We start from the raw sequence: 57,671 nt of genomic DNA, 5'->3' as shown, positions 1-57,671 counted from the left end.
GGGTGAAGGCGAGCACCGCGGCTGGCAGGGGCGGCAGCTGGGCCACGAAGAACGTGAACATGATCCACAGGAGAAGCGGCGTGTTCTTGAAGAGCTCGACGTAGGCCATCGACAGCCCCCGCAGCACCCGCAGGCGCGAGCCGCGCAGGATGGACAGCACGGCGCCAAGCGCCACCGAGCAGGCGATGGAGAGCGCCGATATGACGAGGGTGAGGCCCAGGCCCTCCAACATGAAGCGGATGTTCACCCAGGTGAGCAATGACAGGACGTCGCTCATCGCCCGCTCCTTCCCCGTTTGCCGCGCGCCGGTCCGCGCCTGCGGCGGGGACGCGGCAGGGCGCCGTGCGGCATCGTGCGACCCGCGCCCGCGCCGGGGCGACCGTGGCCGAGTCGCCGACGGCCGGCTCGCGTGTGAAGCGCCTGCCAGGCGCGCATGCGGTCGCCGTCGGAGGCCGCGAGCGCCTCCTGGGCCGCCTCGAGCCCGAAGTCCGCGGCTATCTCGGCAGCCTGGCAGCCAGTAAAGGGCGCGTCGCCCGAGCCGTCGCACTCCCCTGCCGCATCCCACGCGTGAAGCGGATGGCGCGGCGAGGGCGCCTGGCGGGCCGGCACGAGCAGCGTCGCGCCCTCCATCATGGTGCCCACGCCGCCAGCGAGGGCCTCGGCGGCGGCGTGCCCGGTGATGTCGTGGGATCCGGGCGTGACCTCCACCGGGTCGCTCGCCAGCTCCTCGGAGGCGTCGCCAGTGGCGACGTGTCGGTGCACGAGCATCCGATGCTCCAGGTAGACCGCCGCACGGGAGAGCGGAAAGCAGATGGCGAAGTAGAGCACGGCCGCCGCCACGTAGGCCGGTCCGTAGTAGCTCGTGTCGCCGGCGAACGAGTTGGAGAAGTACATGAGCTCCCCGCCGGCGATGAGGGCGAGTACCGAGGTGTTCTTCACAAGGTTGGCGGCCTGCACGGCCAAAGGCGGCAGGATGATGCGCATGGCCTGGGGCAGTATGACGAGCGTCATCGTCTGAACGGGCGAGAAGCCCTGGGAGCGCGCCGCCTCGAACTGCCCGCGATGGATGGAGCCGATGCCGGAGCGCACCACCTCGGAGATGTAGCCGCCGTGGTAGACGCCGATGGCGAGCACGCCGATCCAGAACGACGCGAGCGACAGGCCGAGGAGCGGAAACACCGCGTAGAGCACGAACACCTGCAAGAGCAGCGGGATGTTCTGCACCACCTCGACGTAGACGCGGGTGACGATGCGCAGGACACGATGGCGCGACACGGAGAGCACGCCGAACGCGAACCCGAGCGCAAGCGCGATGACGAGCGCGAGCGCGGAGATGCCCACCGTGGTGCCGAAGGCCGCCAGGATGTCCGGCCAGCGCTCGGCGAGCGCCGCCCACTTGTAGGGTGCAAAGACCTCGCCCATCACGCCCCGCCCCCTTCCGCGCCCGCGGGGGCGCCGGCGCCGGGTGCGTCGTCGGCCGGATCCCCCGCGCCAAGGCCCGCGCCGCCCGCCGCCTCCTCGGCCTCCACGTCAGCCTCGGTCACAAGCGACAGCCCCCAGCGCTCCTTGAGCGCGCGCAGGGTGCCATCGGCCTCCATGGCGGCGATGGCCTCGTCGATGGGGGCCGACAGCGCGCTGCCCTTGCGCGTGGCCACGCCGTACTCCTGCGGCGCGAACTGCGTGGGCAGCAGGAACGTGGAGGCGTCCTGGTAGCCCAGGAGGATGGAGCTGTCCACCGAGAAGGCGGCCACGCGCCCGGCCACGAGCGCGATCTTGATCTCGGGATAGGTGGCGTACTCGGCGAACTTGAGCGTGATGCCCAGCTCGCGCGCGGCCTGTCCCAGCTTGTCCTTGGTGGTGGCCGAGAGCGCCACGCCCACCGTCTTGCCGTCGAGCCCGGCCAGGTCGGTGATGCCCGAGTCCTTGCGCACGAGCACGCCGATGTGGTCGATGTAGTAGGGCCGCGAGAAGTCGTAGCTGCGCTTGCGCTGCTCGGTGATGGTGAAGGTGGCCAGCGTCGCGTCGAGGGTGCCGTTGTCGAGCATGGCACCGCGCGTGGTCACGTTCACGCCTGTCACCTCGAGCGCGTCGGAGCTGCCCTTGAGGCGGGCGGCGAGCTCGCGGGCCACGTCCACCTCGAGCCCCTCCACCGAGCCGGTCTCGGGGTTCTGGAAGCCGAAGCCGGGGACGTCGATCTTGGTGCCCACGCGCAGCACGTCGCCGGACGGGGCGCAGCCGGACAGCAGCGAGCCGGCGCCTCCGACGAGGCACGTGGCGGCCAGGGCGGCCGACAGGCGCGTGAAGGCGCGCCGGGAGAGGTTCGCGGAGGCGAGCGAGGAGCGGATCGGCCCGTTCACGGGACGCCTCCTAGAGGATCTTCGAGAGGAACGCCTTGATGCGGGCGTTGTCCGTCTCGCCGAAGATGTAGTCGGGCGTGCCCTCGTCCACCACCAGGCCGTTCTCCATGAACACCACCTTGTCGGCGGCGTCGCGGGCCAGGCCCATCTCGTGGGTGACCATGACGATGGTCATGTTGGTCTCCGCGAGCGACTTGATGACGTCGAGCACCTCGTTGACCATCTCGGGGTCAAGCGCGCTCGTCGGCTCGTCGAGCAGCATGATCTTGGGGTGCATGTTGAGGGCGCGGGCGATGGCCACGCGCTGCTGCTGGCCGCCGGAGAGCTGGTCGGGGTACTTGTCGAGTTTAGACGCGAGCCCCACGCGCTCCAGGTAGGCCACGGCAGCCTCCTCGGCCTGGGCCTTGGGCACCTTGAGCACCTTCTCCGGGGCGAAGGTGACGTTCTCGAGCACCGTCTTGTGAGGGTAGAGGTTGTAGCCCTGGAACACCATGGCCACCTCGCTCGCGAGCTTGCGCGTGTCCACCTTGCGCGCCATGAGATCCATGCCGTCCACGATGATGTCACCCGAGTCAGGTCGCTCAAGCGCGTTGATGCAGCGGATGAGGACGCTCTTGCCCGAGCCGGACGGCCCGATGATGACGACCTTCTCGCCCTCGTCCACGTCGAGCGAAACGCCCTTGAGCGCCTCGACCTTGCCGAAGTTCTTGCGGATGTCCCGGACGGAGATGAGGGGATCCACGCTGCCACGCTCCTATCTGCTCCTCAACCGATAGCCTCGTGACATGGTAGCGCCGCGGCCGGCGCCGTTGATTTCGCGGGGTAAACAGGACCTCGACGGTTGGCGGACGCCCGCAGCGCCCCCCTCGCCGTCAGGACGCCGAGGGGCCGGCGGACGCGCCCGACGCCGCCCGGGCCGCCTCGGCCTCCTCGCGGATGAGCACCCGCTCCATGGCAGCGATGGCGCAGGCCAGTTGCTCGTCGTCCGGCTCGTTGGTGGTGAGGTACTGCATCTGCATGCCCGGCCAAAGGATCACCTTGACCAGCGGGTTGTCCGGATGGGAGCCGGCCCACTTCACCGTGATCTCGTAGGAGATGCCGGCGATGACGGGCATGAGCAGGATGCGCACGACCACCACGAGCGCGAGCTTCGGCGCGCCGTCCGGCACGCCCCACGCATCGATGAGCGCGTTCACGGGGAAGATAGTGTACACAAAGATGGCGATGACCATCACCATGATGAGGAAGGCCGTGCCGCAGCGCACGTGGAGCCGCGGGAAGGAGCGCGCGTTCTCAGGCGTGAGGGGCAGCTCGTGCTCGTAGCAGTGGATGGTCTTGTGCTCGGCGCCGTGGTACATGAACATGCGGCGGATGTCCTCCATGCGCCCGATGAGCCACAGGTAGAAGACGAACACGGCCACGCGCAGGAGCCCGTCGACGACGTTCCAGAGCACCGTGTGCTGATCGTACTCGCCCACGATGAGGTTGGTGATGAAGGCCGGCGCCACGATGAACAGCACCACGCCCAACACGAGCCCCAGGCCCATGGCCACCGCCATCTCGCGCTTGCCGAAGGAGTCCTCGGAGTCGGCGGGCGCGGCGGGCGCGGCAGACTCCGGCGCGGCAGGCTCCGGCGCGCCCTCGACCACCTCGAGCACACGCTGGGCGCCCAGGGCGTCCACCATCACCTCGGGCCGGCCGAAGTCCCGACCCCACGAGAAACGGCCTGCCCCGTCGGCGCCGGGCTGGCGCGAGCCAGCGGGCGCATCCGCGGGATGCTCGGCGGACGCCACGTCGGCCACCGCCTCGGCCTCGGCGTGATCCTCCAGCGCCACGGCCTCCTCGGCCGCCCGAGAGGCGCCCTCCTCGTCGCCGAAGGCGTGGAGCGCCGCTATCTCAAGGGCCTTGTAGCCGAGCATGAGCGACTCGACGAGGGCGCGGCAGCCGCGCACGAGCGGCCAGTACATCCAGCCGTTGCTCTCGGCACCGCTCGCCAGGTCGTGCTCCTCCACGTAGATGCCGCCGTCGGGCTCGCGCACGGCCACGGCCCAGTTGTAGCGGCCGCGCATCATGATGCCCTCGATGAGGGCCTGGCCGCCCACATGGGTCTTGCGCGCGCCGTCCTCCGCGAACGCGCGCGAGAGGTCGCCTCCCTTCCCCATGAGACCGCCCGCTAGCCGCGCGTCACGCGGGGATAGGGGTTTCCGCAGGTCATCTTGCCCTCAGGGCAGGCCCCGTGGACGCAGGGGGCGCCGGCGTCCCCGAAGATGAAGGGGGCCGTGGGGCGCGCGAGCTCCAGCATGCGGTGCGCCAGCTCGCGGATCTCCCACTGGGCGCGGTTGCAGCAGCGCAGCTCGAAGAAGTGCAGCAGCTCGCGCACGTTCATGGTGACGACGATCTTCGTCTCGGCGGCGTTGGGCAGCAGGTAGCGGGCGTCCTCGGCGGGAATGCCGGCCTCGAGCAGGCGCTCGTAGGCGGCGATGGCGGCCTCGATGGCCTCGTCGAACACGCGGCTGGCCTCCGGGTCGTCGGCCACTGAGCCGGGCTTGACCGTTTCCAGGCCGCTCGTGAACTTGACGTAGCGTTGGGACTGCTGGTTGAAGCTGGCGATGCGGTGGCGCACCAGCTGGTGGGTGAGCGCGCGGGACACGCCGTCGATGGCGAAGGTGTAGCTCGCGTGCTCGAGGGTGGAGAAGTGGCCCGATCCCATGATGGTGGACAGCACGCTCTCCACGCGCTCGGGGGGCATGGTCTCCATGAGCTCAGCGGCGCCGACGGGCGCGTAGCACAGGCGCGCCGCCGTGGCGATGGCGCGCTCGGGGTCGGGGGTGTGGTAGAGAAGCTCGACGTGCATGGGGTTCCTTTCGAGAGGGGCCGCGCAGGCGGCCGTTCGTCCTCCGAAAGTATATCGGGCGCGCGCTGCGACGGCGGAGCCGCGCGGGCAAGCCGCCGAAAAAACACGGCGGGCCGCATCCGGGGCGGCCCCGAGGATGCAGCCCGCAGACGCGGGAGCGCTCCCGCGCGCGCCGGCGCAGGGAGCTAGAGGCGCACGCGCTCGAACATCTCGCGGCCGACGCCGCAGATGGGGCAGGCGTAGTCCTCGGGCAGCCCGTCGGGGTAGCCCTCCTCGATGTAGCCGCAGAGGGTGCACTGCCAGCCCCAGCGCTCGGCCGCGGGCTCGGCGGGGGCCGCCTCGGCGGGCGCGGCGTCGCCCTGGTAGGACGAGGCCTTAGGAGGAGTCTTGCCGCGCAGCACGGTATGGTAGTAGGCGTACGTCATGGGCTCGGCGTCCGCCAAGCACGCGGCCTCCTCCACCTCGCCGACGAACAGCAGGTGCGTGCCCACGTCGATCACCTGCTCCACGCGCACGGAGAACCGCGCGACGCCCTGGGAGGTGACGTAGGGGATCTCAGCCGCATCCAGCTCGTGCGCGCAGGTAGCGAACTTGTCGAACTCGCGGCTCGAGCGGAACCCGAAGGCGCCGATGAGGTCCATCGTGGCCCCCTGCCCGAGCACCGTGGCGGCGAAACGGCCCGTCTCCCGGACGGCCTGGGCGGTGGCATTCTCCTTGTTCAGGGCCACCGAGACCCGCGGCGGCGTGGCGGTTACCTGCTGGAACGTATTGGCCACACAGCCCACCTTGCGCTCGCCCTCCCGCGAGGTGATGAGGTAGAGCCCGTAGCTCAGGGCGTTGAACGCCGACTTGTCTATCATGGAGGCCCCTTTCGGTCTGGTCGCAGTCGCGCGGGGGCCCTGTCGCCGCCCGCCAGGAAGCAGGGTACCACGGCAGGCAAGCCGGGGTGATGCCGTGCGGGCCATCGAGCGGAAAAAGCGTCGCCGTTTCGTTTCCCGCGCGCAACCCGGCCCAGCGCCGCGCATGCCTCCTCCAGGCGCATCGCTCGCCGAATGCGTCAAAAAGGTAACGGCTGTCCGCCATGATGCGGCAAGGGCGGCCGTCATAATTACACTGTGATCAAAGTTCTACGAGCCGATGCGCAGTCGCCTCCCGGTGACGCGCATGGCGCCCTTCGCGAGGAGCATTCGCTGTTGGGCACCATCACGGGAAAGGATTGTGATGACGATGACAGCGACGCTGGCCGACAAGCTCGCCCCCTACGGGATCGACTACGTGGATGCCATGGAGCGCTTCGAGGGCAACGAGGCCCTCTTCGAGCGCCTGGCGCTCAAGTACCTGGGCGACACCCACTTCGCCGGGCTCGTGGCCGCCCTTGAGGTGAAGGACTTCGATGACGCGTACAACCAGGCGCACAGCCTGAAGGGCGTCGCCGGCAACCTCTCCCTGCGCACCCTCTACGAGGCCGCCACCTATGAGTCCGACGCCCTGCACGCCGGCGAGTACGAGGCCGCCGAGAAGCACCTCCCCCAGGTGGAGGAGGCCCACAAGAAAGCCGTCGAGGGCCTCGAGGCCCTGCGGGACGGGACGCTGTAGGCATCACGACCCCCAGCTACCAGGAAGGCCCCCGGAGAGTTGACTCTCCGGGGGCCTTCGTCATCCTAGCGGCTGCAGAGGCTGCAGGGGCGCGTCTTACCGGCGGCCTGCGCATCGGCTGCCGCCCCGCTCTTGAGGCCCGTGGCGCCGGTGAGGCTCTGGCAGCCCTTGTCCAGGTGGTAGACAACGTGGTCTTTGTCCGACCACCAGACAGTCTTGGTGGAGCCCACATCCCCCGAGCCGGTGTTCGTCGAGGAGCCAGCGCCCGCCGTGCCGTGCTTGGGAACCCACTTGCCATCGGCGCCTACCCAGTAGTCATCGATCCAACGGCTCACGGCCATGGTTCCGTCGGCAGTCAGGAAGTAGTTGCCGATCCAGGCGTTCTCGACCCGAGCTCCCGAGGCCTGGAGATAGTACCATTTGCCGCCGATGTTCTTCCAGCCCGTGGCCATGGCGCCCGAAGGCTCCAGGTAGTAGGACGTCTTGTCCAGCTTGAGCCAGCCCGTGGCCATGGCGCCGGAGTCCTTGAGGTAGTACCACGTGCCGCCCGGATTAACCCAGCCGGTGGCCATGGCGCCCGTGGGATAAAGGTAGTACCACGTACCGCCCACGGCCTTCCAGCCCGTGGCCATGGCGCCCGATCCCTCTAGGTAGTACCACGTGCTGCCGTCCTTGGCCCACCCCGTGGCCATGGCGCCGGAGTCCTTGAGGTAGTACCATTTGCCGGCATCCTTCACCCAGCCGGTGGCCATGAGGCCCGACTTGCCCAGGTAATACCACGCACCGCCCAGGTTCTTCCACCCGCCAGACGCCATGGCGCCGGAGGGATCCAGGTAATACCAGCCCTCGGCGAGCTTGAGCCAGCCGGTGGCCATGACGCCGTAGGTCTTGGCGTCGTCGGCATTAGCGCCGAGGTAGTACCAGGTGCCGCCCACGTTGGCCCAGCCCTTCACCATGGCGCCAGACCCCGCCAGCAAGTACCACTTACCGCCCTGGGACAGCCAGCCGGTGGCCATGTAGCCGCTCGCGTCGAACCAGTAGCGCGCGCCATCCACGACCCGCCAGCAGGAGACGGGGTAGGTGCCATCGCTGTTCTTGTACCACCAGCCGCGGGCGTTCTTAACCCATGAGCCGGGCAGCGCCACCTCGTTGCCGGCGCTACGCTTGATGGTGAAGGTGACCGTCTTGATGCCATCGTAGTCGCCCACGCCCACCACGCTCACCACGCCCGTGCCGGGCAGGAGGTTGGAGGCGTAGTCGACGCGGTAGTCCACGTCCTTCGCGAGCGTACGATCGTCCACCTTGACCGTGACAGCCGGCACGATGGCGTGGCCGGTGTACTCGAATGTCGTACCACCCGCGAGGCTGAGCGTCGCACCGGCCAGGGACACGGGCTCGGGTTTGGGCTTCTCCTCGCCCTCGCCGTCCTTGTCGCCCTCGTCCTTGCCCGCATCGCCGGCCGCGTCGTCGGCGGCCGTCGCAGCCCCAGCTTCGCCGGCTGCCGGCTGCGCCTCGTCAGCGAAGGCCAGCGCAGGGCATAGCCCGAACGCGAGCAACGCCGTCAGCAGCAGGCCCCAAAGCCGTCTTGTCTTCATACGTCCTCCTCCGTCCCCGCGCCACGGCGCGGCATCGCGAAAAAGCTCTCTGCCCCATGATACCGCGAAAGACACCCTACCTCCTCGAAAGGGCGCCCCTATCATCGGCCCAAGGCCTTTCCTCGGCTCAAATTGTTCATTTTTATAAATCCCATTTTGTTTTTGAACAGATCGCTCTATACTGACGAAATTGATTTCAAATATTGAACACGCATTGCTCAGACGCATGCAGAAGGAGGAAACGAGGCCCATGGCCGAGAGGGAGCTTCAGAAGAACGAGTTCGCCGTCCTGGCCGCGCTTGAGCGCGAACCAGGAGCATCCCAGCGTGAGCTGGCACGTCGCACGGGGCTATCCGTGGGGACGGTCAACGCGGCGGCCAAGGCGCTCGAGGCGTCCGGCCTCACCGCGGAGGGCTCCCCCACCGATGCCGGACGCGCCGCGCTCGCCCCCTACCGGGTGGAGAACGCCGTCATCATGGCCGCGGGCATGTCCACCCGCTTCGCCCCCATCTCCTACGAGAAGCCCAAGGGGCTTCTGCGCGTGCGCGGCGAGGTGCTCATCGAGCGGCAGATCGAGCAGCTGCGCGAGGCGGGCATCGACGCCATCACCGTCATCGTCGGGTATAAGAAGGAGTACTTCTTCTACCTGGAGGACAAATACGGGGTGAGCATCGTAGTCAACGAGGAGTACGCCTCGCGCAACAACAACTCCTCGCTCATGGCCGTGCGCGATCGGCTCGGCAGCACCTACATCTGCTCGTCGGACGACTACTTCACCGAGAACCCCTTCGAGCCCTATCAGTGGAAGGCCTGCTACTCGGCAGCCTACCAGGAGGGCCCCACTAAGGAGTGGTGCCTGGAGATCGGGGCGGGCGATCGCATCAAGGGCGTCACCGTCGGCGGGGCTGACGCGTGGTACATGATTGGCCACGTCTACTTCGATCGCGCCTTCTCACGCCGCTTCGTCGAGATCCTCGAGGCGGAGTACGACCTGCCCCAGACCTCCGACAAGCTGTGGGAGGAGCTCTACGTCGACCACATCCGCGAGCTCGACATGGCCGTGCGCCGCTTCGCCCCCGGGGTCATCCACGAGTTCGACTCCCTCGACGAGCTGCGCGAGTTCGACCCGCTGTTCCTGGAGAACGTGGACTCCGAGGTGTTTGACAACATCGTGGACGTGCTCGGCTGCACGAAGGCCGAGATCCGCGACGTCTACCCGCTCAAGCAGGGACTCACCAACCTCTCCTGCCACTTCCGCACCGACAGCGGAGAGTTCGTCTACCGCCACCCCGGCGTGGGCACCGAGCAGCTCATCGATCGCTCGGCCGAAGTGGCCGCGCTCAAGCTGGCCAAGGAGATGGGCGTCGATGACACCTTCATCCACGAGGATCCGGAGAAGGGCTGGAAGATATCGCGCTTCATTCCCGATGCGCGCCAGCTCGATCCCCACGACGACGCCCAGCTGGCGCGCGCCATGGCCGTGGCGCGGGAGGTTCACAGCTGGGACGTGGCGGTGAAACGCTCCTTCGACTTCTTCGAGGAGGGGCTGCGCTATGACACACTCCTGCGCGAGCGCGGGCCGGTGGACGTGCCCGGCTACGAGGAGATGCTCGCCAAGGCCCGCCGCCTGCGCGAGCACGCCGCCGCCGACGGGGCCCCGCGCTGCCTCACCCACAACGACTTCTTCTACCTGAACTTCCTCTTCGACGCCGAGGGGGGCCTCGCGCTCATCGACTGGGAGTACGCAGGCATGGGCGACTACGCCAACGACTTCGGCACCTTCACCGTATGCTGCGAGCTCGACGAGGCCGAGGCGCTCGCGGCCTTGCGGCACTACTTCGGCCGCGAGCCAACCTTCGAGGAGATGCGCCACAACTTCGCCTTCGTGGCCCTGGCCGGCTGGTGCTGGTACCTCTGGTCGCTTGTGAAGGAGGCCGAGGGGGACTTCGTGGGCGAGTGGCTCTACATCTATTACAACTACGCGCGCAAGTACATGGACAAGGTCCTGCGGTGGTACGACACCGAGGCCATGATCAGCGAGGAGTAACCTATGAAGTACGGACTGACGAGCGGCATCCTCTGGGCCCTCGACACGGTGATCCTGGGCATCGCGCTCACGATGGCCCCCTACATCGACACCGTCGAGGCGCTGGCCCTGGCCGCCATCGTGAGCTCAGCCCTCCACGATGTGTTCTGCGCCCTATGGCTGTTCCTCTACATGGCGGTGCGCGGGCGCCTGGGAGACACCCTCGCCGCGCTCAAGACCCGCAGCGGCAAGGTGGTCATGCTCGGCGCGCTCCTGGGAGGCCCCATCGGCATGACCGGCTACGTGACGGCCATCAACAACATCGGCGCCGGCTATACGGCCATCATCTCATCGTTCTACCCCGCCTTCGGCACGGTGATGGCCGTGCTGCTGCTCAAGGAGAGGATGACCTGGAAGCAGGTGATCGCCCTCATGGTGGCTCTGGCCGGCATTGTCACCATGGGCTACCTTTCCGCCGACACCACCGTGAGCGGCGACCCGGTGCTCGGTCTCATCGGAGCCGCGGCCTGCGTCATCGGCTGGGGCTCGGAGGCCGTGCTGTGCGCCTGGGGCATGCGCGATGATGCCGTGGACAACGAGACGGCCCTGCAGATTCGCGAGACCACCTCGGCGCTCGTGTACTGCGTGGTGGTGCTGCCCCTGTTCGGCGCCTGGGCATGGACGCTCACGGTAATCCCCTCGCTGGCCACCGGCGTGGTGGCCCTGGCCGGCCTGGCAGGCGCGGTGTCGTACCTGTTCTACTACAAGGGCATCTCGGTCATCGGCGCCGCGAAGGGCATGGCGCTCAACATCTCCTACTCGGCGTGGGCCGTGGTGTTCGGCGTGATCCTGCTGGGCGCTATCCCAGGACCTGTGGAGGTGGCCTGCTGCGTGGCCATCCTCTGCGGCACCATCCTGTCGGCGAGCGATTGGAACGAGCTGTTCAGCCGACCGGCCAAGGCCCGAGCGTAACACTCCCCCACGGCCGCAAGACGCGCGAGAGGTCCCCGGCAGCAGCCGGGGACCTCTCTTTACCTGCTGACGTATCGCGAGAAGACGAGCGGTGCTAGCGGATCCAGCGTCCGTCGGCGCCTACGCGCCAGGGGCCGATCCAGGTGTTGGTGGCCATGGCACCGCTGCCGGTGAGGTAGTAGTCCCCCACCCACGTGCTGGCGGCCATCGCGCCTGAGCCGTACAGGTAGTACCACGTGCCGCCCAGATTGAGCCACCCGGTGGCCATGGCGCCTGAGCCATGGAGGTAGTACCAGGCGCCGCCGGTGCGCAGCCAGCCCGTGGCCATGGCGCCGGATCCATGGAGGTAGTACCAGGTTCCGCCCACGTTGGCCCAGCCCACGGCCATGGCGCCGCTGCCGTGCAGGTAGTACCACGCGCCGCCGACCCAGCGCCAGCCCGTGGCCATGGCGCCAGAGCCCTCAAGCCAGTACCAGGTGCCGCCCAGGTTGAGCCAGCCGGTGGCCATGGCTCCGGATCCGTGCAGGAAGTACCACGTGCCGCGGTCGTTTACCCAGCCGATCCGCATGGCGCCCGTGGCGGGGTCAAGGTAATACCAGGTGCCGCCGACAGCCACCCAGCCCGTGGCTCGCACACCGGCCGGCGTGCCGTAATACCACGTGCCGCCCACGTTCTGCCACCCCGGCGCGCACGCGGGCATCTGCGGCTCGCTGGGCGCTGGCGGCGTAGTGGGCGTCGTCGGCTTCGGCGGCGTAGTGGGGGTGGTGGGCGTCGTCGGGGTAGTCGGCTTATCGGGCTTGGGCGGGGCGGGTGCCACGATCTTGAACGTGGCGGAGCGAGACCCCTGGTAGTTGGCGCTTCGGGCCGTCACGGTCACGGTGGCCGTGCCTGCCTTGACGTTGTTGGCATAAGACACCGCGTAGTTGGCCGGATCGACCCGCTTGCCGCCGAGCGTCACCGTCGGCGCGGGCCTGAGGGCGGCACCGGTGTACGTCTGGTTGGGGATGGCGGCGATGGAGGCCGCCTTGAGATTGGCGCGGTTGATGGTGAAGGGCACCGTCTTCTTGCCCGTGTAGTGCCCCTTGCCCGTGAGGGTCATCGTGGCCGTTCCGGCGTTCACGTTGCTGGCGTAGGACACCGTGTAATCAGCGCCCTGGACGAGCTTCACGCCGCTCACGGTCACCGCGATGTTCTGCGTCTTGGCCGTGCCGTCATAGGTCTTGCTCGTCACGCCGGTCACCGCAGCCGAGGCAATGCTGATGGCGGTGGGCCCGGACACGTCGGGCGCCTGGTAGCGGCGCAGCGATACCGTGCCGCTGACCGAGTCGTAGGCGGCGCAGTACACCTTGTCGTCAAGCAGCGCGACGTCGGATCCGGAGGCGTTGGCGGCTACGCTCGCGCCGAGCGGCGTCCAGCGCGAGCAGTCGGCCGCCGGGGCATGGTAAACCCGCACCGGATTGAAGGCGCCGCGCTCCGTCACGGCAGCGTAGAGCACGCCACCGCGCGCGGCGAGCGAGGCGGTCATGGTCTTGGGAAGCGCGTCGCCCAGATTCGTCGTCTTGCTGCCGCTGCCCGCGACAAGCGACATCACCGCGGTGGCGCCGTCCTGGTTCGCGAGGAGCGCGTAGGTGGCCGATCCGCTCACCGCCGCGCTCACCGAGGTGGCAGACAGATCCCACAGGGTCTTGAGGGTCCACGCGCCGTCCTCGTGCGTCCAGGCGCCGGTTTTCTGCGAGGTGGCTTCATTCCTGGCGAAGTTCCCGCAGATCACGGTCGGCTTGCCGGCCACCTCGGCTATGACGGGATTCGTCGGGTGACCGCAAGGCGCGCCCCCGGCCTGCTCGCGCAGGGCCGATCCCTCAAGGGCGTAGAGACGCGACTGGCCGTCCGAACGATCGGCGAAGACGTAGACCTTGCCGCCCGCAACGCCGATGGCAGGCGTGCTGTTCGACGCCGCCACGCGGGCGACCTCGCGCCAGACGCCGCTTCCATAGGCCTTCACGATCAGATTGCTATGGTCGGAAAGCAGCACGTAGGGCGTGCCGTTCAGGACGCAAAGGCCGTAGGCGTCGGGGCCTTGGGCGATCACGCCCAGGCTCGCCCAGCTCGCGCCGTCGTAGGTGAAGAGCCGGGTCGTGAAGCTACTCGCCGTCCCCGCGGAGGTGAGCACATAGGCCTTGGAGCCGTCGGAGGTGACGCGCGCGCCGATGATGCCCGAGGTCGGCAGCGGGTTGGAGCCGTCGGCGTTCGTCACCATCTGCCAGATGCCCGATGCATCGTAGTCGGGATAGGCCACCTCGAAGGTGATCGAATCGGCGGCCTGGCTCTTCACCGTCACGACGATCCCCGAGTTCTGGCCGCTCGAGTAGGTGATGGCCCCGTCTGCGAGCCCCTTGTCCATCTCAGCGGTGCCGAGGCTCTTGCGGCCTGATGCGCTCAGCTGCGCGTTGCGCACGTCCCCCGCGCCGTCGCCGCGCACGCCGTCGTTCGCCGTGGTCTCACCGGGGCGGAACACGTAGACGTAGTCCTTATCGCCCTTGTTGCCGTTGCCCGTCTCCTTATGCGGCGGGTTCACCCGGTACACGATCAGGCCCGAGCCGCCGATGGTGCTCGGCGTGCCATCGGAGGTGTCAAGGGCAGATAAGTCGCCGATGTTCGTGTTCGCCTTGCGGAACTCCGCGACGAAATACTCGGAATCTGAGAGCGGAGACTTGAACATGACCGCCTGAGGCTTGCCCGAGCCAGGCGCGTAAAGCGTGTGGGTGCCCGCGCTCACTTCCCCGAGAGAGGCCCAGCCGCAGTCCTGGAGAGTGATGACGAGCGGCCGCATGAGCTTGGAGCCGCCGTGCTGGGCCATGATGTCCCACACGCCGACGGGCTTGCCGCCCGCACTCTCAACGAAACTTCCGGCCCGGTAGAGGTCCTTGGCGCCGAAGGCATGGATCGTCTCATGGATGACGGTGCCGGCACCCTGGAGGTGGGAGGTGTCCACCAACGTAAAGCCCACCGCACGCACCCGGCTACCGCCGCCTACCAGGTAGGTCTCCGAGCCGATGTCGGAACGACGAGGCCACAGCGGGCTCGCTCCGTCCTTGGGCGCGTCGTTGCCCACCTCGGGAATCACGAGCAAGTTGTCAGCGGTGCCATCGCCATCGCCATCGAGAACACCGACGTCAAAGGTTTTGTAGGTGGCGTTGAATGCGGCCACGGCATCGGCCGCGAGCACCTCAGAGCCGCCTGAGCCGAACTTCTCGTAATAGGCGCGGGAATTGGGCAAGGTGAGGTAGGCGACGCGTCCCGTCGCCTCATCAGCCTGAGGGGTCACCGACTTCAGGCGCACCTTGCCGCCCGACACCTCCTTGAGATAGCTGTAGAGCGTGGGGCTCGCCGCCGTGCCGGCAGGCACCCCGTTGAGGGTGGTGCCGAACTGGTAGCTCCACTCGGTGTTCGCGCTGTATCCGGGCCGGTTCAGCCCCGTATCGCCATCGCCGATGGTGTCGCCGGCGAAGCGCACCACCAAGACGAGCTGGTAGCGGTTGGCATCTTTGATGCCGGCGGGATCATAGGCGGGAGAAGTCGCGAAGGCGGCAAGGGGAAGCGCGAGGGCGCAGACAGCGCAAAGAGCAGCGAGCGCGCGGGTCAGGCGACGGCTCGAGGCAGCGCGCGGGCGACGCGCGCTGGAAACATGACGGGTCATCGTTCGACCTCCGTGGTGCTCGGGGGATCAGCTCCCGGCATTATACAACGGATTGCCCCCTCGCCACCGCACGAAAGCAGTCTGAGCGAGGGGGCAATCCGCAGCGTCCGGCAGCATCCGCCCGAATGCCGACGGGAGGGAGGCGTGATCGCAGGTCCGCTACCCTATCTCCGCCATCACGGCCAGGAGCTTCTTTCCGTAGCCGGCATCGGCAGCCCAGCCCTTCCCCTCGGGGTTATCGGGGATGCCGAGCCACTCCACGTAGGGCGCGCAGCCGCGGGTGACGTACTTGAAGCGCTCATCGACGCAGTCCTGCTTGAGCGGCTGGGCGCAAGCGTAGGCCTTAAGGTGCTGCACCTGGGCGCGCACGCCCGTGCGCACGTCGGGGAAGGAGTTGCCGGGCACGCCACCGCCCGTGGCCCCTAAGCCGGCGAAGTTGAACTGCTCCACCTTCACGTCGCCGCCGAACCGCAGCCAGCCGGTCTCCACCATCATCTGGGCGAACACCACGTCGGCGCGTACGCCCTCGGCAGCGGCCTCCTCCGTGACGATGGCGCAGAAGGCGGCGATGTCGGGGGCGCCGCCGCGCCCCAGGGCCTCAGCCGGGTAGACGATCTTCCCGCCGCTCGCCTTGGCCTTGGCCTCGTAGAGCGCCGCTAGATCGGCCGGCTTCACCTCGACCGTGCCCATGATGCCGGTGAGCGCCGGCTTGAGCGCCTCGGGCAGGTCGGGATCGTCCACCCACAAGCCCTTGGCGTCGAAGCGGTATTCCACTCCGCCGACGGTGCGCAAGCCGCGCGCCGCCGCGCCCGAGGCCTCCAGGTAGTACCAGGCGCCGTCGAGCTTGAGCCAACCAACGTGCATGGCACCGGATCCCGGCGTCAGGTAGTAGCGCTGGCGGTCGACCTCAACCCAGCCCGTGGCCATGGCGCCGGAGCCCGGCTTGAGATAGTACCAGGTGCCGCGGTCGTTGAGCCACCCGGTGGCCATAGCGCCGGAGGGATAGAGCCAGTACCACGTGCCGCCCTGGTTGAGCCATGCCGGACCGCGGCGCATGGCGCCCGACCCCTCCATGAAGTACCAGGCGGTTCCATCGTGAGCCCAGCCCGTAGCCATGGCGCCGGACTCCTTGTCGAGCCAATACCAGGTACCGCCCAGGTTGATCCAACCGGTGGCCATGGCGCCCGACCCCGTCAGGTAGTACCAGGTGCCCCCGCGGTTAAGCCACTGGCTGTGCAGCATGGCGCCCGATCCGTCGCACCAGTACCAGGTCTTGCCGTCAAGCACCCACCCGGTGGCCATGGCTCCCGTCGCCTTGTCGAGCCAGTACCAGGTGCCGCGATCGTTGAGCCAGCCGGTAGCTGCCGCGCCGCTCCCGTGGAGCCAGTACCACTGGCCGCCGATGGCCTTCCAGCCGCCGGCCTGCATGGCGCCCGACCCGTTCAGGTAGTAGCGGCAGCCGTCCACCTCCACCCAGCCCGTGGCCATGGCGCCGGAGTCCGGCTTGAGGTAGTACCAGGTGCCGCGGTCGTTGAGCCAGCCGGTGTGCATGGCCCCCGATCCGTTCAGGTAGTACCAGGTGCCGCCGACGGCCTGCCATCCGGTGAGCATGAAGCCCGACCCGTCGAAGAGGTACCATGCGCCGTCCACCTGGCGCCAGCCGCCCACGGCATAGCTCGTGCCGTCATGGTGCTTCCACTTGCCATTGACCTGCTTCCAGCCAGGGGTGACGGCCAGGCCGTAGTACTCGGCGATACCGCGCGCATCAGCCTGGCCGATGCGCGTCAGCGTCGCATCGCTGCGCAGGAGCACCGCGTCGCTGGCGTTGGTGATGAAGGCGTGCTCGACGATGATGCCGAGCAGGCCGGCTCGGCGGGAGTGGTAGATAACGCCATAGTAGTCCGAGGCCGAGCCGTCAGGGTACGTGCCGCCCGCCTCGGTGTTGCGAATCTTCGGGCCGCGGTTGGGCAGCCCCAGCCCCTGCAGCTCGGCCAGGATGCTCCGGGCGAGACCCTGGCCCCGCGCGTAGAGCTCCTGGTGGTAGGTCGCGTTGTTCGGGTGGTAGACCTCGGCGCCGCGCACGGCCACACCGCCGCTGTTGATGTGGAGGCTCACGAACACGTCGGCATCGGCGTTGAGGGCGCGATCGACGCGCTCGGCCAGCGAGGGGCACTCGTTCTCCGCCCGGGTGAGCACCACGCGGGCATCGTAGGACTGCTCGAGCTCCGCCTTGCAGGCCAAGGCGATCTTCCAGTTGAGGTCCTTCTCCTGGAGGCCGTTGCCGAGGGCGCCCGGGTCGCTGCCGCCGTGGCCGGGGTCAAGGGCGATGGTGAAGGGCTTGTCGGGATCCTCCTTGCCGTCATCGCCATTATCGCCGGCATCGCCGCCCGCATCGGCGGCGCTGGCGGCAGGAGCCGCCTTGTCCATCACGCGGGCGGAGGAGATGGAGCGGGCCTGGGCGCCGGGATCCTCCCCCTCCGCGCTTTCCGTGGCCCAAGCGGCCGAGGCGCCGAGAAGCAGCGCCGCCGCCATCATGAGCGCCGCGAAGGCGCCGGTCAGAGCAAGTCGATTCTCACGGGAGCGCAAGACGTTCCCCTTTCCTTCTCCTTGGCGCGCAGCGCGCCGTGTCCCCTAGCGTATCCAGCGGCCGTCGGCGCCTACGCGCCAAGGCCCGATCTGCGTGCTCACGGCCATGGCGCCCGAGCCCGTCAGATAGTAGTCTCCCACCCATGCGTTGGCCACCATGGCGCCCGAGCTGCTCAGGTAGTACCAGGTGCCGCCCAGGTTGATCCAGCCGGTGAGCATGGCGCCGGAGCCGCTCAGGTAGTACCACGTGCCGCTCAGGTTGAGCCAGCCGTTGGCGCGCATGGCGCCGGAGGCATCGCACCAGTACCACGTCTTGTCGACAAGCACCCAGCCCGTGGCCATGTAGCCCCCGGCCTTGAGGTAGTACCAGGTTCCCCCGACGAGGCGCCAAGCGTTCTCGACCACGGCGCCCGATGGCTCGAGCCAGTACCACGACCCGTTCACGCTGAGCCAGCCGTTGGCGCGCATGGCACCGGAAGCCTCCAGGTAGTACCAGGTCTTGTCCACCTGAGCCCATCCCGTGCGCATCTTGCCGTCATCGCCCAGGTAGTACCAGGTGCCGCCCACGGCCTTCCAGCCCTTGGCCATCTTGCCGCCGGACTCGAGCCAGTACCAGGTGCCGCCCTGGCTGAGCCAACCCCCGGAATGAGCCGCTCCCGAGGAGGTGAAGTAGTAGCGATCCTTGTCCACGTCAGCCCAGCCGACGCGCATCTTGCCATCGTCGCCCAGGTAGTAGCGCGACCCGCCGATGGTCTGCCAACCCTTCGCCATGGCGCCCGAGCTGCTCAGGTAATACCAGGTGCCGCCCAGGTTGAGCCAGCCGATTTCCATGGCACCCGAGCCGTTCAGATAGTAGCGCTGGCCCTCAACGTCCTGCCAGCCGGTGAGCATCTTGCCGTCCTTGTCGAAGAGGTACCAGCGGCCGGATATGTAAAGCCAGGCGGGCTTATCCGCCGCGCCCTTGAAGGGCTCGCCGTTCTGCTGGTACCAGTACCAGGTTCCGCCCTCCTGATGCCAGCCTAGGGGCTTTCCGATGTTAGCGCCTATCTGGAAGTCGAGGTCGACGTTGCCGACGATGCCGTCAACAGATCCTTGGCTTGTGCACTGCCACAGGTCATAGGGCTTCTTGTAGTCGCACCGATAGTTGTACTGGGCTACCCAGCGCGTCCAGCGATCAAACACCGGATCGGTGAGGAAGGTGTTGTACCAGTAGAGGTTCGCGTAGGTGCCGGCACGATAGCCCGCCGCCTCCACTTTCTCGCAGAACGCCTTGGCCATCTGTCCCAGCAGCGCCCGGTTAGACGTGGAGGCCATCGAGCTCTCCTCCAGATCGAAGTACACGGGGTAAACGGGCTTGTGGCCGCCCTTCTGGAGCTGGGCGATGATGTGGTCGGCCTCCGCCGTCGCATCCGCCACGGTCTTGCCGTAGCTGTAAATATAGACGCCGTAGGGAATGCCCAGGCGCTCGCACTCGGCGACGTTGCGCAGCCATTGCTTGTCCACCATGGGGAGGCTGCGGCGATAGCCCACGCGCAGGATGGCGAAGTCGATGCCATCGGCCTTGACCTTCTCCCAGTTGATGAGACCCTGCCACTCGCTCACGTCGACACCTTTGCGCGTGGCGTTGGGAATGACCTCGCCGCGGCTGTTCACGTAGCCGTCAGGCCCCTTCGACCAGGGAGCGAGGGCGCGCGCATCGTTGCTGAGGGTCATGATGGGCGCTTCGTCGCCTTCCACGGGAACGGGCTCGCCTTCCTGGTAGCGCCAGCTGGTGGGAACGTCGGCGTTGGGGTCAGAGACGTCGGGCGCAACGTCAGGCTCAACGGCAAGGGCCGCCGCAGGAGCGAGGGCGACGGCCAGAAGCGCAGTGATGGCAATGAGCGGGATTCGTCTGATGGCAAAATCCATGGTGAGATCACCCTTCTCCACGTCACGCAGGGCCTCGACGCGACTCCCCAGGAGACACGACGCGTAGGCTCGACGCGGCAAAGCAAGCGGGGGCGGACTGCATTTGGTCGACTACAACGTTTGACCCCCTCGGTGCGCCGATCATAGCATCTTTCCCCTAGGGGTGTGTGAAGAAGCCGCGATATTCGGCGCCTTCCACGCGCCTTCCCCGGGTACGCCGAGACGCTTATATATAAGGTGAACGAACGACCCTCGCGCCGCTACGAACGACCTTGCAGTCTCAGTGATTTTGATACAATCGAGCTTTGGAAAAGTAACGTAAGGTCAACAAACGTCTCGGAGGAACGTTCACTATGCACTGCAGCACCCCCATCGCCAAGAAAACCACCGCCCATCGCGCCTTCCGCGCCGCCCTCGCACTCACCCTGGCAACCACGCTCACGCTCCCCGCCACCGCCCTGGCTGCGCCTGGGGAAAGTGGGGAGACGACGCTCACCCAACGTGACATCGACGACCGGGCGATTCGGGAGGCACGCGAGGCCATGGCGGCGACTCCAGCGCCTCAGGCCAAAGAGGCCCCCGCGCCTGAAAAGCCTTCGGCGCCCGGCGCAACCCGCATTCATGTGCTCTCGTTCTGCTACTCCGATGCCATCCTGCTGGAGTCCAACGGCCGGTTCGGCCTGGTGGATGCCGCCGAGGACAGCGACTATCCCGACGGAAGCGACCCACGCTATCCGGCAGAGCGACCCGGCATCACCCACGGTGCCGGCGTCGAGCAGCAGCTTGTCGCCTACATGAAAAAGGTAGGCGTCACCGAGGATAACCTCGACTTCTTCATCGGCACGCATCCCCATAGCGACCATATCGGTGGCGCCGACACCGTCATCGAGACGTTCAAGCCCGAGCGCGTCTACACCCCGGAGTACAAGGACGAGTACATCCAGGGCGGCAAGCGCCCCGATCCCTCAGACTCGAAGGCGCTCGCGGCCTGGAAGTCGCACCCCCGTCTTTGGGATAACCTCTACGTCTACGACCAGCTTGTTTCCGCCGCCGAAACCGCCGATTCCGAACTCATTCAGAGCCTTACCCCCGAAACCGCCCGCTTCAAGCTCGGCGCTATGGATATCGAGATCGTCAACTATGATGAGGAATACAAGACGAAGCCCACTGCCGACGCCAACGACTTCTGCTGGGGCGTGAAGGTGGAGGCATTCGGAAAGCGAGCCTTCCTCGCCGGCGACATTAACAATTACAACGGGGACGAGGATGCGCTGGCCAAAACCCTCGGCCACGTCGACCTTCTGAAGATAGGACACCATGGCGGCCCGGGATCGAACTCGGCGAACTACCTTCGCGCGATCTTGGCGTCTCCTTCCACTCCGAGCGCCATCGCGGTTCAGACCGGACAGTACAACCACGCGACTAACGAGCTCATCTCCGCCCTCGCCTCCGCCAACGCACGACACTTCACCGCAGAGGAAGCCGCCCAAGACGGCAAGCCGGCCATCGTCGTCACGTTCTCTAAGGACGGACTGACCACCAATGTCGACAGCGCAAACCAAACTTTTCGCACCCGTACGAGCTCGCCGTATCTGACAAGCTACGTCAATGGCAAGCAGGCCCCTCTTTCCGGCTGGATAGCCCGCGACAACCGCTGGTACTGGTTCGAAAGCTCCGCCACGGCAACTGAGAGCCAATGGAAGGCCCTGGGCGGTACCTGGTACTACCTCACCGCCAACGGAGCCATGGCCATCGGCTGGGCTCACGACGGCAACGCCTGGTACTTCTTCGACAGCTCCGGCGCCATGCGCCCGGGCGGCTGGCTGCTTGACCGCGGCACCTGGTACTACCTAGGCCCATCCGGCGCCATGCAGACCGGCTGGCTCAACCTGGGCGGCACCTGGTATTGGCTCGGTGACGACGGGAAGATGCGCACCGGCTGGTACCGGGCGAACGGCGCCTGGTACTACTCCGACGGATCGGGCGCCATGCGGGCGAACGGGTGGCTCAACGACCGCGGCACCTGGTATTGGCTGGAGCCCTCGGGCGCCATGACCGAGAACGCCTGGAAGCTCGTCAACGGCACGTGGTACTGGCTCAAGCCCGGCGGCGCCATGGCCACCGGCTGGTACCAGGTGGGCGGCACGTGGTACCTCTCCAACGGCTCCGGCGCCATGCTCACCGGCTGGCAGAACGTCAACGGCACCTGGTACTACCTCCGCAGCTCAGGCGCCATGGCCGAGGGGTGGCTCAAGCTGGGAGGCACCTGGTACTACCTACAGCCGGGCTCCGGTGCCATGCGCACCGGCTGGCTGCAGCTCGACGGAACCTGGTACTACCTGAGCGGCTCCGGCGCCATGGTGACGGGCCGGCAGATCATCGATGGCAAGGTCTACTCGTTCGCCCTCAATGGGGCGTTGGCTGGCTGACCCCTCCTCGATCCTTTCCCAGCAGACGAGGGTCGAGGAGTAGAATGACGTACGTTATCGAATCGTTAACCATGCGAGGCAAGGGGATAGCATGTATAAGAAGGAACACCTGGGCAATCGCGTCATGGGGATGACGCTCGCACTCCTCCTGTTGAGCGGCACGTTCTTCGTGTCCCCCCACCTGTTCGGGGCATGGGCCGCGGAACAGGCCGCTCCCGAGGAGGCCGTGACCGACGCCAACGAGGACGCCAAGGCCGGGGAGACGGACGGCGACTCTCCGACGACCAAGCCGGACACCGGCTCGGGCACGCAGACACCGCCGACTACAGACGAGAAGGATCCCACCACTCCTCCGGCCACCGATCAGGAAAAGCCCACGACTCCCGACTCCAAGCCGGATCCGACCCCCGACCCCAAGCCCGACGCCAAGCCGGATCCGAAGCCCGAGCCCGAGAAGCCCGTCACCTACAAGCCCGGCTGGAACAAGGACGATAAGGGCCAGTGGCACTACGGCAATGCCGACGGCAAGGCCCGTACCGGCTGGCTCAAGGAGGGCGGCACGTGGTACTACCTCGATCCGACCCAGGGCGGCCTCATGCGCACGGGACGCTACCAGGACACGACGGGCAACTGGTACTACTCCAACGGCTCTGGCGCCATGCAGTCAGGCGGCTGGATCTTCCTCGGCGGCAAGTGGTACTACCTTAACGGCAACGGCTCCATGCACCGCGGCTGGCTGCTCGACCGCGGCAAATGGTACTGGCTGGAGCCCGCGGCCGAATGCGCCATGGCCACCGGCCTCTATCAGGCGAATGGCCGCTGGTACACCTCGGGCGGTGACGGCGCCTGCCGCATGGGCGGCTGGTCGCTCGTGAATGGCAAGTGGTACTGGACGACTTCATCGGGCGCCACGGCCTCCGGCTGGATCAAGCCCAATGGGCTGTGGTACTGGCTCGAGCCCTCCAAGCACGGCGAGATGGCCACCGGACTCTACCAGGCCAACGGCCGCTGGTACACCTCCGGCCCCGACGGCTCCTGTCGTATGAACGGCTGGTCGCTCATCGGCGATAAGTGGTACTGGGCCGACAGTTCCGGCGCCACCGTATCCGGCTGGATCCGCCCTGACGGCAAGTGGTATTGGCTCGAGCCCTCCAAACACGGCGAGATGGCCACCGGATTCTACGAGGCCAACGGCAGGGAGTACTATTCCGTCGCCTCGGGAGCTATGGTCGCGCGCACCTGGGTCACCAAGGACAGCAAGACCATGCTCTTCGCTGACGCCAACGGCGCCCTCAATGCCATCGGAATGAAACTTGCCGATGGCGGCATCGCCCTCAAGGGCAAGGACGACAAGCCCCTCACCGGCTGGCAGAACGCCGCAGGATGCCGCTTCTACGCCGATCCCGCCAAGGGCGGCAAGCTGGCCACCGGCTGGGTGCAGGTGGACGGCAAATGGTACCTGACCGACGGCGCTGGCGCCATCCGCACGGGATGGGCCGCCGTCAATGGCTCCTGGTACTGGCTCGAACCCTCCAAGAACGGCGAGATGGCCACGGGCTGGAAGGCCGTGAACGGTGCCTGGTACTACCTGAGCGATAGCGGCGCCATGGCCACCGGCTGGCTTCAACTGGGCAGCACCTGGTACTACCTGAGCGGCTCCGGCGCCATGGTGACCGGACGCCAGCGCATCGGCGGCACCTGGTACGACTTCGCCTCCAACGGCGCCTGGATCGACCCCTCCGCGTCCATGAACGCCAAGGCCCAGGGCATCGCGAGCTCTACGCCCTGGCTCATCCTGGTGGACACCGCCAACACGCGCGTAAACGTCTACCACGGCTCCCAGGGCCATTGGTCGCTCCAGCAGAGCTGGCTGTGCGCCCCCGGCGCTCCGGCCACCCCCACCGTCAAGGGCTACTTCACCGTTGGAAGCAAGGGTTACTACTTCGACTCAGGCGCGTCCCGCTGCTTCTACTACACGCAGTTCCGCGGCAACTACCTGTTCCACTCGACGCTCTACAACAAGCGCCCGACGCCCAGCTCCCCTCAGGACAACCGCGTCGGCATGCAGCTGTCCCACGGCTGCGTCCGCCTGGAGCTGCAGAACGCCAAGTGGATCTACGACAACATCCCCCGCGGCACCAAGGTGTACGTATTCTAAAAAAGTGGGCTCGGACAAAAATCCGAGCCCACTTCGCCCCCCTCCCCTAAAAAACGTCAGCCTTCTTGCCAAGCGCCTCCTTGGCCGGGCGCCACCACGCCTCGTTGTCCCGGTACCACGCGATGGTCTGCGCGAGCCCCTCGGCGAAGTCCGTGTGGGCCGGCTCCCAGCCCAGCTCCCGGCGCAGCTTGGCCGCGTCGATGGCGTAGCGCCGGTCGTGGCCGGGGCGGTCGCGCACCCAGTCGAAGTCGTCCTCGGGCCGCCCCATGGCGCGCAGGATGTCGCGCAGCACGGTGACGTTGTCGCGCTCGCCGTCGGCGCCGATGAGGTAGGTCTCCCCCACCCGACCGCGCGTGAGGATGGCCCACACGGCGCTCGAGTGGTCCTCGGTGTGGATCCAGTCGCGCACGTTGCGCCCGTCGCCGTAGAGCTTGGGGCGCGCGCCGTCGAGGACGTTGGTGATCTGGCGGGGGATGAACTTCTCCACGTGCTGGTAGGGCCCGTAGTTGTTGGAGCAGTTGGAGATGGTCACGGGCAGCCCGTAGGTGCGGTGCCACGCGCGCACGAGCATGTCCGAGGCCGCCTTCGAGGAGCTGTAGGGGCTCGAGGGGCGGTAGGGGGTCTCCTCGGTGAAGCGGGCCGGGTCGTCGAGGGCCAGGTCGCCGTAGACCTCGTCGGTGGAGACGTGGTGCAGGCGCCTGCCGTGGCGCCGGCACGCCTCGAGCAGCTCGAAGGTGCCCTGGACGTTGGTCCGGACGAACGGCTCCGGCCCGGCGATGGAGTTGTCGTTGTGGCTCTCGGCCGCGTAGTGCACCACGGCGTCCGCCTCGGGCACGAGCTCGTCGAGCAGGGCCGCGTCGCAGATGTCGCCCACCACAAGCCTGACGCGGTCGGGGTCGAGCCCCGCCAGGTTCTCCGGGTTGCCCGCGTAGGTGAGCTTGTCCAGCACGGTCACGCGGCAGTCGGTGTTCTCCGCCACCCAGCGGGCGAAGTTGGAGCCGATGAAGCCGGCCCCTCCCGTGACGATGACGTGCCTGGGCTTGAACTCGTCGGTCATACCGCCCCACTCTCCAAACAATGATCGAAAGTGTCTCGTCCTCTGCTTCCGCGTACTATTATGAACAGTGGAGCAGGCCCGGCATCACCAGCCGGGCCCTTTGTTCACGACATGACCAGGTAATGGCTGGCCTACACGTCCGTGAAGTAGTCCACGGCCACCTCGCCCTGCTTACCCTCGAGGCCGCGAGCCTCCTCGTCCTTGTCCTCCAGCTCGAGGGACTCAGCCTTCTTCACGGCCAGCAAAAACGCGAAGGCGATGGCGCACACACCGGCGACGAGCTTGCCCACCAGGACGGGCACGATGAGCGAGGGCTGGAAGTTCGCCGTGAACGACAGGTGGTCACCGAAGAGGAAGGCGCAGCACACCGCGAAGGCCATGACGATGACCTTATCCTTGGCCTTGAGGTCCTTGATCATGGCCAGAGCCGCCAGCACGTTGGCCGAGGCGGCCAAGAGACCGGTGGTCGCATCGGAGCTGAGGCCGAACACGCCGCCGATCTTGGCAAGGGGCTTGGCGAGGTAGCGCTTGATCAGGTACACCATGGGGAATGCGCCGCAGAGCATCATGCCGATGGCGCCCGACACCTCCAGGGCGCGGAAGATGTCAGCCTCGTCGGCGATGATAGGATCGAAGCCGAAGCCGCCGAGCGTCGTGGTGAAGACGCCGGTGAAGTACTCGATAACCACTAGCACGAACACGATCTTGAGCGCGCTCTCCATCACACGACCGAACACGATGAAGCCCTTGATCATGGCGTCGGGCTTGAACTTGAGGCCCGCGGCCAGCAGCACGCAGATGATGATGAGCGGCACGAGGTTGAGACCGATGGTGCCGAACTCAAGCGCCAGCATATAGGTGGCCTCGACGTTGGTGGACACCGTCTCGCGCACCACCGGGTGGGCGAGCGCGATGATGACGCTAGCCACGAGCACGCCGATGGGAATGGCGAGCAGGCCGCTCATCACGCCGAGCGCCAGGTACTTGCGGTCACGCTTCTCAAGCATCTTGAGCGCGACGGGGATGGTGAACACGATGGTGGCACCAGCCATATAGCCGGTCATCATGGCCATGATCCAGCTCTCGCGCGTCTGTGCCAGGGCGTCAGCCAGCTGATAGCCGCCCATGTCCACGGCGATGAACGTAGTGGCCGCCATGGCCGGGTCAGCGCCCAAGAGACCATAAGCCGGGCCGAACACCGTGCTCACGAACGCCGTGAGGTAGGGCGCGGCGGCCATGATACCGGCAACCGGCAGGAAGATGGGGCCGATGGAGTCGATGCCGGCGACGAACTGCTGACCGAGCTCGCTCTCCGGCCTCACGACCGAGGCGATGCAGCCAACAAGGGCGCACGCCATGATGATGTAGACGACGATAGTTCCTATGAGTTCCATTCCTTCTCCTTTTATCTAATCGCGCTGCGCGCCTTACGCAGCACGGTACAGATCCACGGCCACACGGCCGAACTTCTTGGCAGCGCGATACCACAGGTAGAGCCACTCCCCCACCGGCTCTCCCGAGTCGTCCTTGTAGAGTGCCCACACGAACCAGTAGTAGGCCGATATGCCGACGTAGGCCAGGCAGTGCCGCGCCTCCTCGGGCGTCGGTTCCCGGCCGAAGTAAAAGCGGAAGGCGCGCAGGGCGTCATCGATGTCATAATCGGAGCAGCAGACGAAGGTGCCCAGGTCGCTCGCGTAATCGGACATGGCCGAGTACTCCCAGTCGATGAGGTGCATCTCGTCGCCGCGCACAAGGAAGTTGGGCTCATAGAAGTCGTTGTGGCACAGGCACGGCTCCACGCCGTCGGCGCACACGTCTTCGTAGAGCTCTGCAGCCATGGCAGCCAACTCGTCGAAGTCCTCGAAGGGACGCGTCTTGAGCATCGCCACGATCTCGACGGCCTTCTGGTACACGTCGAAGTCCCAAGGAGATGCCTCGCCGCAGCCGTGCAGGCGACGCGCGATCTCCATGCTGCGGCGCAGATGGTCGTCGTTGTGGTAGTCGAAGGGTTCGCAGCCGTCGATGAAGGCGGATATCTTCCAGCCCTCGACGGCGTCCTCGTGGATGAACGTGTCGTCGATGCCGAGGCGGCGCGCCACGTCCTGCGAGAACGTCTCGCTCTCGCGGTTGATGATCTCGTCAGTGCCAGCCCCGGGATGGCGGTAGACGTAGGTCTTGCCGTCGACGTCGAAGCGGAACGAGAGGTTGGTGAGCCCCTGCTTGATGGGAGCGATGGAACGGATAGCGCCCTTAGCGCAGCCAAGCACGTCGCAGATGTTGTCCATGATGGACGAGTCGACGTTGTCGATGAAGTCGGGATCGAACTCGCGCAGCTCGTCGAGCGAGTCAAACTCCCAGATAATGCCCTTGTCGTAAGGGCGCAGAACCAGCGGGGGCAGCTCGCCTATATGCTCGGCGTAGATGTCCTCCCAGAGTTTCGGTGCCGTCTCCGGATCATCGTAGATACGGTCAAGCAGCGCGACGAAGGCCTGGGAGAACGCCCGATCCCAGTAGACGTGCCCAAGCATCGTCCATGCGTCACGATTGCCCGATCGCCTCACCTCGACAATCCTCCGATCGCGACCCTGCACCTCCATGCAGTATTCCTCCGTCTCGCCCTCGGCGAACTCGGAGGCGTAGTAGCCAGCGTAGACAAAGGGCTCGAAGGGGTTCTCGGTGAAGTAGTCGTCCGAGGAGCAGATGTAGGTGTTGCCGAGCCGGTCTTGCACCTTGCGCAGCGTGGAGTTGTTGTTGCGCGAGGCGTACTCGTCGTTAACGACGACGCGCACGCCCATCTTGTCCTCCAGGTAGAAGAACTCCTCTTTCTTATACCCCACCACCACCGTGATGTCGCCGATGCCGGCCTCCTGGAGCTGACGGATCTGACGCTCGATGAGCACCTCTCCCCTTACCTTGAGCACACCTTTGGGCCGCTCGTAGGAGATGGGCGCAAAGCGGGACGAGAGCCCCGCCGCCATGATGATGGCGTTATCGACGCGATAGGGTTCAAGCGCCGCCCGGCCCTCCTCCGTAACGGTCATTCCGCTCACGAGGCCGCCATCGCGCAGGGCCCCGAGGGCCTTGTTGACAGCGCCGAGGGATACGCCCACCGCCTCGGCAAGCTCCCGCTGGGTAGGCGCGCTTTCAGCCAGAAGCTCCTGGAGTACCTTGAACTCGATTGCCTTCATCCCCATCTCCCATCATTCGGCAAACGTGTTCATAATAATACAATTTGATATGTATTATGAACAAATGAGGAGTGCGGACTTACTAAAGGCGCGCTTATTTCCTGGATTCGGTAATGCGTTCAAGCATGATCCCCTCAATTAACTATGCTAATACGCGGTATGCAGAGTAATTGCGACAACGGAAGAAGACCCCCTATCTCATGACCGGCCTCTCCATCAAGAAAAATCTCCTCTGGAACTCAGCAGGTTCGTTCAGCTATTCCCTTTGCCAGTGGATACTTACCGTCCTGGTGGTTCGCCTCTCACCTAACTATGATGCTGCAGGCATCCTAGCCCTCGGTATGGCCGTTTCGAACATAGCCGCCCCCATTGCCCTCTACAAGATACGCTCCTATCAAGTATCCGACGTCCATCGCATCGTCTCAGCGCGCGAATATGTCGGGTTTCGCATCGTCACCACCGCCGCAGCTCTTCTCGTTACCATCGTATATACGCTCATCACCTGTTCGCCCGACTCTTATGCAGCCGTTCTCCTCTATGTGGTGTTTCGCTGCGGCGACACATTCATTGATGTGCTGCATGGTGTCGACCAGCAGCACTTCAGAATGGATTACTGCGGTCGATCCATGCTCGCTCGAGGCATTCTGTTTCTCGCCGCTTTCGCTCTCACGCTTTGGGCAACCGGAAGTCTCGAGCTTGCCATCTTCTCCATGATTGTTGTGACATTCCCTGTCATTGTTTACGACGTACGCAAAGCGTCATCGCTCGACGACATTCGCCCTCTCATAACAATCTCATCCACCAGAAAACTAGCCGTTGAGTGCCTTCCTGCTGTCATCGGCATGGTCTGTTGCTTCTCCGTCTCCACGATTGCCCGGCAGTATCTAGCAGCTACGTGGGGGGATTCCTCTCTGGGCGTCTATGCTTCAGTTTGCACGCCTGTTGTTATCATCCAAGCATGCGCTAGCTACATCTACGCACCCCTGCTTGGCATCTTCGCTGAGAAATATGACGAACGCGACACCCTCGGGTTTCTCGGACTTCTAGGCAAAGCATCCGCGGCCATCCTGGCTGTCTTTGTGGTAGCCGCCTTCGGATTTGGGCTGCTTGGAAAACCGCTCCTGCAACTCGTCTTCGGTGAGAGCATCGTCCCCTATAGCTATCTGCTCGTTCCCGCTATCATCTGCTCTGGCACCGCCGCCTATATCGCCTTCCTCAGCGATCTGCTTATCGCCGTGCGTCAAATGCGAGAAAACCTTATTGCTAACGTCGTCGCCTTCGCAGCCTGTCTGCCGGCCACATGGTTTTGCGTAAACACCTGGAACATGAACGGCGCCAGCTTTGCCACCATTATCGCCTACGGCATCGGAAGCGCTATGATGGCATTTTTCTTAGCGAGAAACCTGCAATCTAGAAAGGCCAGGAGCCGATGAATCGAGACGAAGCTCTGAAAAAGCTGCAGGCCACAGAACTGGAGATTCTGCTCATACTTCGCGACTTCTGCGCCGAACACGACGTCTTGTGGTTTCTTGACGGGGGAACGCTCTTAGGAGCCGTGAGGCACGGCGGATTTATCCCCTGGGACGACGACGTAGACGTAGGAATGCTTCGCAAGGACTACGACCGATTCGTTGCGCTAGCGAAACAGGACCTCCCTGACGGCTTCTCCTACCACGATGCTTCTAACACACCCGGCTATGCCGCCATGTTCGGAAAGATTTACAAGGACGGTACGCAATTCCTCACTGACGAGACGCTCGAGGCAGGCTGTAGCCAGGGCATCTTCGTGGACATCTTCCCCTACGATCGTCTTGCCGCAAGCCCCGAGCAGCGCAGAAGGCAATTGCACAATGCCAGAACATGGCAATCCATGGCCTATCTCTACCACGCGAAAACCATCGTCGTCCCCCATCGAGGCGCACTTGGCTCCTTCGAGAAGGCAGGATGCCGCATCGCCCACCATCTCGTGCGTGCAGCCTCCTCCCCCGAAGTCATCGAGGCACGCTACGGGAGATCGATTCTTTCTGATGACAAAACCTGCAGCGAGGTCCTAACCCTTGCATGGCCGAACATGACGCCCTTCCCCATAGATGCGATTCTCCCTATGGCGACGGTTCAATTTGAGGGACATGACTTCCCGGCACCCGGACAAACGACGGCCTACCTTGAGGCGACATACGGGGACTGGCGGGCCCTTCCCGCACCAGAAGATCGTCGTACCCATCTGCCGAAGTTTCTTGACTTCGGCGATGGGACACAATGGGAGGCAGATAGCTAGAATCCTTCGTAACGATGCTTTCGGCCAGCATGCCTTACCCATAGGGGTGGAGATCTATTTCCCTGCCCGTCAGCTCCCAATCATCGAAGTCGAGGACATCGCCGTTGATCAGGTACTCCCTGAGCACCAAGTCGTGACGGCCGTCGCTCGCGGTCATCCAGTAGTAACGGTCGCGCGACCCCTCGGGCACCTCGAAAACCGTGGGGCCGTACTTGCTGCTGTCGCCGCCAACGGCATCGATAACGGTGGCCGGGTAGTCGACATGTCCCGTTGGAACCTTCGACACCTTGAGCGGCTGAGCCGCCTGCTGCGCGTTCTCCGAAGGCTTTACGAGCAGGATGGGAGTCGAAGGCTCATGGATCTCGTCGGCAAGGTACCAGTCGCCATGATCGGCCGTCACGATGATCGTCGCCTCGTCGTAGAGCCCCAGGGCCTTGAGCTGCGCGAGGTACTCGGACACCATCTTGATCGAGCCGATGCTCTGTCGATCCTGATTTGTCTCCGAGGACGCCACATGGCCCGTCTCGTCAAGGACGAAGGGGTAGTGGGCGCCAAGCAGGTGGATGAAGCGGAACGCCTTGTCATCAGACTCCGACACCTTCAGGCCGTCCGTGAGCAGCCCCTCATAGTACGCCCAGTCGTTCATGACGTAGGGGGCGACATCCCCCTCGCCCGCATTCGCCGCCTTGTTGTTCACCTCGTCGGTGTAGAACCAGAACAGAGGCTTCAGCAACCAAGGAGCGTCACGATAAAGAGCCATCTTCTCCACGGCATCCAGGAGCCCCCAGGGATCGAGCGAGCTCGAGTCCACCTCGTTCGAGGGATGGATATTGTCAACGTACTCGTCGACCGTCGCATGGGCCGCCTGGCTGCCGAGCGAATCAGTATAGACGCCCTCGGCATAGCCCGCCTTGGCTATGTCGGGAAGAAACTCCGTCCCCGCATACCAGTTGTTCCACAGCACGTCAAAGTCCTCATCCGGCTCGGGCATCCGCCCAGACAGCAAGAACGGCACGCCGTAGCGGGTGGGGATCATCGAGCCGGTGGAGTTCTCGAAGTAGGTGAAGCCCGTGAAGTCGTCGAGCAGATTCGGATCGTTTTCGAGCAGGCGGTTCATCAGCTTGGTGTCGAAGGTATCCAGCACGAACACGATGACGTTGCTCTCCGAGCCCACCTCGTAGAGCCCCTCCTTGGTGAGCACGTACTCAGAGGGCACACGCTGCTCCTCGGAGGCGAAGAGGCTTGCCACGCCCACGCCCTGCACCAGGATGAGGCAGAGGCTGATCACCACGGTAAGCGAGCGCCACACCCCCGTCTTCCAGCGGCAAAGCACCAGAAGCCCCGCGATGATGGCAACCCACGCCGCCGTGCTGATGACGGTGATGGTCTTGTACCACTCCAGGTAGAGCGGGCTGCCGTCGGCGATGGGGAGGGACTGGTTGAGGAAGAGGGCCTGCACGTAGCAGCACAGCCCCACGGCCACGATGAGCGTGAGCACCACGTCGAAGGCGCGCCCGCGCACCGCTGACGCCACGAGGGCCAAGGCCACAGCGCCGACGCACCCGGCCACGAGAATGATGGGCCACGCATCTGCCAGGGAGAAGACGAGGCTCGTCGCGCTGCCGGCCACCACCTCGAGTGGTGCCACCACGAACACGGTACCCACCAGAAACGCGCTCGCCGCCAGGGCCAAGCCGAAGCGACGGCCCCATCCCAGCCGACGGGGCTGCTTCCCGCGACGCAGGCGCTCCTTCGCCTGGCGCGCCCCCTCATCAGCCGCAGCAAGGACGGCGGCCCGGTCGGCCCGAGACACCACGCGACTGACCGGCGGCTCCACCTCCTTGTTCGCGTTTTCGTCGATATGCAGCAGACGCATGATGACGCGCCGGCTGCGGCGCAGAGCCACGCCGAGCACCGCGCTCAGGGCCACGGCGACGCCGGCGAGCGCCTGGATGGTGTAGGTCATGACCGACGGGTCGACGTAGGCGAGGGCAACGCCGGGCTGCAAAGCCGTCAGGACAAGCGCCACCAGCGCCAGGCAGAGCGCGTCATAGGCGCGCAGCATGAAACGGGCCGCCATCATGCCACCGCCTTTCCGTCCTCGGCCGCAGGCGCGGCGGCGTGCCTCCCGGAGGAAGGCCTGTCCGCCGCACGCTGATCTTGCTTATCGAGCACCGTCTCCAGCAGAAACTCCCCCGCCGTCCGGGCACCATGCCCCAGGTTGAACACGAACCCGGCGCGCACCTCGCGGATGCGCTCGCGCCACGCTTCCCGCTCGGAGAGCATGGAGGCCACCTCGTCGGCGAAGCGATCCACCTTGTCTAAGGTGAGCGAGCGTCCGATCTGGTTGCGCAGCGAGATGTCGGTCGGCTCCATGTCCAGCTTCTCCCAGTCGGGGTTGCCCACCTTCATGGGCGTGTCGATGAAGATGGTCGGCTTCAAGGTGGAGAACGAGAAGTCGCAGGAGATGGACGACCAGTCCGTCACCAGGATGTCAGAGGAGAAGGTGGACTCGTTGGAGCTGAAGTCGCTCTCGAAGAAGAGCTCCGCCGGATCCTCGTCGGCCCAGCGAGCCTGAAGCGCCTCCCAGCGGGCCGGATAGCGCTTGGTGTACTCGGGATGCGGGCGCACGATGATGCGGTAGCCCTTCCCCAGCACCGACCCGATGAGGTCGTCCACGCAGCTGTCGAGGATGTTGTCCTCCTGCCACGAGGGACCTATGAGGATGACGGGGCGCTCGTTCTCACGGCCCGCCAGGGCCTCGTAGTCGGCGATCTCCTGGTCGAGCAGGTCGTAGCCGCCCTCCACGAGCCGCTTGGGCGCTAGGCCGCGCCTCCGCTCGGCCGCCTGCACCTCAGCCACCTGATGGGGCCCCGCGCAGAAGAGCGCGTCGTAGTGGTCGAAGGCCTCCTCATGGGGCGTCAGGTGCGTTGAGGTCATGTGATGGAAGAAGAACACGTACTCGATGTCCTTGCGCACGTAGGAGCGCTTGAGGTAGTAGTTCTCCAGGTCCTCGAGGGTGGCCACCACCACGTCGGCGTCCATCTTCATCATGAGCGTGATGGCCCTCTGCTCGCCGATATAGTAGGGGAAGATGCGCGGCTGCTCCTCGGCGATGGCGAAGATCTGGTCGTTTGGATCGTTCGTCACGTAGTGGATGCGCACGTCAGAGTTGTCGAGGAGCCATTCGATGGCCCCCTTGAAGTACTTGTAGAAGCCGCTGCGCTCGGAGTAGAAGACGAGGTGCTTGTCCACGATGCTGAAGAAACGCTTGTAGTCCGTCTTCTCGCGCTTGGCCAGCGGGTCGCGCTGGTACCACTTGCGCTTGGGGCCGGCCAGGGCGTTGAGCCCCTCCAGCTCCTCGCGGCTGGCGGCCAGGTCGTCGTAGTCGATGTGCTTGCGCGGCTTAATGATGATGTTGCAAAGCGCCTGCACGGCGATGGAAGTGAGGTTGGAGCAGATCCAGTAGAACGCCATGCCCGCCGCCACGAAGATGCCCAGGAAGAAGGAGAGGGCGATGGATAGGCCGTTGGTGGTGTTCTTCTCGGCGCGAGACTGCTCGCGCTGAAGCGGGTTGATGCGATTCTGGGCAAAGCCCATGATGATGGCCGAGATGCCGGCCAGGACGGGCATCACCCACGAGAGGCCGCCGTCCTCAACGGGGATCATGCCGAGGAACTCCGTGCCCGGCGCCCCGTTGTCCGTGATGCGGTGGATGACATCCACCAGGCCGAACAGGATGAGGATCTGCACCGCCAGCGGCACGAGCGAGAGCAGCGGGTGGTAGTGCTTCTCCTTGTACAGCTCGTTCTGCTTCTCGCCGATGGTCTCGGCATCGCCGAAGTACTTCACCTTCAGGCGGTTGAGGTCGGGCATGAGCTTGACCATGACGATGGCGTTCTTCTGGCACCAGAGCGCCATGGGCATGAGGATGACCTTCACGATGACCGTGAACAGGAGGATGGCAACCCACCAGTTCCCCGTCAGGTCATAGCAGGGCTGCATGATAAGCGACAGCGCGTCAGCAAGTGCTTCCATCGTAAACTACAGCGTTCCTTTCCGCGTCTGCGCTTCGGCACAGGCCAACACAGTTCTCCCCGCGGCGGCCGCCCAGGAGAACCCTCTTTCAACACGAGCCCGGATGTTGCTCCCGATCTTTCGGCAAAGCGCCCGATCATCCCTCAAGCTCAAAAGAGCCGAGGCAACCTCCTCTGACGAGGCTTCTTGAAGCACGATGCCATAACCATCACTTGGCACGAGCTCCTCCACACCGCCCACACAAGTGATAACAGGCGCCACACCCCAGGCTGCACACTCCAGGAGGGAGGTCGAAAACCCCTCCGAGCGTGTCGGCAGGCAAAATGCGTCGGCGCAGGCCATCAGAGCGGAAATATCAGATGAGTCCAGACGACCGACCGGCTTCACGTTAGGCAAGGCCCGACCGGAGACCTCCGCCGCCAGAGGACCATCTCCAGCTAGCAAGAAAAAGACGTCTTCCTCTTCCAGTAGCCGGGCAGCGGCTCCCATAAGCGGCCTGATGCCCTTTTCCGGCGTAAAACGCCCCGTGAAGACTACGACGAACGCATCCGGCGGCAGCTCCAACTCCGCACGAAAGTCACGACCAGACGATCGTTCGCGGAATGCCATAGCGTCAATGGAGTTGCTCAGCACGCCTTGCGCCTCGATGCCAAAATGAGTGAGCCAGCGACAGCTGGCCGCAGAGACGCCGTAGAAAGCGGCCCGATGACGCTTGACCCTTCTCGTTATCCCATGCTCGTAAGCACGAACCGCTACATCGAGTAAGCTATTGCCGAAGGTGAGATGCGCCGAGCCATGATCGATAATCACAGGAACAACATCCAAAGCCTCAGCAAGCCGCAAGCCCTCAAGGGTATGACCATAGAAGCGCGTATTGATCACAACGCCCGCCACGGACGCATCCATCAACTCGCCAAAAAGAGTCCGATAATCTGCGTTCTTTCGAGGAACCGGGAAGCGTCCCCCCACTAAGCTGCGACAAGGGAGGCGTACCACCTCCACGCCACTCGGTTCAACCTCCCTCGGCGAAAGCCCAGACACGTTGGACGTCACCACCACAGCTCGATACCCCTGCTTGACGAGCGCCTCCGCCAGATGACGAGAATACTGCTCTACGCCACCAAGGCTGGGCGCATAGAGGGGAGAGAAAATGAGAACCGTCTTAGGATCCATTAGAGGAATCTTTCCCCTCGTTCTCCATCAGCGCAATCTCCTGCACCAGATAGGTTACCTTGCTGCGCAGCTTGGCAATCTCCACGGAGGCGGTGAACTCCTTGATGAGCAGGATAGCCACGATAACGAGGAACACCAGGTTCGAAGGCGATTGCACGTCAAACACATCGGCAAGCCAGAAGGCAACTTGCGGGAATACGGCCAAAAGCAGCAGGCACGCGACGAACAGAAACCAAAACACGGTGTCCGACGTCTTGATCTCCGACTTTCGCACCTTGAGGATGACGAACGCCAGCGTGAGGGCGGCACCGGCCACCAGAAGCAACGTAAGCACTAGCTGGGATCCTTCCTGAACCATTGGACGAGCAGAATGGAGAAGCACACCCGCAGCATGTAGGAGATGGACTTGGTGAAGTTGAGGTAGCTCTCCCCCGCCACCCGGTCGCGCATCTCCACCTGCACCTCGGACACCTTGGCTCCGTTGCGGGCGACGAGCGCGATGGTATCCGGCTCGGGGCTGTAGTCCAGCTCGTTGGCGAACAGGGGGATCATCGTGCGGTCGAACAGGCGCATCCCCGAGGTCGGGTCTTGGATGCGCTCGCCTGTGGTAAGGCGGATCATGCCCGTGATGAGCGCCGAGCCCATCATGCGGGCCGAGAAGGGCTTCTTCTGGGCGCAGAACCGCGAGCCGATGACGATGTTCGACCCCGTCTCCTGCGCGTGGCGCACCATGGGCAGCACGTAGGCAGCGGAATGCTGGCCGTCCGCGTCGAACTGGACCGCGTAGTCGTAGCCGTGGCGCAGAGCATATTTCATGCCCGTCTGGAACCCGCCGGCCAGCCCCAGGTTGACCGGGAGGTTTATGCAATTGTAGCCGCGCTCGCGGCAGATCTCGCCCGTGGAGTCCTTCGATCCGTCGTTGATGACGACGTAATCGACCCCCGGCGCGTTCTCACGCAGATCTTCAACGGTGGAGACGATGTTCTCCTCCTCGTTGTAGGCCGGAATGATCGCCAAGATCCTCGGTTCCATGTGTTCCCCGTACCCCTCGACAGCATGTCGGCGACGCCCTTTTTGGCGCCAACGAATTATTGTAGTACGAGAAGAGCGAGCATGCCCCAACTTCAGGGGGATTACACAGGGACAACGTCTCCCGCGCCTCCGGCGCCTGTCAGGCCAACATCATCATTATCGGAGGTGTCATCCGATAGCGCCCGAGAACCTTCTCCTGACTTCAGGAGCCCTTCACCACTTTCCGTCCCGTCAGCTCCGTCAATGCGGTAAAGACGCATGTTGCCCTGAGCTAGAAGAAGCGTGAACCCGGGAGTGTCGGGGTTAATGGCGTTGATGCCTGCCCACTGATCGGGCTGGTACGCCCAGCTGAAACGCCCGACACCCTGGCCATTGGCGGAGAGCATCAGCACATAGCGAGCCCGAGTCTGACGAACCGCTTCCTGCACCACCGGATTGCCCGCATACTCGTTCAGGTGCTCGCGGATGACACGGCTGGCCGCAGTCTCCCCCTCCTCGCCGTAGCCGCTCATATAGCGGTACAGCAGGTGCAACCCGTCCACTCCGTAGAGATAGAGCGATCCGTCATAGGGCTGATTCACTACCACGGCATCACCCACGATGGCCTTCACCCTCTCCGCGAACGCGGCCTTCTCCTCGCTGTAGGGACGCTTGGCTTCAGCTTCCTCGAGCATGGCAGGTCGCTTGTTCTGTTTCTCCAGATACTCGAAGGGGCTCTCCTCATATCTCCAGTCATCCTCGCCCAGCTCCACGGGAATGAAGTAGGCTCCGCAAAAGCAGGCCGCACCCACTGCGACAGAGCCGACCACTCGCGCAACCGGCTGAAAACGCCCTTTCGCCCAATTCGTGAGTAGCCGATAGACGATAGACAGCCCCAACGCGGCGAGGGGCATCGCCGTGAACGCAAGCAGCGCGCCCACACGACAGGGATCGGTATACCAGAAGCCGGCGAGTAAGTGCTTCAGAGAACCATCAGTTGAGGTCGCCACAACGAAAATAACAAGGGCAAAGACGTAGGAGAACGACAGCCAGCGAGTTCGACCACGCTGAAGCGAAGCCACAAAACCGCCAAGCACAAAAGCTCCCAGAACCCACTGGGGAGGGTTGTATGACAGAGAAAGCGTCAATCCGTTATGGAGCGCCTCCTCGGCCGTCGCATAGGAGGCCCAATGATACTCGACAACCCCCGCCATGAACGGAGCACGATAGAGAGCGAGCCAGATCCCGGCGACAGCCGCAGCCGCAAGCACGCCGGCAAGGGCGCGAAGCACCGCGGGCCTTCCTCCCATCAGGGGCAACCGCTTCGGAAGACGACTGGCGAACCAAACGCAGTAGGGCGCGAGAAACACCGCCGCTGAGAAGGCCGCATTAGGCTGGAGAAGGGCGACGGCAACAAGCATCAGACCGAAGGGAGTTGAAAGCTGGCGCCTTCCGAGACCGCCCGAGCGCTCCCCCATCGCGATGAAGAGAAATACGAGAGAAGGCAGCACCGCCGAGGCGGCAGCATTGGGAAACAACTGCCAGCTGGTGTAGAGAGCCCAGGGGTACGCCACGAAGGACACGCAAGCTACCGCGCCCAGAACCACTGCGGAGCGGCGCTCGGGGAACAGGACGCTCAGGAGAGCAAACATTCCTGCAGGAAAAACAACCCCCGCAAACAGCACGTTGGCGGCATTGGCAGCCACGACCACAGGCACCTTGAGCAGATCCGCCAGCAGCGCCACGAGCACATGCCAAGCTGCCGGGTAGAACTTCGCACCCGGGAAGGGGTCGATGGCCAGGTCGACGGATGTCTTGTACTGGGCGACATTCAGGAAGGACCAGTCGCCCGAATCGAGAAAGGCGCGCACGGTACCGAAATGGAACACGTTGTCCCACGCCTGAGTGGGCATGGCAGGATCGCTCAGGGGACGAACAAGGATGAGGAGAGTCGCCAGCACTCCCACTGCCACATAAAGGCCCAGCTCCCAGCCGAGGAGTATAGAGGGGCGCGACGCCTTGGGACCGGGGCCGAGCACCCCACGCCGCGCGAGGGCGCGCAAGCCCCCCCATGCCGCAGCAGCCACGACCAAAGCGACTGCCAGCAGAACAACACCAGAGAGGGTCACCCCGGCCAGGGAGAACCCCAGCGCGATCAAACTGTAGAGCGCGACGGAGCACCCCGGCGCCACCGCCAGCGCGAAGGCCCACGGCACCCGGGCTCCCCGACACACCGCCGCGCCCGGCACGACCAGCAATGCCGCACCCAGAAGGAAGCTGAGAATGAACTCCGTCCACACGGTCTACGCCCTCGCACGTTTCCCGACGAACTAACGCCTCGCGAAGGACAACACTGCCTTAACCGCAGCTCCAATCCCCTCGCTCCTCGCAACCCAGAAAAACGCCGAAACGAGACCCTTCTCACGAGCCTCGTTGTAGCCAGAATCACAACCACGGTCTTCGATTGGCGCATCGATCCTAATAGCATTAAAGCTCCTGCGGTAATCCTCTGGATCCTCCATAATGGCGCAAACCGTCTTCCACTCATCGGGCCAGAAGAAGCTTTGATCCAACTCGCCAGCGCGTTGGGCAACCCGATACTCCTGAGCGTAGCGCTCCAGGAAAGGCATCTGGAACTCCTCAGCCAGAAGGGAGAACGCAAAATTGAGGTTATGGGTCTTCTTGTAGTGGAATAGCCCGATAAACTCATCCGCCAGCTCGGAATTTGACCTCAGCCAATCCTCTATCCATCGGTATTCGTCAAGCATACAGAAAACTTTGTTATTTTGGTTGATGGAAGAGGCCGCATTGTCCTGCCGATAATAATAAAAGGGCTCCGGCAAAAGCATCACGCGTCGGGCATGGCAAAAAGTCTGGAACCAAAACCCATTATCCTGATAAGAGGCGCCGGGGCTCTCATGGTGGCAAATACCGTTTTCACGCAAGAAGGACGCCCGGTACAGCCCTGTCCAGTTCATCATCTGGGCATTGAAGATGTCCTTCTCTTCACGCGGATCGATTACCACGTTATACTGCTCCTGCTTGGGAGTCAACTCCTCACGTCGCACCTCCCTCGTACCATCAGGACGCGTCCAGAACTTATAGAAGTCCGAGCGCACCATGTCGAGTTCATTCTCCTCAATACAGCGATAGAGCTTTTCGTACATATCAGATGCCACGTAGTCATCCGATTCCACGATGCCGACATAGCGACCTCTGGCCTCCGCCATCCCAGCGTTCATGGCGCAACCGTAACCGCCGTTAGACCGATCAACAAGAATGATCCGGCCATCACGCGAAGCGTACTCAAGGATCACATCCTTCGTTTCGTCGGTAGACCCATCGTTGACGCAAATGATCTCGAGATTCGTCAAGGTCTGAGCAAGAAGGCTGTCGAGCGTTTCGGGAAGGTACCCGGCCACGTTGTAGCAAGGCACGACGACGCTCACGGACGGATGGTCAGTCATTCATCTTCTCCTTAGGATTGTAGTCAAATGCAAAGTAATTATCCCCGCGAGGAGGAAGCGGCTGCTCGATTACCGGCGGTTTCGCCAGACGAAGCTTTGCCAAGATTCTCTTCAGGCCGAAACGGTAGCCTTGGCTCCTGCAACTCGTCAAAAGAGAGATAAGGGAGTCAAGAAGCGCATGTCTTCGAGGAACCTGCTCATTCTCCTCCTCCATCAGCTCTTGAAGAACCCCGTAGTAACGAGGAATATTAAAGGGGTCGAGCGAATAGTAGGCCTTGCAGTGCTTGCCCATCTCCAGTTCAGAAAGACATCCGCCAACGAAGGCCCGAGCCATCTCGTCCTTGACATCCTCATCTGTCATGGTCTCGATGTTCCAGAGTGTATAGTCGAAAAACCAATTCAGAAAACCCCACCGGAGACGATCATACTGGGCGACATCTTTTTGCAGCTCAGCCTTGAGGAGACACCCCGCATCATAGAACGCAAAGGGAGCTCGAGCTCGACTGTTTGAGACTGAGCCGCTTCGACCAACTCGATGGCGAACAAGCTCTTCGTCGATGAAGGTAATCCTTCGAGCCCGCACAAGAGAAAGGAAGACAAAGACAAGATCCTCGCTGTTGGGAAGGGCAGGAAACTCAAGGCCGTTCTCCAAAACGAAGGAACGACGATACATCTTATCCCAAGGCCACCCAACAAAGGCGGTGAAGATATAATCCGTCATGTCCTCCCACGAGAAGGGATCTTGCGCGGGCAGCTGATTGACCCTTACCGTCCAAGGAGAGGATTCCACCACGCCGGTCTCGTGATCCATCTCAGCTGAACGACAGACGGCAATATCGGCATCAGCTTCCATAATCCCCCGAAGAAGAGACTCGACGAGATTAGGAGCGTAGACATCGTCGGCATCAAGAAGCATGAGGAACCCTCCCGTCGCCAACGCGATGCCCTCATTGCGCGACGCTCCCTGACCCCGGTTCTCCCGAGAAACAATCCGAACGCGCGAATCGGCCTCCGCATAGCTTTCCAGAATGGCAAGGGTTCCGTCGGTAGACCCATCATTTATGCAAATGACCTCGATATCTTGATGAGATTGAGACAGCACTGAGTCGAGCGTCTCGCGAAGACAAACCTCCATGTTGTATACAGAGAGAACGAGCGAAACCTTCGGTAATGCGGACAATCTCACCATTCTCCTACCATTCGACACTAATAATTACGCAATATAACCTGTTATTATACTGCCACTATTGCTTGCATCGTCTGGAGGCACCGTGGCAAAAAGAATTCTATACTTTGACCTGCTCACCATCTTTGCATGCTTCGCCGTAGTCTGCCTCCATTGCAACACGCTCGTCCACTCCTTCCAGCCAGGAGCGGCATGGGATCAGGCGCTTGCCGTCGAGGTCGTCATGTACTGGGCCGTTCCCATCTTCTTCATGCTTACCGGGGCAAACAACATGGAGTATCGAGCGAAATATGACACGAAGACCTTTCTCAAACGACGGATGAAGAAGCTCCTCATCCCCTTCGTTGCTTGGTCAGGCATCATCTACCTTATCCGATGTATCGCAGGAGGCAGTTCCCTAAGCATCCTTGGCTTCCTCACAGATTTCATGAACTGCTCTATCGAACCAATCTACTGGTTCTTTTTCGCCATCATTTCTATCACTCTAGCCATGCCCATTCTTTCCCTTTTGGCTCAGAGCACCAAGGCGCTGTGGTACCTGGTAATCACCTCTTTTCTGCTCACGTTTTTCATCCCTTATTTCTGCCAGGCCCTCGATCTTCCCTGGTCGGGAGCATTTAACTTGCCCGTCGCTGGCGGCTTCGTCACCTATGCGATACTCGGATACCTTCTTGCCACCCAGAGCATCTCTCGCAAAAGTCGCCTTACCTGCTATGCGCTCGGCATCCTGTTCCTGGCGCTTCGCTACGCATACACCTACCAGGCCTCCTACGAGGCGGGCTTCACCGTGAGAGTTCTCTTTGACTACAACACTGTCTTCGCTTTCTTCCCCTCCGTTGCTGTTTTCTTGGCTTTCAAGCAAATCCCGTCATATATCTTCCTCGAGCGCCATGCTGCAGCCATCGCCTCCATCGCCGGCTGCGGCTTCGGCATCTATCTCATTCATAAGATTCTTCTCGACTACCTCATTTTTGGACTCGGAGAGGTCTCCCCCGCAAGCATGTTTGTGCGGCTTGTATGCCCGTTTATCATTTACGCAAGCGCGCTTATGCTTGTCCTCATAATTAAGAAGATTCCCCTCATCAGAAACCTTGTCCCCTAGATCCGAGGAGAACAGGCCCCATGCATCCTGAGTTTTCGCGACTGAAGACGCCAACACTCTGCGCCGCCTACGCAGCTCTCTCCATTGCCGGCATTAGCCTTCTAGGCAGTCAAGTCTACCTAGATCCCACGTTCGAGAACGCCGACACGCTTTGTCTCGCAATGGCCGGGGTCTTCTTGGCCTCCTCCCTAATCATCCCCGCACGCCTCTGGGGCAAAGTTCGCCACAGCACTTCACTTTGTTTCTTCTTTATCGCTCTTCCCTTGCTCTGCGGTTACGCCATCTTCATACCACCCTTCACCATCCCCGACGAATTCACGCATATCAATCGCGTGTTCAACAATCAAAGTATGAGCGAGCTACTCGTTCCTTCCCAATTGCCTGATGCCTATGAATGGATCGAAGGCTATACCGCAATGGGAGAGCTCCTCTTTTCGCCATTCTCTTACGACGACGTGAAGCCGACGGACTTTACCGCCAGCGCCTATTCAACGATCAATTACTTGATACCCTCTGCCATTGCATCGCTCGGCAAGCTCCTCAATGTCAACGGGTTCTTCATGCTCTTTGTCTGCCGACTCGCTGACGGATTGGTCTACCTTGGAGCCGCCGCCTGGATGCTCAAGACGCTTCCCTTTGGAAAAAGGGCGGCAAGCGTCTTCCTCCTTAACCCCCTCTTGCTCCAGCAGGAGGCATCATGCTCCGCAGACGTTCTGTGCAATATAGGCGCACTCTGTTTCGTCGTACAGCTCATCCGTATGCTCTCCCTTCCACCGGAGAGAATACGGCCGATCCACTGGATCCAGCTTATCGCATTCATCGCTCTCATCGCCGTTTGCAAATACGTTTATCTCATCCTCGTGCTCACCGCGCTCTTGCTTTATCCCAAGATAGGGAGTAGGAAACTGAGACTAGCTCTTCCGGGCATTTTCGCGATAGCCTTGATGGCCGCTGTTTTCTTCATTGCCTCACGCGGATATGGCGAGACGCTTAATAATCTACTTACGAACGGCCAGCTCGCCGACCTTTGGCCATGCATAATGAACACCGCAACTGAGCGAGGCGTCTTCTACCTGAGTATGTTCTTCGGGGGAAACCTCGGATGGCCCCTCATGCATGGATCGTTTGTTCCGCCGGTAGTCCTTATTCCAAGAATCTGGATGCTCAGCGCAGCGCTTCTCTTCCTTGGATTCCTCTTCGACTCAAGCCCCTTGGTCAAAATCAAAGCATGGCAACGAGTCACAATGCTTGTCATCGCCTGCCTGACCGGCTTCATCACTTTCATCGCCCTATGGGACTACAAGAGCGTCGCCTTGGATTATTACCAGTCGCGCTACCTCATCCCAGCAGTGTTCCTTGCCCTCTTCGCCCTTCTTCCTCGATGGAAGACCCCCTTAGAAAAGGTGCCCCCTCAGGCGTTCATGGCCCTCATGGCCCTCATCGGTTGGGCAGAGCTGGGGGCAGTTTTCCTTCATTTCTCCTAGCGCCGGTGAAGTTCTACTCATCCTCAAGCGACACATGTTTGTAATGGGTTCTTATATCTTTCGGAAAAAGAAGGTAGTCGCCGTAAACGCGCGTAAGCATTCCTTCGGGATTGTTGGGCACAAAGCACTCAACGCCCTCAAAATGCAAGCGACGAAGGGGGAACACATCATTTATGGGAAATAGCGACCAGGGATACGCTGCTCCCCCATCCATGTTCTCTATCCCCCACGCCAGGCCTCGAGCCTCCTCTTCATTACACCCAAAACCGAGGGAGCGAAGCGCGTGGTTGCCCTCTTCGAAGGCAGCATTGATATCCGGACTCTCCTCAACCTGAGCGAAGGTGGCAGCATGCCAGGCGTCAAGCCGGGAATCACCCCTCATGGCTTCCACCATAGCCAAGCGAATCTCGCCGTAAGCCTTAAGCAAGGTTTTGGAATTAGAAGGTACGAAATCATAAACGAAAAGGTCGATGAAGAACGGCTTGCCTTCGTCAGCGTACCTAAAGCGAATCTGACGGCAATGGACCGCCGCGTCAAATACCTCCGTAATACGATATCGATCGTCGCGTTGCGCCACCTTTCTCAGTCTCTCTAGATCAGGTCGGACCATTCCGACATCGAGATCGTCGTCCCAAGGTACGAACCCGCCATGTCGCACCGCCCCCAGAAGTGTGCCGAACTCGATCCAATATCTCAGCCCGTTATCACGGCAAAGCGCGTCAAACTCACGAAGAAGCTGGGCGCTCGCCGTCTGATGAGCCCTCAGTGCACCTTTAGCGGGGGGGATGCTCTTGAAAAAGCGAAGTCGGGCCTCTTCTTCAGTCTCGTCCTCATTGCGATACTGATCCCAAAGATGAGCCGAAACAAACGCATCGTGAGCATCGAGCGTACCCTCTATCTTCTGAAGCGTTGGCAAAGTAAGCTTTTCGAATTTGTAGTCAATGTTTCCCGTAATATCCCAATAGGACTGCTCGACACGCTTGGAAATCTCGCGTTCACCCTCCTCAAAAGCAGCAAGCCGATCCCCTAGTACTCGCATCATCACCTCAAGAGAATCAAGCTTCTGGCTCAACTCCCGCTCATAAGCGTGAAACGAACGCGAGGATACCGGAAGAACGCTCTTTATCTTCTCAAGAAAACCCACGACTTACCCCTTCTCAAGGAGAAACCTTCGCTTACACGATAACACAGAGCTACGGAATTCGAGGAGCTACCGCCTCTGCGCGCAGAAACTGAAGGGCCTCCTGACGATGACGGGCGTCCTCGGCCTCCCAGGTTGCCTGCTCAACGGCACTGGGAGCAGAAGCTCGGCGGGCACGCAGACGCCCGCGAAGCACCTTGGCGAGCCGAGCCGGCGTGAGACGACTCAGGTAGTAGCGCGCCTTCGCCACGCGACCGCCGGGCAGCTTGCCCCTGTTGCAGGCGATCGGACGCGCCAGCACGTGGAACCGCGACGCGACGGCAAGGCGACAGGCGCTCTCCTCGCCAAACGCCTCGACCCACAGCTCGTGCAACGACGACGCCGACTCCAGACGCGCAGCTTCGGGAAGTGTCAGCAAGTCGAGCAGCAGGAACTCAGCCGACCAATCGAAGAGTTCCTGTCCCCAAGGCACCAGAAACCCCCCGTCACCCCAGTCGCGAAGAACGCACCCGACGATAGCCAGGTGCTCTTCCACCCTCCGGGCAAGATCACCGCGCTGCCCATCCATGAGCGACCCCCCACGAGCCACCCGGTAGCGGATCAGCTTATCGGAGATGAGCACCGTCTGCGAGGATCGCGGATAGAGGGCGAAGTGGAAGACCTCATCCTCCCCATAGGCCAGATCCTCGTCAAACCGCAAAGCTGAATCGACGAGGAAAGACCGCCTGAGCGCCGTTCGCCACACGAACGGATGGGACGCCTCGTCGAATAGCAACGCAGGCGTGAACTCCCCATACACCGCATCACGCGGGCTGAGCACCCGCTCAAGCCAAGGGTAGCCGCGAAACAACGGATAGGGGGAGGCGCCATAGGTAACCACGTCAGCACCCGTCCGCTCAAAGGCATCGGCTATCGCCCTGCAAGCCCCCTCATCCATGAGATCATCGGCGTCGAGAAAGCACAGGTACTCTCCCGTCGCACGATCAATGCCCGCATTGCGGGCTGACGAGAGTCCACCGTTGGGCTTGTCGACCACCACGATGCGGGGGTCAACGGCCTCGAGGAGCGCGAGAATGTCGCGCGACCCGTCCGGGGAGCCGTCGTTCACGCAGATGATCTCGATGTCCTCGAGCGTCTGCTGGCGCACCGAGGCAACGCTCAGAGCCAGGTAGTCCTCCACGCCGTAGACGGGGATCACGACAGACACGCGTGGCACAGCGCCCCCCCCTATCCGCGTCCCAGACGGCGCTTCAGCACCTGGACGACCAAGGCAGGACCGCCCGCCCGCCAGCAACGGACGAGGATGGCCAGCTTGCCGTCGCGCTCCCCTGTCGCCCGCAGTGCGCAGAAGGCGGCAGCATCATCGATTACCGCCTGACGCTCGGGGATCTTCCAGGGCTCAAACAGCGAGAAGTCGACCATGTCCGCCTCATCCTCACGACGGAAGTCCTCCGCCATGCGCTGCGCGAAGCCCTCGCGCAGCGCAGGCGTCAGGCGCTCGAAGTTCCACATATAGGAGTCGTAGCGCATCTTGGCGATGACCGGCAAGAAGAAGCCCTCGTCAAGCCCCCGCTCCTCCACATAGCGGAGCATCTCAGCGTACTCATCGCACACGCAGTATACCTTACCCGGCGAGTTCACCGACGAGGCCTCGTTGTCCTGTCGGTAGTGCAGGAAGGCTCTGTCGACCAGAACCACACGACGAGCGCATGCCCACACCTTGAAGTTGAAGGCAGAGTCCTGGTATGAGGCCCCCGGCGTCTCAAGAAAACGAATGTCGTTCTCCTCCAAAAAAGAGCGTCTGTATAGCGCCGACCAGATGGAGGGCTTGCGGAAGAACACTTCTCGGTAATCGCGGGGATCGACCACGCCGCCCAGACCCTCCTCCACCCAACCGAATCGCTCATCGCGCGGAGCGGGCTCGGACCAGTGCAGGTAGAAGTCGGCCTTAGCCACCTCGGCGCTTGCCGCCTGCGCCGCGTCATAGAGCACCTCAAGCGCATCGGCATCCAGGAAGTCGTCTGACTCCAGGATTCCCACAAACTCGCCCCGTGCCTCCCCAAGGCCTCGGTTCATCGACGCCCCGTAGCCCGAGTTCTCCTTATCGATGACGCGAAACCGCTGGTCAACATTGAGAAACTCCTCGATGATGGCACGCGAGCCGTCCGTCGAGCCGTCGTTCACGCAGATGACCTCAATGTCTGCAAGCGTTTGGCGCCGCGCGGACTCCAGGCACTCCCGCAGGTACCGCTCGACGTTGTAAACGGGCACCAGCAGGCTCACCTTGGGAACCTGACGCTCCTCGGGGCACTCGACGACCACCGCTCCTCCTCAAATCTGACGCTGTTTGCCTAACGTTAAGGATACCAGCATTGCTCTCCCCCTGCTGTTTTTCTCGAAATAGGCACCTTTTCCATGGGCTGCGATAGAATAGAAGTAATGCCCGATTCGACCCATTGAGGAGCCCATGGCTTTTTCGGCAACAGACAAGGCGGCGCTCAACCGCAACTGGTTCACCATAACGTCCCTCGTAACCAAGGATTTCAAGCTCAAGTATCGCCGCAGCGTCTTGGGCATCGCGTGGTCGGTGCTCAACCCCCTGCTCATGATGTGCGTGCTTTCCGCCGTGTTCAGCACGTTCTTCCGCTTCCAGATTGAGAACTTCCCCCTCTATCTCATCCTGGGCAACACCATCTTCTCGCTCATGGCCGATTCCACCAGCAGCGCCATGAGCTCCATCATCGACTCGGCGCCGCTCATCAAGAAGATCCGCATCGAGAAGCTCATCTTCCCCCTTGAGAAAGTGCTGTTCACGCTCGTGAACTTCGTCATCTCCCTCATCGCGGTCGCGCTCGTCATGCTGTTCTTCCGCATCGTGCCCACGTGGAACCTGCTACTGCTGCCCCTGCTCATCCTCTACGTGACCATCTTCAGCGCGGGCATCGGTCTCATCCTCGCCACCCTCGCCGTGTTCTTCCGCGACGTCCTGCACTTCTGGAGCGTCATCATCACGGCCTGGACCTACGCCACGCCCCTGTTCTATCCCGTCGACATCCTGCCCGACTGGATGCTCGCCTTCGAGACGTTCAACCCTATGTACCACTACGTCACCTACTTCCGCGACATTGCCCTCTGGGGCAACACTCCCGGCGTGGGTGAGAACCTCGTCTGCCTCGGCATGGCCCTCGTCATGCTCGTCTTGGGCCTCGTGGTCTTCAAGAAGAACGAGAAGAAGTTCATCCTCTACGTCTAACCACAGGAAGAAGAATGGCCGAGAACATTAACACCACCTCGCTTCAGTGCCTCGCTACCTCCTTCGAGGAGGAGCCGGGGCGCCCGGTCATGATCTCCGTCGACCACGTGTCCATGGTCTTCAACATGGCAAGCGAGCAGCTGAACAACCTGAAGGAGTACGCCATTGCGCTGGCTCGCCACGAGCTGCGCTTCAAGGAGCTCAAAGCCCTCGATGACGTGTCCCTCGAAGTACGGAGGGGTGACGTCTTCGGCATCCTCGGCACCAACGGCTCGGGCAAGTCCACCCTGCTCAAGATCGTCGCAGGGGTGCTTGAGCCCACGCTTGGCACCTGCACCATCAACGGCAACATCGCCCCGCTCATCGAACTCGGAGCCGGCTTCGACCTCGAGCTCACAGCTCGCGAGAATATCTACCTCAACGGAGCGCTCCTCGGCTATCCCAAGAAGTTCATCGAGCAGCACTTCGACGACATCGTCGCCTTCGCGGAGGTCGAGCAGTTCCTCGACATGCCCATGAAGAACTACTCGTCCGGCATGGTGGCGCGCATCGCCTTCGCTATCGCCACCATCATCGTCCCGGAGATACTCATCGTCGACGAGGTGCTCTCGGTCGGCGACTTCATGTTCCAGCAAAAGTGCGAGCGCCGCATCCAAGAACTCATCAAGGAACACGAGGTCACCGTTCTCATCGTCTCCCACAATAATGACCAGATCGAGCGCCTGTGCAATAAGGCCATCTGGATCGAAAAGGGGCATCCCCGCCTGATGGGCAGCGCGCAGGATGTCTGCCGCATCTACCGCGTCCTCGGCGGCCACACCGGGAAGGCCTCCTCGGAGCAGCGTGTCTTCGATATGCTCGGCCGCGACGTGTCCCCGCGCGAGGAACTGACGCGAACCATTTCGGCAGACGACCGCTACGGGAGCGCCGTGAAGCTTGCCGAGCTCTGCCATGAGGGTCCGAGTGACACGGTCATCATCTGCCCCGGCGAGGATGCCTCCGCCTGCCTGGTCGGCGCCGGGCTCGGCAGCACGCTCGACGCCCCGCTCCTGCTCACCCGGAGCGAGAGCCTCCCGGACGTGACCGCCCATGCCCTACGCCAATACGGCGCGTCTCACGTCATCGCGCTCGACCGCGGATGCCGCCTCTCCCCCGTCGTCACGAGCGCCCTCGAAGACGAGGCCGGCGAGCGTAAGGTCACCCTGCTGCAGAAGGCGACGATCGACGAGCTGGCGCTCGCAGCCTTCCGCGCAGCCGATCAATGGGGCGATACCGCCGTCATCACCTGGGACGGCTGTACCGGAGACATCATCTCGCTGCTGCCCTTCTCGCAAGGCGAGCGAGCACCCCTCTTCTTCAACCATGACGACGGCATCATAGCGCCCGAAACGCTCGCCGCGCTCACCTCAGGCGCATTCCGACGCCTCATAGTCCTCGGCGGTACCGTGTCCTTCCCCGAAAGCTGCCTGGAGCCGCTCCGCGAGGCGGGGCTTGAGGTCATCCGGTTCTGCGGCAAGGACGCCTATGACGCCAACGGCCTCATCGACGACTGGATCGTCACGCAGGGGAAGCGACCGCGCAACCTCATCATCACGTCTATCTGGAATCCCTTCGACGCGCTCACCGCAGGCCCGTGCGCCGCTGCATCGGATTCCCTGATCGTTCTCGAGGATCCCGGCGACCTGGATAGCGTCGCACGCGCCATCGACTACGTGGAGAAGATGGGGCCAGGCATCGAGCACCTCGTATTCCTCGGCGACCACACGCGCTTCCAAGAGCTGGACAAGGAGATCCTGGCCAAAGCCGCCTCCTGCTAAACCGAGCGTCGGCACCTTCGCTCGTGCACAGTCAGCCCCACCACAACCGCAAGCGCCACACCTGACACCACGCACCCCGGCACGAGCCCTGGGGTGCGGTACGTCATCTCCACCCGGTTCTCCCCCGGGCCCACGGACACGCCGGTGAGCGCGCCGCCGGCGATGTCCGCTGTCGTCACCACCTGGCCGTTCACCCGCACGGTCCAGCCGGGGTCGTTGGGCACCGACACCATCAGCAGCCCGCCTTCCGCACCGCCGTCGACCACGCCGGCGATGCCAGCGCCGGAGAACGCCTCCACCTCCAACGGACGGGCGCCCAACTCGTCCACGAGCTCCTCGAGGGCCGCCATGTCCAGGTACCACACCAGGCACGCTGCCGCGTCCTGCGCCTGCCGGGCCTCCTCGGCATCCCTCGCCAGGCTCTCCCCCTCGTTCGTGAAGGCCACGGCCACCGTCACCTCGACTGGCGCCTCAGTTACCCCCGTCACCGCGTGGATGGACTGCTGGAACCGCGCGTTCTCCAGCACCGGGTCGCCTCCGTCCACGACGAGCTGGCACTCGCCCGCCCGCCGCGACGCCTCCACGTAGGCGTAGCCGATGGCGCCCTCAGGCACCTGGGCCCGCCACGTGCGCGTGCCGTCGGCCGCCGGCTCCTCCACGGCCTCGCAGGGCCGGAACAGCTCCACCTCCCGCCCGGCCAGCGCGCTCGCGAACGCGTTCTGCCGCGTGAAGGGATCGCCCAGCTCGTCGAACGAGAAGCCCTCGGCGCCAGCGCTCACCAGGTAGCCCAGCGGCAGGGCATAGAGATCGCGGTAGAGCCTCGCGCCAGTCAGGGCCGACTCCTCCCCCGTGGACACGAAGCCCGCCGGCTCCTCGGTCGACCACACGTAGCGCACGCCGAGAAGCGCATCGCTCGGCAGGATGGGCTCGGCATAGCGCGTGGAGAACTGCCCCTCCTGGCTGTACCCCAGCGAGTTCAGGAAGTAGATGGCCGCCCCGTCATGGGCTGAGCAGTAGGAAGACAGGTCGCGATACCCCGCGGCCAGCCCCTCGTTGAGCGCTACGTCGAAGGCCCGCGTGTAGGTCTTGGCCACCCGGTAGAACCCCGGGTCTGCCCCCGTGAGCGCCTCCTGGGTATCCCGAGACTCCGCCGCATAGGCATCCTGCCCCTCCTGGGTGAAGATGCCGTAGAGCTGGCTCCAGGCCAAATGCGCCCCGAAGAGCAGCTCAGCCCCCACCAGCACCGCCAGGCCCGCCGAAAGCACAGCCGGCCCCGCCACGCGTCGAGCGCCCCTTTGTGACGCCAGCACCGCGCCAGCCGCCGCCAACGACGCAACCGCCGCGGAGGCGAGCACGCAGCCCCACGGCACCGCGCCCAGAAGCCCCAGGCCTGCGGCAAGAGCGACCACCACGCCAGCACACACCGCCACACGGCGGCGCGAAAGCCCCCCACGCGCCCCCTCAGCCAAACCCGCGGCCGCCATCCACACCAGCAGGAACACGACGAAGAACCCGATGCGGCTGTAGAACCCGTTGGGCGCGCGGAACCCGCACCATACGCAGTAGAGCACCGTCACCCACACGCTCGCCAACAGCGCGAAGCCAAGCCAAGCCGCAGCCGCGCGCTTGCGCGCATCGAGGCGCGAGCACGTCAGGAACACGAGCGCGAGCACCAGCACCGCCGCCCCCGCCGAGACCTGCGGCACCTCGTTCACCCGCCAGCCGCCCAGGAAGAACCCGGAGGCCAGCTCGACGAGAGTGCAGGTCACCCCCAGCAGGTGCAGGCGCTCCAACACGACGAGCGCCGCGGCCGCCACGGCCAGAAGCCCCGCCGCCAAGGCAGGGCGCAGCCCCCGGCGAGCCGCCGGCCGCGACCAGCGCAGCGCCGCGACCACCGCGACAACGCCGACCGCGCCCAGGACGAGCGCGGCGCCGCCCAGCTTGAGGGCCGTTCCCCACGGCAGCCCCGAAGCCGGCTCCCCCGCAACACGCCCGCTCACATCTCCCATCATGGCCAGCACCGTGGGCACGAAGGTGAACGCCGCCAGCGCGAGCGCCCCCACCATGGCCGCCGCGAACCGAAGGGCCGTGCGCGCCACGCCCCGCCAGCCGAACCCCGGCTCGTCCACGCAGCGCAGGAAGCACTCGAACACGGCGTAGCAGCACAGGAACAGGATGGTCATGTAGCCGGTGTACCAGCACACGATGATGGAGGCCGCCGTAGCCCCCACGAGCAGCCGCCAGCGCCCCTCGCGCACAAGAGCCCAGGCGCCCGTCGCCATGAGCGGCAGGCAGATGAGCGCGTCGAGCCACAGGGGGTTGCGCAGCTGAGCCGCCGTCCACGACGACCAGGTGAACGCGAGTGCCAGGGCCAGGGCGGCCCCGCGGGAAAGCCCGAAGCGCCGCCGCAGGAACCACGTCATGGCCAGCTGCACGCACCCCAGCTTGAGCGCGGTTATCATCCACACGAACAGCGTCACGCGCTCCACGGGGAACAAGGCCACCAGCAGGTTGAAGGGGCTCGCCAGGTAGTAGCTGTACAGTCCCCAGGTGTTGGCCCCCAGCGCCTGGGCCGTCGAGTAGAACAGCGACTCATCGCCCAAGAGCACCGCGCGGAACCACGTGAAGAAGTCGACGTACTGGTAGAGCAGATCCTCCGTCAGAAACGAGGCCGGCCCGAAGGGGTACACCCCGTTCCAGGCGCTCACCGCCGCGAGCATCAGCACCGGCAGCGCGAAGCCCAGAACGCCCCAGGCAAAGGCGACCGCTCCGCGGCGGGCCCTAGCAGCCGTCATCGTCGCTACGCTCCCGCACCAGGTAGAGGGGACGGCCCTTCGTCTCCAGATAGGTCTTGGCCAGGTACTGGCCGATGACCCCCAAACACGCCAGCTGCAGGCCGCCGACGAACAGAACGATGCACGCAAGCGACGGCCAGCCAGCCACTGGATCGCCGAACAGGAGGGTTCGAACCACGATGACCAGGGCGAACACGATGGAAATCAGGCACAGCACCACGCCGATGAGCGACGCGAACGAAAGCGGCGCCGTGGAAAACGCCACGATGCCCTCCAGCGAGTAGCGCAGCAGCCCCCAGAAGCTCCACTTGGTCTCGCCCGCCACCCGCTCCACGTTCTCGAACGGCAGCCAGCGGGTCTTGAAGCCCACCCAGCCGTAGATGCCCTTCGAGAACCGGTTGTACTCCCCCAGCTCCAGGATGCCGTCCACCATGCGGCGGCGCATGAGCCGGTAGTCGCGGGCTCCGTCCACGATGTCGGCATCGGAGAGCCGGTTGATGATGCGGTAGAAGGCCCGAGCGCAGAACGACCGCACCGGCGGCTCTCCCACCCGGTCGACGCGACGCGTGGCCACGTTGTCGTAGTCCTCCTCCAGGAGGATGTGGTACATCTCCGGCAGCAGCGAAGGAGGATCCTGCAAATCCGCGTCGAGGGTGGCCACGTAGTCGCCCCGCGCCTCGCGCAGGCCCGCCAGCAACGCCGCCTCCTTGCCGAAGTTGCGCGAGAAAGACACCCAGCGCACCTCCGCGCGCCCCTCGCCCGCAGCGGTCAGCGCGCGCATCGCCCCAAGCGTCCCGTCGGTCGACCCGTCGTCTACGAAGACGAGCTCGAAGTGCACGTCGCCCTGCTCGGCACGCATCGCGTCAACCACCCGCATCGTCTCCTCAAAGAAGGCCGGCAGGCTCTCTTCCTCGTTATAGCAGGGCACGACCAGGGAAATCAGGGGCATTGAGGTGTCTTTCACTCGTCTTTCGTCTCGAAGGCACCGAGACCTTCGCCGAATTGCTCTATTGTATGGCGCCGCGGCGGAGAATACGCCGCCTAGTAGAGTATAATGCTTGTTTCGTCATAGACGTGCGACCTCGGCCGCTCAACGACAGGAGAACATCTTCATGGACTGGTTGGAATGCGGCGTGCTCTTCACGGTCGCCCTGATTGCAACCATAGCCCTCACTCCCCTGGCCAAGCGGCTCGCCACCCGGCTTGACGCCATCGACTACCCCAGCTCCCGCCGCGTGAACAACCGCCCCATCCCCCGCCTCGGCGGCGTGGCCATCCTCGGCGGCCTCGTCATCTGCGTCCTTGTGGTGTTCGCCGGCATGCGCTGGGCTGGCTGGCGCTCCCCCTTCGTGTCCTACCCGGGCATGCCCGTCAACTACCCGGTCATGCTCGTCGGCGTGCTCTTCATGTTCGCCGTGGGATTCGTCGACGACGTCATGAGCCTCCGCCCGCGCATCAAGCTCGCGGGTCAGATCATCGCCGCCACCATCGTGGCCTGCTCGGGGCTGCTGCTCTCAAGCATCCACAACCCCCTCGGCGCCGGCTACATCGAGTTCGGCTGGCTTGCCTATCCGCTCACCATCTTCTACCTGGTGGCCTTCGCGAACATCATCAACCTCATCGACGGGCTCGACGGGCTCGCGGCGGGCATCTGCGCCATCAGCGCCTCCACCATCTTCGTGTTCGCCATCATCACGCACCGCTATGACGCGGCCGTCTTCAGCATCGCGCTCGCCGGCGCCTGCGTCGGCTTCCTGCGCTACAACTTCCACCCGGCATCCATCTTCATGGGCGACTCGGGCGCGCTCACCCTCGGGTTCGCCCTCGGCATCGTCTCGCTCATGGCCATCGCCCGCTCAGCGCTGTTCGTCTCGCTGCTCGTGCCGGTGCTGGCCGCGGGCATCCCCGTCCTCGACACGGCCTTCGCCATCATCCGCCGCGTGCGAGCGCACAAGCCCATCGACGCGGCCGACAAGGGGCACATCCACCACCGCCTGCTCCAGGCCGGCTTCAGCCAGCGCAAGACCGTCCTCATCATGTGGGGCTGGACGCTCATCCTCGCCCTCAGCGGCATCTTCATCACCGAGACCACGGGGCTCATGCGCATCCCGTTCCTCGTCATCATCCTGGGGGTCACCCTCTACATGGTGCTCAAGCTGCGCCTGCTCGATCCGGTGCTGCTGCATCACTACCATCCGCGCGGCCGCAAGGACTACCTTCCCGACCAGATGGCGTCACGACATGCCGAGGAGGCCTCGCATGACGGCAGGCGCAAGCCCGGCTGTGACGGGCGCTAGCGCCGCCTGAGGCCCCGCAGCGCCTCCCGAGCCCGATAGGCCGCCACGCCGAGCGGAAACGCCGCGTAGCCCGTCTTCCGGATAAGCCAGATGCTCCTCTTCCCCACCGCGTCGTAGACGCCGCGCTGCTCAGCGCGAAGCCGTCGGTCAAACGCGCGCATCTCGGCAAAGGAGCCGCCTCCCAGCCCGCGTGCCAGGTAGATCTGATACTGGTTCTGCACGAAGTAGGCGATGGCCCGATCGAGGTAGGCCCGATGCCCCGCGTCCGCCCCCGCCTGCTCATCGCTGAGCGCGAAGAGCGACTCGAGGATGCGCTCATGCTCGGCACGGCGTGCCACAAGCGAGGTGATGTCCACGCTCTGCCCCGCGCGCCCCAGGCGGTACTGATACACCACGTTGTCGTCATAGCGAACCGTCTGGCAGAACGGCAGGGGGAAGATGGCGAACTGCGCGTCCTCGTAGAAGCATCCCTCAGCGAACCGGACGCCGTTATCGCGCAGGATGCTCGTCCGGTAGGTGAGCGAGTGGATCTTCATGATCTCCTCATCCGCCACTACGTCAAAGCCGCAGACGCGCCCGTAATGCGACGGGTCAGCGGCAGCATGGCGGTGGTCGAGCAGCCGGTAGCTGCCATCCTCGACACAGTGGTAGTCGGAGGCCACCACGTCAGCATCCCCCAGCGCCAGCACCTCGATGAGTCCGGCAAGGGCGGCACCGTCCACCCAGTCGTCCCCATCAACCACCTTCACATAGGCACCGCGCGCCTCATCGACGCCGAAGTTGATGACCGAGCCATGGCCGCCGTTCTCCTTATGGAAGACGCGGAAGAGGTCGGGATGCTGGAACCGGTAGCGCTGGGCAATCTCGAGCGAGCCGTCCGTGGCGCCATCGTCGATGACGAGCACCTCGAGCTCCTCACGCGCCGGGCACTCGACGAAGCTTCCCAGGCACTGGTCGAGATAGCGCTCCACGTTATAGGCGGGAACGACGACCGTGAGCAGCTTGTCCATGCCCCTAGCCCTTTCTCCGCAGGATCTTGTAGAACAGCTTGCGCAGCGAGCGCGGCGCATACACCATGGCCGCCGTCGCAGCGCACGCCTTGAGGTGCTCGCGTCTGCTGAGGAGGCCCCATTCCCGCTGCATGCGGCGAAGCTCCAGGTAGCGGTGGCCGTAGTCGTCCCCGCCCCGTCGGTCGTAGAAGCCGCTGTCGCAGCGAGCGCGCACCAGCACGTCAGGAATGTTGTCGAGCACGTAGCCGGCCGCCAGGACGCGGCTCCACAGCTCGTAGTCCTCAAGGCCGGGGAAGTGGCGGTAGTTTCCCGCGCCCAGGATGGCCTCGCGGCGCATCATCACGGTCATGTGGTTCACCGGGCAGCGAAACTTGGCGTACGCCCGCAGCGCCTCGCCGCCGGGAATGGTCTTAGTGCCCTTGACGACATCCCCGTCGAACTCCTCGATGGCACCCCCCAGAACCGACACCTCCGGATGCTCCCGGAGGAAAGCGGCCTCGGTGGCCAGGCGCTCGGGAAGCGCGACGTCATCGGCGTCCATGCGGGCGATGAGCGGGCAGGAGCACAGAATGACGCCGGCCGCCAGCGCGCGGCCCAGCTGCACGTTCTCGGAGAACCGCCCGATGACCAGGCGCGGCGCAGAACCCGCGTCGCCCCCGCATCCCGCCGACGCGACCGCTGCCGCGCGCTTGCCCTCTATCGACGGGCGATCATCCCCCGGCTCCAGCGCGATCACCAACGTTCGCTCGTCCGCATAGGCGTCGATGACGTCCCGATGGGCCGCGCCGAGGGGCCCGTCCTCCATGAGGACGATCTCATCGGCCGGAAGGGTCTGCGCCGCGATGCTCTCTAAGGCAACGCCGAGGTGCTCGGCGTTCGCGCCCCCATACACCGATATGAGAACCGAGATGCCCATGAAGCCGCAGCCTCCCTCCTCCCAGAAGCGAAAAGATAGTTCTGATTAGGCTTTTTCCATTCTAGTACAGGAGCCCCCAAAGGGACGGGCAGGGTCTTTGCCCCACCAAAGCCCCAGAAAAGCAAAAGACCAGCCAAGGCTGGTCTCCGTATAACAGAGGAAGCACCCCACATGAGCGGAACGCCCTATCCTCCCACGGGCTCACCCGCAGTACTTTCGGCGAGGAGGGGCTTAACTGCCGGGTTCGGAATGGGACCGGGTGATCCCCCTCTCCATGGTT

General features: G+C 63.9%; 41 protein-coding genes and 1 rRNA gene (1 of these 42 running past the window's edge). 12 read left to right on the top strand and 30 right to left on the bottom strand.

Annotated elements, in window-relative coordinates; genetic code table 11:
• From D1643_RS00630 to D1643_RS00600, 7 genes are all read right to left on the bottom strand, one after another.
• Positions 1-277, bottom strand: partial view of an amino acid ABC transporter permease gene (locus D1643_RS00630; protein WP_160707616.1) — the start only. The gene continues 380 nt to the left of window position 1, outside the view; the window shows 277 of its 657 coding nt (coding positions 1-277); its start codon is at positions 275-277; its stop codon lies off the left edge, out of view.
• Positions 274-1,422: an amino acid ABC transporter permease gene (locus D1643_RS00625; protein WP_160707614.1), complete on the bottom strand. Its 1,149-nt coding sequence runs from the start codon at positions 1,420-1,422 to the stop codon at positions 274-276. Before D1643_RS00625 ends, D1643_RS00630 begins: the two co-directional genes overlap by 4 nt.
• Positions 1,422-2,357, bottom strand: a complete 936-nt coding sequence (locus D1643_RS00620) for a transporter substrate-binding domain-containing protein (RefSeq protein ID WP_370520232.1) — start codon at positions 2,355-2,357, stop codon at positions 1,422-1,424. Before D1643_RS00620 ends, D1643_RS00625 begins: the two co-directional genes overlap by 1 nt.
• Positions 2,358-2,367: 10 nt before the next feature.
• A complete protein-coding gene (locus tag D1643_RS00615; protein WP_160707612.1) occupies positions 2,368-3,099 on the bottom strand; it encodes an amino acid ABC transporter ATP-binding protein in 732 nt (243 codons plus the stop codon).
• A 130-nt stretch (positions 3,100-3,229) separates the two neighbouring features.
• A complete protein-coding gene (locus tag D1643_RS00610) occupies positions 3,230-4,519 on the bottom strand; it encodes a DUF1385 domain-containing protein (RefSeq protein WP_160707610.1) in 1,290 nt (429 codons plus the stop codon).
• Positions 4,520-4,530: 11 nt separating this feature from the next.
• Complete coding sequence (gene thyX, locus D1643_RS00605) at positions 4,531-5,211, bottom strand: FAD-dependent thymidylate synthase (protein WP_160707608.1); 681 nt, start codon at positions 5,209-5,211, stop codon at positions 4,531-4,533.
• Between the two features lie 185 nt (positions 5,212-5,396).
• Entirely contained in the window at positions 5,397-6,071 is a 675-nt protein-coding gene (locus D1643_RS00600; protein ID WP_160707606.1) for a flavin reductase, read from the bottom strand.
• Positions 6,072-6,432: 361 nt separating this feature from the next.
• Here D1643_RS00600 and D1643_RS00595 point away from each other — a divergent pair, with 361 nt between their 5' ends.
• Positions 6,433-6,807 (top strand): Hpt domain-containing protein, encoded by a 375-nt coding sequence (locus tag D1643_RS00595; RefSeq protein WP_236643256.1) that lies wholly within the window; start codon positions 6,433-6,435, stop codon positions 6,805-6,807.
• Between the two features lie 65 nt (positions 6,808-6,872).
• On the opposite strand, the gene D1643_RS12125 is transcribed toward D1643_RS00595, so the two are convergent.
• Complete coding sequence (locus D1643_RS12125) at positions 6,873-8,402, bottom strand: N-acetylmuramoyl-L-alanine amidase family protein (protein WP_160707604.1); 1,530 nt, start codon at positions 8,400-8,402, stop codon at positions 6,873-6,875.
• A 250-nt stretch (positions 8,403-8,652) separates the two neighbouring features.
• Between D1643_RS12125 and D1643_RS00585 the strand changes: the two genes are divergently transcribed.
• Together D1643_RS00585 and D1643_RS00580 are read left to right on the top strand one after the other, a co-directional pair.
• Positions 8,653-10,449: a phosphotransferase gene (locus D1643_RS00585; RefSeq protein WP_160707602.1), complete on the top strand. Its 1,797-nt coding sequence runs from the start codon at positions 8,653-8,655 to the stop codon at positions 10,447-10,449.
• 3 nt (positions 10,450-10,452) lie between these two features.
• On the top strand, positions 10,453-11,400 hold the full coding sequence (locus D1643_RS00580) for a DMT family transporter (RefSeq protein ID WP_160707600.1): 948 nt from the start codon (positions 10,453-10,455) through the stop codon (positions 11,398-11,400).
• A 94-nt stretch (positions 11,401-11,494) separates the two neighbouring features.
• On the opposite strand, the gene D1643_RS11680 is transcribed toward D1643_RS00580, so the two are convergent.
• From D1643_RS11680 to D1643_RS00565, 3 genes are all read right to left on the bottom strand, one after another.
• A complete protein-coding gene (locus D1643_RS11680) occupies positions 11,495-15,097 on the bottom strand; it encodes a hypothetical protein (RefSeq protein ID WP_160707598.1) in 3,603 nt (1,200 codons plus the stop codon).
• 159 nt (positions 15,098-15,256) lie between these two features.
• Positions 15,257-17,683, bottom strand: coding sequence for an N-acetylmuramoyl-L-alanine amidase (locus D1643_RS00570; protein WP_160707596.1), 2,427 nt, complete (start codon positions 17,681-17,683; stop codon positions 15,257-15,259).
• 45 nt (positions 17,684-17,728) lie between these two features.
• Positions 17,729-19,591, bottom strand: a complete 1,863-nt coding sequence (locus tag D1643_RS00565) for a GH25 family lysozyme (RefSeq protein WP_160707594.1) — start codon at positions 19,589-19,591, stop codon at positions 17,729-17,731.
• Between the two features lie 353 nt (positions 19,592-19,944).
• On the opposite strand from D1643_RS00565, the gene D1643_RS12120 reads away from it, so the two are divergent.
• A complete protein-coding gene (locus tag D1643_RS12120) occupies positions 19,945-22,020 on the top strand; it encodes an MBL fold metallo-hydrolase (protein ID WP_160707592.1) in 2,076 nt (691 codons plus the stop codon).
• Between the two features lie 91 nt (positions 22,021-22,111).
• Positions 22,112-24,178 (top strand): L,D-transpeptidase family protein, encoded by a 2,067-nt coding sequence (locus tag D1643_RS12165; protein WP_160707590.1) that lies wholly within the window; start codon positions 22,112-22,114, stop codon positions 24,176-24,178.
• A gap of 46 nt (positions 24,179-24,224) precedes the next feature.
• Here D1643_RS12165 and rfbB read toward each other — a convergent pair whose 3' ends face one another.
• From rfbB to D1643_RS00540, 3 genes are all read right to left on the bottom strand, one after another.
• Positions 24,225-25,235: a dTDP-glucose 4,6-dehydratase gene (gene rfbB / locus D1643_RS00550; protein ID WP_160707588.1), complete on the bottom strand. Its 1,011-nt coding sequence runs from the start codon at positions 25,233-25,235 to the stop codon at positions 24,225-24,227.
• 131 nt (positions 25,236-25,366) lie between these two features.
• Positions 25,367-26,629, bottom strand: a complete 1,263-nt coding sequence (gene eutH / locus D1643_RS00545) for an ethanolamine utilization protein EutH (RefSeq protein ID WP_160707586.1) — start codon at positions 26,627-26,629, stop codon at positions 25,367-25,369.
• A gap of 33 nt (positions 26,630-26,662) precedes the next feature.
• Entirely contained in the window at positions 26,663-28,429 is a 1,767-nt protein-coding gene (locus D1643_RS00540) for a phosphotransferase (RefSeq protein ID WP_160707584.1), read from the bottom strand.
• Between the two features lie 194 nt (positions 28,430-28,623).
• On the opposite strand from D1643_RS00540, the gene D1643_RS00535 reads away from it, so the two are divergent.
• Both D1643_RS00535 and D1643_RS00530 read left to right on the top strand, forming a co-directional pair.
• Positions 28,624-29,856 carry a lipopolysaccharide biosynthesis protein gene (locus D1643_RS00535; protein ID WP_160707582.1) on the top strand — a complete coding sequence of 411 codons (1,233 nt, stop codon included), beginning with the start codon at positions 28,624-28,626 and terminating at the stop codon, positions 29,854-29,856.
• Positions 29,853-30,701: a phosphorylcholine transferase LicD gene (locus D1643_RS00530; protein ID WP_160707580.1), complete on the top strand. Its 849-nt coding sequence runs from the start codon at positions 29,853-29,855 to the stop codon at positions 30,699-30,701. Before D1643_RS00535 ends, D1643_RS00530 begins: the two co-directional genes overlap by 4 nt.
• Positions 30,702-30,735: 34 nt before the next feature.
• On the opposite strand, the gene D1643_RS00525 is transcribed toward D1643_RS00530, so the two are convergent.
• From D1643_RS00525 to D1643_RS00490, 8 genes are all read right to left on the bottom strand, one after another.
• Positions 30,736-32,784, bottom strand: a complete 2,049-nt coding sequence (locus D1643_RS00525) for a sulfatase-like hydrolase/transferase (RefSeq protein ID WP_160707578.1) — start codon at positions 32,782-32,784, stop codon at positions 30,736-30,738.
• Positions 32,781-34,739 carry a membrane protein insertase YidC gene (gene yidC, locus D1643_RS00520; protein WP_160707576.1) on the bottom strand — a complete coding sequence of 653 codons (1,959 nt, stop codon included), beginning with the start codon at positions 34,737-34,739 and terminating at the stop codon, positions 32,781-32,783. The genes D1643_RS00525 and yidC overlap by 4 nt, the downstream gene beginning before the upstream one ends.
• Positions 34,740-34,745: 6 nt before the next feature.
• Positions 34,746-35,912, bottom strand: coding sequence for a glycosyltransferase family 4 protein (locus D1643_RS00515; protein WP_160707574.1), 1,167 nt, complete (start codon positions 35,910-35,912; stop codon positions 34,746-34,748).
• Positions 35,902-36,246 (bottom strand): DUF2304 domain-containing protein, encoded by a 345-nt coding sequence (locus D1643_RS00510; RefSeq protein ID WP_160707572.1) that lies wholly within the window; start codon positions 36,244-36,246, stop codon positions 35,902-35,904. The genes D1643_RS00515 and D1643_RS00510 overlap by 11 nt, the downstream gene beginning before the upstream one ends.
• Positions 36,246-36,944 (bottom strand): glycosyltransferase family 2 protein, encoded by a 699-nt coding sequence (locus D1643_RS00505; protein WP_160707570.1) that lies wholly within the window; start codon positions 36,942-36,944, stop codon positions 36,246-36,248. The genes D1643_RS00510 and D1643_RS00505 overlap by 1 nt, the downstream gene beginning before the upstream one ends.
• Before the next feature lie 101 nt (positions 36,945-37,045).
• Positions 37,046-39,223 carry a DUF6541 family protein gene (locus D1643_RS00500; protein ID WP_160707568.1) on the bottom strand — a complete coding sequence of 726 codons (2,178 nt, stop codon included), beginning with the start codon at positions 39,221-39,223 and terminating at the stop codon, positions 37,046-37,048.
• A gap of 30 nt (positions 39,224-39,253) precedes the next feature.
• On the bottom strand, positions 39,254-40,390 hold the full coding sequence (locus D1643_RS00495) for a glycosyltransferase (protein ID WP_160707566.1): 1,137 nt from the start codon (positions 40,388-40,390) through the stop codon (positions 39,254-39,256).
• On the bottom strand, positions 40,383-41,570 hold the full coding sequence (locus tag D1643_RS00490; protein ID WP_160707564.1) for a glycosyltransferase family 2 protein: 1,188 nt from the start codon (positions 41,568-41,570) through the stop codon (positions 40,383-40,385). Before D1643_RS00490 ends, D1643_RS00495 begins: the two co-directional genes overlap by 8 nt.
• Before the next feature lie 91 nt (positions 41,571-41,661).
• Between D1643_RS00490 and D1643_RS00485 the strand changes: the two genes are divergently transcribed.
• The gene (locus D1643_RS00485) at positions 41,662-42,678 is read left to right on the top strand and encodes an acyltransferase family protein (RefSeq protein WP_160707562.1); all 1,017 of its coding nucleotides are present in this window, start codon (positions 41,662-41,664) and stop codon (positions 42,676-42,678) included.
• A gap of 20 nt (positions 42,679-42,698) precedes the next feature.
• Entirely contained in the window at positions 42,699-44,162 is a 1,464-nt protein-coding gene (locus tag D1643_RS00480) for a DUF2142 domain-containing protein (protein WP_160707560.1), read from the top strand.
• Positions 44,163-44,175: 13 nt separating this feature from the next.
• Here D1643_RS00480 and D1643_RS00475 read toward each other — a convergent pair whose 3' ends face one another.
• From D1643_RS00475 to D1643_RS00465, 3 genes are read right to left on the bottom strand one after another with little or no spacing between them, the layout of a single operon-like run.
• A complete protein-coding gene (locus D1643_RS00475; protein WP_160707558.1) occupies positions 44,176-45,306 on the bottom strand; it encodes a LicD family protein in 1,131 nt (376 codons plus the stop codon).
• A gap of 49 nt (positions 45,307-45,355) precedes the next feature.
• A complete protein-coding gene (locus D1643_RS00470; protein ID WP_160707556.1) occupies positions 45,356-46,519 on the bottom strand; it encodes a glycosyltransferase family 2 protein in 1,164 nt (387 codons plus the stop codon).
• 11 nt (positions 46,520-46,530) lie between these two features.
• Positions 46,531-47,625, bottom strand: a complete 1,095-nt coding sequence (locus D1643_RS00465) for a glycosyltransferase family 2 protein (RefSeq protein WP_160707554.1) — start codon at positions 47,623-47,625, stop codon at positions 46,531-46,533.
• A gap of 145 nt (positions 47,626-47,770) precedes the next feature.
• Here D1643_RS00465 and D1643_RS00460 point away from each other — a divergent pair, with 145 nt between their 5' ends.
• Together D1643_RS00460 and D1643_RS00455 are read left to right on the top strand one after the other, a co-directional pair.
• Positions 47,771-48,556 (top strand): ABC transporter permease, encoded by a 786-nt coding sequence (locus D1643_RS00460; RefSeq protein ID WP_160707552.1) that lies wholly within the window; start codon positions 47,771-47,773, stop codon positions 48,554-48,556.
• A 14-nt stretch (positions 48,557-48,570) separates the two neighbouring features.
• Positions 48,571-50,373 carry an ATP-binding cassette domain-containing protein gene (locus tag D1643_RS00455; protein WP_160707550.1) on the top strand — a complete coding sequence of 601 codons (1,803 nt, stop codon included), beginning with the start codon at positions 48,571-48,573 and terminating at the stop codon, positions 50,371-50,373.
• Here the strand turns inward: D1643_RS00455 and D1643_RS00450 are convergent.
• Both D1643_RS00450 and D1643_RS00445 read right to left on the bottom strand, forming a co-directional pair.
• Positions 50,370-53,168 (bottom strand): YfhO family protein, encoded by a 2,799-nt coding sequence (locus D1643_RS00450; RefSeq protein ID WP_160707548.1) that lies wholly within the window; start codon positions 53,166-53,168, stop codon positions 50,370-50,372. The genes D1643_RS00455 and D1643_RS00450 overlap by 4 nt on opposite strands.
• A complete protein-coding gene (locus tag D1643_RS00445; RefSeq protein WP_160707546.1) occupies positions 53,155-54,117 on the bottom strand; it encodes a glycosyltransferase family 2 protein in 963 nt (320 codons plus the stop codon). Before D1643_RS00445 ends, D1643_RS00450 begins: the two co-directional genes overlap by 14 nt.
• 163 nt (positions 54,118-54,280) lie before the next feature.
• Between D1643_RS00445 and D1643_RS00440 the strand changes: the two genes are divergently transcribed.
• Entirely contained in the window at positions 54,281-55,465 is a 1,185-nt protein-coding gene (locus D1643_RS00440; RefSeq protein ID WP_160707544.1) for a glycosyltransferase family 4 protein, read from the top strand.
• On the opposite strand, the gene D1643_RS00435 is transcribed toward D1643_RS00440, so the two are convergent.
• The 3 genes from D1643_RS00435 to rrf form a co-directional block, all read right to left on the bottom strand.
• Positions 55,462-56,475, bottom strand: a complete 1,014-nt coding sequence (locus D1643_RS00435) for a glycosyltransferase family 2 protein (protein WP_160707542.1) — start codon at positions 56,473-56,475, stop codon at positions 55,462-55,464. The genes D1643_RS00440 and D1643_RS00435 overlap by 4 nt on opposite strands.
• A 4-nt stretch (positions 56,476-56,479) precedes the next feature.
• A complete protein-coding gene (locus D1643_RS00430) occupies positions 56,480-57,391 on the bottom strand; it encodes a glycosyltransferase (protein WP_160707540.1) in 912 nt (303 codons plus the stop codon).
• A gap of 172 nt (positions 57,392-57,563) precedes the next feature.
• A 5S ribosomal RNA gene (gene rrf, locus D1643_RS00425) occupies positions 57,564-57,671 on the bottom strand; the annotation flags it as partial.

This window comes from Enterorhabdus sp. P55, from assembly GCF_009911695.1.
In the GTDB taxonomy this organism is placed as follows: domain Bacteria; phylum Actinomycetota; class Coriobacteriia; order Coriobacteriales; family Eggerthellaceae; genus Enterorhabdus.
Note: the sequence above shows the minus strand (reverse complement) of the source record. Positions and strands in the feature narration are given on the sequence as shown.

Excerpts from the sequence above, each read along its gene's own strand:
- D1643_RS00625 (WP_160707614.1), bottom strand. The coding sequence starts at position 1,422 with ATGGGCGAGGTCTTTGCACCCTACAAGTGGGCGGCGCTCGCCGAGCGC.
- D1643_RS00610 (WP_160707610.1), bottom strand. The coding sequence starts at position 4,519 with ATGGGGAAGGGAGGCGACCTCTCGCGCGCGTTCGCGGAGGACGGCGCG.
- thyX (WP_160707608.1), bottom strand. The coding sequence starts at position 5,211 with ATGCACGTCGAGCTTCTCTACCACACCCCCGACCCCGAGCGCGCCATC.
- D1643_RS00600 (WP_160707606.1), bottom strand. The coding sequence starts at position 6,071 with ATGATAGACAAGTCGGCGTTCAACGCCCTGAGCTACGGGCTCTACCTC.
- D1643_RS00595 (WP_236643256.1), top strand. The coding sequence starts at position 6,433 with ATGACGATGACAGCGACGCTGGCCGACAAGCTCGCCCCCTACGGGATC.
- D1643_RS12125 (WP_160707604.1), bottom strand. The coding sequence starts at position 8,402 with ATGAAGACAAGACGGCTTTGGGGCCTGCTGCTGACGGCGTTGCTCGCG.
- D1643_RS00585 (WP_160707602.1), top strand. The coding sequence starts at position 8,653 with ATGGCCGAGAGGGAGCTTCAGAAGAACGAGTTCGCCGTCCTGGCCGCG.
- D1643_RS00580 (WP_160707600.1), top strand. The coding sequence starts at position 10,453 with ATGAAGTACGGACTGACGAGCGGCATCCTCTGGGCCCTCGACACGGTG.
- D1643_RS11680 (WP_160707598.1), bottom strand. The coding sequence starts at position 15,097 with ATGACCCGTCATGTTTCCAGCGCGCGTCGCCCGCGCGCTGCCTCGAGC.
- D1643_RS00565 (WP_160707594.1), bottom strand. The coding sequence starts at position 19,591 with ATGGATTTTGCCATCAGACGAATCCCGCTCATTGCCATCACTGCGCTT.
- D1643_RS12120 (WP_160707592.1), top strand. The coding sequence starts at position 19,945 with ATGCACTGCAGCACCCCCATCGCCAAGAAAACCACCGCCCATCGCGCC.
- D1643_RS12165 (WP_160707590.1), top strand. The coding sequence starts at position 22,112 with ATGTATAAGAAGGAACACCTGGGCAATCGCGTCATGGGGATGACGCTC.
- rfbB (WP_160707588.1), bottom strand. The coding sequence starts at position 25,235 with ATGACCGACGAGTTCAAGCCCAGGCACGTCATCGTCACGGGAGGGGCC.
- eutH (WP_160707586.1), bottom strand. The coding sequence starts at position 26,629 with ATGGAACTCATAGGAACTATCGTCGTCTACATCATCATGGCGTGCGCC.
- D1643_RS00540 (WP_160707584.1), bottom strand. The coding sequence starts at position 28,429 with ATGGGGATGAAGGCAATCGAGTTCAAGGTACTCCAGGAGCTTCTGGCT.
- D1643_RS00535 (WP_160707582.1), top strand. The coding sequence starts at position 28,624 with ATGACCGGCCTCTCCATCAAGAAAAATCTCCTCTGGAACTCAGCAGGT.
- D1643_RS00530 (WP_160707580.1), top strand. The coding sequence starts at position 29,853 with ATGAATCGAGACGAAGCTCTGAAAAAGCTGCAGGCCACAGAACTGGAG.
- D1643_RS00525 (WP_160707578.1), bottom strand. The coding sequence starts at position 32,784 with ATGATGGCGGCCCGTTTCATGCTGCGCGCCTATGACGCGCTCTGCCTG.
- yidC (WP_160707576.1), bottom strand. The coding sequence starts at position 34,739 with ATGGAAGCACTTGCTGACGCGCTGTCGCTTATCATGCAGCCCTGCTAT.
- D1643_RS00515 (WP_160707574.1), bottom strand. The coding sequence starts at position 35,912 with ATGGATCCTAAGACGGTTCTCATTTTCTCTCCCCTCTATGCGCCCAGC.
- D1643_RS00505 (WP_160707570.1), bottom strand. The coding sequence starts at position 36,944 with ATGGAACCGAGGATCTTGGCGATCATTCCGGCCTACAACGAGGAGGAG.
- D1643_RS00495 (WP_160707566.1), bottom strand. The coding sequence starts at position 40,390 with ATGACTGACCATCCGTCCGTGAGCGTCGTCGTGCCTTGCTACAACGTG.
- D1643_RS00480 (WP_160707560.1), top strand. The coding sequence starts at position 42,699 with ATGCATCCTGAGTTTTCGCGACTGAAGACGCCAACACTCTGCGCCGCC.
- D1643_RS00460 (WP_160707552.1), top strand. The coding sequence starts at position 47,771 with ATGGCTTTTTCGGCAACAGACAAGGCGGCGCTCAACCGCAACTGGTTC.
- D1643_RS00455 (WP_160707550.1), top strand. The coding sequence starts at position 48,571 with ATGGCCGAGAACATTAACACCACCTCGCTTCAGTGCCTCGCTACCTCC.
- D1643_RS00450 (WP_160707548.1), bottom strand. The coding sequence starts at position 53,168 with ATGACGGCTGCTAGGGCCCGCCGCGGAGCGGTCGCCTTTGCCTGGGGC.
- D1643_RS00445 (WP_160707546.1), bottom strand. The coding sequence starts at position 54,117 with ATGCCCCTGATTTCCCTGGTCGTGCCCTGCTATAACGAGGAAGAGAGC.
- D1643_RS00440 (WP_160707544.1), top strand. The coding sequence starts at position 54,281 with ATGGACTGGTTGGAATGCGGCGTGCTCTTCACGGTCGCCCTGATTGCA.
- D1643_RS00435 (WP_160707542.1), bottom strand. The coding sequence starts at position 56,475 with ATGGACAAGCTGCTCACGGTCGTCGTTCCCGCCTATAACGTGGAGCGC.
- D1643_RS00430 (WP_160707540.1), bottom strand. The coding sequence starts at position 57,391 with ATGGGCATCTCGGTTCTCATATCGGTGTATGGGGGCGCGAACGCCGAG.